Annotated in this window: 56 protein-coding genes (1 of these 56 cut by a window edge); 32 read left to right on the forward strand and 24 right to left on the reverse strand. The window is 58.3% G+C overall.

All coding sequences use genetic code 11. The features are described from left to right. Nucleotides 1-520: 520 nt before the first annotated feature. Nucleotides 521-1963 carry a hypothetical protein gene (locus B5527_RS37930; protein ID WP_154072754.1) on the reverse strand — a complete coding sequence of 481 codons (1443 nt, stop codon included), beginning with the start codon at nt 1961-1963 and terminating at the stop codon, nt 521-523. A gap of 1399 nt (nt 1964-3362) precedes the next feature. Between B5527_RS37930 and B5527_RS37940 the strand changes: the two genes are divergently transcribed. From B5527_RS37940 to B5527_RS37950, 3 genes are read left to right on the forward strand one after another with little or no spacing between them, the layout of a single operon-like run. Then, nucleotides 3363-4136, forward strand: a complete 774-nt coding sequence (locus B5527_RS37940; RefSeq protein ID WP_245332407.1) for a class I mannose-6-phosphate isomerase — start codon at nt 3363-3365, stop codon at nt 4134-4136. Beyond that, a complete protein-coding gene (locus B5527_RS37945) occupies nt 4133-6418 on the forward strand; it encodes a glycosyltransferase family 4 protein (RefSeq protein WP_079606046.1) in 2286 nt (761 codons plus the stop codon). Before B5527_RS37940 ends, B5527_RS37945 begins: the two co-directional genes overlap by 4 nt. Before the next feature lie 35 nt (nt 6419-6453). Beyond that, on the forward strand, nt 6454-7752 hold the full coding sequence (locus B5527_RS37950; protein WP_079606047.1) for a glycoside hydrolase family 130 protein: 1299 nt from the start codon (nt 6454-6456) through the stop codon (nt 7750-7752). Nucleotides 7753-7844: 92 nt separating this feature from the next. Here B5527_RS37950 and B5527_RS45595 read toward each other — a convergent pair whose 3' ends face one another. From B5527_RS45595 to B5527_RS37975, 5 genes are all read right to left on the reverse strand, one after another. Beyond that, a complete protein-coding gene (locus B5527_RS45595; RefSeq protein ID WP_172842790.1) occupies nt 7845-7985 on the reverse strand; it encodes a hypothetical protein in 141 nt (46 codons plus the stop codon). Nucleotides 7986-8075: 90 nt separating this feature from the next. Further along, nucleotides 8076-8324 (reverse strand): hypothetical protein, encoded by a 249-nt coding sequence (locus B5527_RS37955; protein ID WP_079606048.1) that lies wholly within the window; start codon nt 8322-8324, stop codon nt 8076-8078. Continuing rightward, nucleotides 8324-8575 carry a hypothetical protein gene (locus B5527_RS37960; RefSeq protein ID WP_079607816.1) on the reverse strand — a complete coding sequence of 84 codons (252 nt, stop codon included), beginning with the start codon at nt 8573-8575 and terminating at the stop codon, nt 8324-8326. Before B5527_RS37960 ends, B5527_RS37955 begins: the two co-directional genes overlap by 1 nt. 226 nt (nt 8576-8801) lie before the next feature. Continuing rightward, a complete protein-coding gene (locus B5527_RS37965; RefSeq protein ID WP_079606049.1) occupies nt 8802-9179 on the reverse strand; it encodes a hypothetical protein in 378 nt (125 codons plus the stop codon). A gap of 774 nt (nt 9180-9953) precedes the next feature. Then, a complete protein-coding gene (locus B5527_RS37975; RefSeq protein WP_079606051.1) occupies nt 9954-10139 on the reverse strand; it encodes a hypothetical protein in 186 nt (61 codons plus the stop codon). Nucleotides 10140-10457: 318 nt separating this feature from the next. Here B5527_RS37975 and B5527_RS37980 point away from each other — a divergent pair, with 318 nt between their 5' ends. Beyond that, nucleotides 10458-10592: a DUF2934 domain-containing protein gene (locus B5527_RS37980; RefSeq protein ID WP_245332408.1), complete on the forward strand. Its 135-nt coding sequence runs from the start codon at nt 10458-10460 to the stop codon at nt 10590-10592. A 114-nt stretch (nt 10593-10706) separates the two neighbouring features. Here B5527_RS37980 and B5527_RS45600 read toward each other — a convergent pair whose 3' ends face one another. From B5527_RS45600 to B5527_RS37990, 3 genes are all read right to left on the reverse strand, one after another. Next, a complete protein-coding gene (locus B5527_RS45600; protein ID WP_172842791.1) occupies nt 10707-10862 on the reverse strand; it encodes a hypothetical protein in 156 nt (51 codons plus the stop codon). 123 nt (nt 10863-10985) lie between these two features. Beyond that, nucleotides 10986-11222 (reverse strand): hypothetical protein, encoded by a 237-nt coding sequence (locus B5527_RS37985; protein ID WP_079606052.1) that lies wholly within the window; start codon nt 11220-11222, stop codon nt 10986-10988. Between the two features lie 469 nt (nt 11223-11691). Next, a complete protein-coding gene (locus B5527_RS37990) occupies nt 11692-12030 on the reverse strand; it encodes a hypothetical protein (protein WP_079606053.1) in 339 nt (112 codons plus the stop codon). 60 nt (nt 12031-12090) lie between these two features. Here B5527_RS37990 and B5527_RS46915 point away from each other — a divergent pair, with 60 nt between their 5' ends. Then, nucleotides 12091-12390, forward strand: a complete 300-nt coding sequence (locus tag B5527_RS46915) for a DUF2934 domain-containing protein (RefSeq protein WP_245332409.1) — start codon at nt 12091-12093, stop codon at nt 12388-12390. Here B5527_RS46915 and B5527_RS38000 read toward each other — a convergent pair. Continuing rightward, on the reverse strand, nt 12387-12611 hold the full coding sequence (locus tag B5527_RS38000) for a hypothetical protein (protein WP_154072755.1): 225 nt from the start codon (nt 12609-12611) through the stop codon (nt 12387-12389). The two genes, B5527_RS46915 and B5527_RS38000, sit on opposite strands and share 4 nt — an antisense overlap. Before the next feature lie 1353 nt (nt 12612-13964). Here B5527_RS38000 and B5527_RS38025 point away from each other — a divergent pair. The 4 genes from B5527_RS38025 (at nt 13965) to B5527_RS46925 (ending at nt 16785) form a co-directional block, all read left to right on the forward strand. After that, a complete protein-coding gene (locus tag B5527_RS38025; protein ID WP_079606057.1) occupies nt 13965-14282 on the forward strand; it encodes a hypothetical protein in 318 nt (105 codons plus the stop codon). Between the two features lie 181 nt (nt 14283-14463). Beyond that, nucleotides 14464-14922: a hypothetical protein gene (locus tag B5527_RS38030; protein WP_154072756.1), complete on the forward strand. Its 459-nt coding sequence runs from the start codon at nt 14464-14466 to the stop codon at nt 14920-14922. Between the two features lie 638 nt (nt 14923-15560). Further along, nucleotides 15561-16346, forward strand: coding sequence for a hypothetical protein (locus tag B5527_RS46920; protein WP_245332410.1), 786 nt, complete (start codon nt 15561-15563; stop codon nt 16344-16346). 70 nt (nt 16347-16416) lie between these two features. Next, nucleotides 16417-16785 carry a hypothetical protein gene (locus tag B5527_RS46925; protein ID WP_245332411.1) on the forward strand — a complete coding sequence of 123 codons (369 nt, stop codon included), beginning with the start codon at nt 16417-16419 and terminating at the stop codon, nt 16783-16785. Between the two features lie 718 nt (nt 16786-17503). On the opposite strand, the gene B5527_RS38040 is transcribed toward B5527_RS46925, so the two are convergent. After that, the gene (locus B5527_RS38040; RefSeq protein ID WP_079606059.1) at nt 17504-17743 is read right to left on the reverse strand and encodes a PilZ domain-containing protein; all 240 of its coding nucleotides are present in this window, start codon (nt 17741-17743) and stop codon (nt 17504-17506) included. 269 nt (nt 17744-18012) lie between these two features. Here B5527_RS38040 and B5527_RS38045 point away from each other — a divergent pair, with 269 nt between their 5' ends. After that, nucleotides 18013-19044, forward strand: coding sequence for an IS110 family transposase (locus B5527_RS38045; protein WP_079606060.1), 1032 nt, complete (start codon nt 18013-18015; stop codon nt 19042-19044). A gap of 392 nt (nt 19045-19436) precedes the next feature. Here B5527_RS38045 and lpxD read toward each other — a convergent pair whose 3' ends face one another. From lpxD to B5527_RS38055, 5 genes are all read right to left on the reverse strand, one after another. After that, entirely contained in the window at nt 19437-20507 is a 1071-nt protein-coding gene (lpxD, locus tag B5527_RS38050) for a UDP-3-O-(3-hydroxymyristoyl)glucosamine N-acyltransferase (protein WP_079606061.1), read from the reverse strand. After that, entirely contained in the window at nt 20468-20662 is a 195-nt protein-coding gene (locus tag B5527_RS45605; protein ID WP_172842430.1) for a hypothetical protein, read from the reverse strand. Before B5527_RS45605 ends, lpxD begins: the two co-directional genes overlap by 40 nt. Nucleotides 20663-20684: 22 nt before the next feature. Continuing rightward, entirely contained in the window at nt 20685-21140 is a 456-nt protein-coding gene (locus B5527_RS44970; RefSeq protein WP_154072757.1) for a hypothetical protein, read from the reverse strand. A gap of 249 nt (nt 21141-21389) precedes the next feature. Continuing rightward, complete coding sequence (locus B5527_RS45610; RefSeq protein WP_172842431.1) at nt 21390-21572, reverse strand: hypothetical protein; 183 nt, start codon at nt 21570-21572, stop codon at nt 21390-21392. Beyond that, complete coding sequence (locus B5527_RS38055; protein ID WP_079607820.1) at nt 21503-21730, reverse strand: cysteine rich repeat-containing protein; 228 nt, start codon at nt 21728-21730, stop codon at nt 21503-21505. Before B5527_RS38055 ends, B5527_RS45610 begins: the two co-directional genes overlap by 70 nt. A gap of 506 nt (nt 21731-22236) precedes the next feature. On the opposite strand from B5527_RS38055, the gene B5527_RS38060 reads away from it, so the two are divergent. Continuing rightward, complete coding sequence (locus tag B5527_RS38060; RefSeq protein ID WP_079606062.1) at nt 22237-22425, forward strand: hypothetical protein; 189 nt, start codon at nt 22237-22239, stop codon at nt 22423-22425. 522 nt (nt 22426-22947) lie between these two features. On the opposite strand, the gene B5527_RS38070 is transcribed toward B5527_RS38060, so the two are convergent. Then, on the reverse strand, nt 22948-24108 hold the full coding sequence (locus tag B5527_RS38070) for an IS30 family transposase (RefSeq protein ID WP_079605863.1): 1161 nt from the start codon (nt 24106-24108) through the stop codon (nt 22948-22950). 683 nt (nt 24109-24791) lie between these two features. On the opposite strand from B5527_RS38070, the gene B5527_RS38075 reads away from it, so the two are divergent. From B5527_RS38075 to B5527_RS38095, 5 genes are all read left to right on the forward strand, one after another. Then, nucleotides 24792-25244 carry a (2Fe-2S)-binding protein gene (locus B5527_RS38075; RefSeq protein WP_079606063.1) on the forward strand — a complete coding sequence of 151 codons (453 nt, stop codon included), beginning with the start codon at nt 24792-24794 and terminating at the stop codon, nt 25242-25244. A 2-nt stretch (nt 25245-25246) separates the two neighbouring features. Further along, a complete protein-coding gene (locus B5527_RS38080) occupies nt 25247-27571 on the forward strand; it encodes a xanthine dehydrogenase family protein molybdopterin-binding subunit (protein ID WP_079606064.1) in 2325 nt (774 codons plus the stop codon). A gap of 112 nt (nt 27572-27683) precedes the next feature. After that, complete coding sequence (locus tag B5527_RS38085) at nt 27684-29414, forward strand: PQQ-dependent dehydrogenase, methanol/ethanol family (protein WP_079606065.1); 1731 nt, start codon at nt 27684-27686, stop codon at nt 29412-29414. A gap of 95 nt (nt 29415-29509) precedes the next feature. Continuing rightward, nucleotides 29510-29938, forward strand: a complete 429-nt coding sequence (locus tag B5527_RS38090; protein WP_079606066.1) for a hypothetical protein — start codon at nt 29510-29512, stop codon at nt 29936-29938. Between the two features lie 17 nt (nt 29939-29955). Next, entirely contained in the window at nt 29956-30531 is a 576-nt protein-coding gene (locus tag B5527_RS38095; protein WP_172842792.1) for a ubiquinol-cytochrome c reductase iron-sulfur subunit, read from the forward strand. 83 nt (nt 30532-30614) lie between these two features. On the opposite strand, the gene B5527_RS38100 is transcribed toward B5527_RS38095, so the two are convergent. Beyond that, nucleotides 30615-30875, reverse strand: a complete 261-nt coding sequence (locus B5527_RS38100; RefSeq protein ID WP_079606068.1) for a hypothetical protein — start codon at nt 30873-30875, stop codon at nt 30615-30617. A gap of 535 nt (nt 30876-31410) precedes the next feature. Between B5527_RS38100 and B5527_RS38105 the strand changes: the two genes are divergently transcribed. The 6 genes from B5527_RS38105 (at nt 31411) to B5527_RS38130 (ending at nt 38532) form a co-directional block, all read left to right on the forward strand. Then, nucleotides 31411-32400, forward strand: a complete 990-nt coding sequence (locus tag B5527_RS38105; protein WP_079606069.1) for an ABC transporter substrate-binding protein — start codon at nt 31411-31413, stop codon at nt 32398-32400. Between the two features lie 297 nt (nt 32401-32697). Then, nucleotides 32698-33669, forward strand: a complete 972-nt coding sequence (locus tag B5527_RS38110) for an ABC transporter substrate-binding protein (RefSeq protein WP_172842793.1) — start codon at nt 32698-32700, stop codon at nt 33667-33669. 41 nt (nt 33670-33710) lie between these two features. After that, nucleotides 33711-34691, forward strand: coding sequence for an ABC transporter substrate-binding protein (locus tag B5527_RS38115; protein WP_079606071.1), 981 nt, complete (start codon nt 33711-33713; stop codon nt 34689-34691). A 93-nt stretch (nt 34692-34784) separates the two neighbouring features. After that, complete coding sequence (locus B5527_RS38120; RefSeq protein ID WP_079606072.1) at nt 34785-35840, forward strand: IS110 family transposase; 1056 nt, start codon at nt 34785-34787, stop codon at nt 35838-35840. Nucleotides 35841-36403: 563 nt separating this feature from the next. Further along, complete coding sequence (locus B5527_RS38125; protein WP_154072758.1) at nt 36404-37381, forward strand: ABC transporter substrate-binding protein; 978 nt, start codon at nt 36404-36406, stop codon at nt 37379-37381. A gap of 119 nt (nt 37382-37500) precedes the next feature. Beyond that, nucleotides 37501-38532 carry an IS110 family transposase gene (locus B5527_RS38130; RefSeq protein ID WP_079606074.1) on the forward strand — a complete coding sequence of 344 codons (1032 nt, stop codon included), beginning with the start codon at nt 37501-37503 and terminating at the stop codon, nt 38530-38532. A gap of 980 nt (nt 38533-39512) precedes the next feature. On the opposite strand, the gene B5527_RS38135 is transcribed toward B5527_RS38130, so the two are convergent. Next, nucleotides 39513-40295, reverse strand: a complete 783-nt coding sequence (locus B5527_RS38135; RefSeq protein ID WP_079606075.1) for a transposase — start codon at nt 40293-40295, stop codon at nt 39513-39515. Nucleotides 40296-40651: 356 nt separating this feature from the next. On the opposite strand from B5527_RS38135, the gene B5527_RS38140 reads away from it, so the two are divergent. The 3 genes from B5527_RS38140 (at nt 40652) to B5527_RS38150 (ending at nt 43186) form a co-directional block, all read left to right on the forward strand. Further along, on the forward strand, nt 40652-40975 hold the full coding sequence (locus tag B5527_RS38140; protein ID WP_079606077.1) for a PilZ domain-containing protein: 324 nt from the start codon (nt 40652-40654) through the stop codon (nt 40973-40975). Between the two features lie 69 nt (nt 40976-41044). Beyond that, complete coding sequence (locus tag B5527_RS38145; protein WP_338065143.1) at nt 41045-42040, forward strand: HD-GYP domain-containing protein; 996 nt, start codon at nt 41045-41047, stop codon at nt 42038-42040. Nucleotides 42041-42340: 300 nt separating this feature from the next. Further along, nucleotides 42341-43186, forward strand: coding sequence for a hypothetical protein (locus B5527_RS38150; RefSeq protein WP_245332413.1), 846 nt, complete (start codon nt 42341-42343; stop codon nt 43184-43186). 187 nt (nt 43187-43373) lie between these two features. Here B5527_RS38150 and B5527_RS38155 read toward each other — a convergent pair whose 3' ends face one another. Both B5527_RS38155 and B5527_RS38160 read right to left on the reverse strand, forming a co-directional pair. Continuing rightward, nucleotides 43374-43790 carry a peptidoglycan-binding domain-containing protein gene (locus B5527_RS38155; protein ID WP_079606079.1) on the reverse strand — a complete coding sequence of 139 codons (417 nt, stop codon included), beginning with the start codon at nt 43788-43790 and terminating at the stop codon, nt 43374-43376. Between the two features lie 60 nt (nt 43791-43850). Further along, the gene (locus tag B5527_RS38160; protein WP_154072759.1) at nt 43851-44183 is read right to left on the reverse strand and encodes a hypothetical protein; all 333 of its coding nucleotides are present in this window, start codon (nt 44181-44183) and stop codon (nt 43851-43853) included. Between the two features lie 226 nt (nt 44184-44409). Here B5527_RS38160 and B5527_RS38165 point away from each other — a divergent pair, with 226 nt between their 5' ends. Beyond that, the gene (locus B5527_RS38165) at nt 44410-46350 is read left to right on the forward strand and encodes an AI-2E family transporter (RefSeq protein ID WP_079607822.1); all 1941 of its coding nucleotides are present in this window, start codon (nt 44410-44412) and stop codon (nt 46348-46350) included. A gap of 552 nt (nt 46351-46902) precedes the next feature. Further along, on the forward strand, nt 46903-48099 hold the full coding sequence (locus B5527_RS38170) for a polysaccharide biosynthesis/export family protein (RefSeq protein WP_079606082.1): 1197 nt from the start codon (nt 46903-46905) through the stop codon (nt 48097-48099). Nucleotides 48100-48408: 309 nt separating this feature from the next. On the opposite strand, the gene B5527_RS38175 is transcribed toward B5527_RS38170, so the two are convergent. Further along, nucleotides 48409-48747 carry a hypothetical protein gene (locus B5527_RS38175; protein ID WP_245332414.1) on the reverse strand — a complete coding sequence of 113 codons (339 nt, stop codon included), beginning with the start codon at nt 48745-48747 and terminating at the stop codon, nt 48409-48411. 1433 nt (nt 48748-50180) lie between these two features. On the opposite strand from B5527_RS38175, the gene B5527_RS38185 reads away from it, so the two are divergent. From B5527_RS38185 to B5527_RS38190, 3 genes are all read left to right on the forward strand, one after another. Beyond that, the gene (locus B5527_RS38185; RefSeq protein ID WP_079606084.1) at nt 50181-50390 is read left to right on the forward strand and encodes a photosystem reaction center subunit H; all 210 of its coding nucleotides are present in this window, start codon (nt 50181-50183) and stop codon (nt 50388-50390) included. A 171-nt stretch (nt 50391-50561) separates the two neighbouring features. Next, nucleotides 50562-50798: a hypothetical protein gene (locus B5527_RS44975; RefSeq protein ID WP_154072760.1), complete on the forward strand. Its 237-nt coding sequence runs from the start codon at nt 50562-50564 to the stop codon at nt 50796-50798. 140 nt (nt 50799-50938) lie between these two features. Beyond that, nucleotides 50939-51439 carry a phasin family protein gene (locus tag B5527_RS38190; RefSeq protein ID WP_079606085.1) on the forward strand — a complete coding sequence of 167 codons (501 nt, stop codon included), beginning with the start codon at nt 50939-50941 and terminating at the stop codon, nt 51437-51439. A gap of 2308 nt (nt 51440-53747) precedes the next feature. Here the strand turns inward: B5527_RS38190 and B5527_RS44980 are convergent. After that, nucleotides 53748-53912: a hypothetical protein gene (locus tag B5527_RS44980; protein WP_154072761.1), complete on the reverse strand. Its 165-nt coding sequence runs from the start codon at nt 53910-53912 to the stop codon at nt 53748-53750. Nucleotides 53913-54233: 321 nt separating this feature from the next. Continuing rightward, nucleotides 54234-54650, reverse strand: a complete 417-nt coding sequence (locus B5527_RS38205; protein WP_079606087.1) for a DUF1236 domain-containing protein — start codon at nt 54648-54650, stop codon at nt 54234-54236. Between the two features lie 1544 nt (nt 54651-56194). Between B5527_RS38205 and B5527_RS44985 the strand changes: the two genes are divergently transcribed. Beyond that, a complete protein-coding gene (locus B5527_RS44985; RefSeq protein WP_154072762.1) occupies nt 56195-56692 on the forward strand; it encodes a hypothetical protein in 498 nt (165 codons plus the stop codon). An 83-nt stretch (nt 56693-56775) separates the two neighbouring features. After that, nucleotides 56776-57184, forward strand: the beginning of a protein-coding gene (amrB, locus tag B5527_RS38220) for an AmmeMemoRadiSam system protein B (RefSeq protein WP_079606090.1). It continues 1292 nt past the right edge of the window; only the first 409 of its 1701 coding nucleotides appear in the window; the start codon lies at nt 56776-56778; its stop codon lies beyond the right edge, outside the window.

Consider the following 57184-nt stretch of genomic DNA (forward strand, 5'->3'; position numbering starts at 1 on the left):
TCGGCGGGGTCTTGAACTATGATCCTGACGAGGACGTCACGCTCAACGGGGCCAAATGTCGCTCCGCAGCGCGGTAGCCAAGGTTATGGCCTTATCGCCAGACGGTCGCATGGGGGCCACGATTTTAAGAAATGGCGAGCCGCCGATCCTGGACCGCGCGGAGATCGAGGCATTGCGGATTTACCGGGTTTCCAAGATCATCCCTGAGAGTGACGGCGCGCGGGCTCATCGGTTCGTCAAATGAACTATACACACCCGAATCGTGGCATACTCGATTTGCGGCGCGTTTGTGATCTCGCGTCGCTCTCCCGAACTGCACCCCGTCGAGGGCCGACGGGGTTTTTTCGTATGTCCGGGTAGGCCAACGTCCGCTTTGCTTCGCATAACGGACTCAGGTCGGACATCGCGCCACGTCCGAAAAGTGCCAAAAGCAGACTTCGCGCTGTCTGCTGATTAGGTCAGCTTCGTACCCTGGCATTGAAATTGCCCGGAGCAGGCGAACGTTTCCTGCCATCCCAAATCAGTTACCGTTAGGAATGCAGGCATCGCTTCCGTTTCGTTTTTCATCTACAATCAAGTAGGTCCCGCGCTTGCCTGTAAAGATTAAATCTCCGGTCTCAGGATTTGTGCCACCCGAGACCGAAGAATCAAAGTCTATCCCTTTGCTGGTTAACGTCTCGCTGACCTTCAGTTCGCGATCAATTATCGAAACTTTGTCAGCAGAGAAAATGACAGCACGGTCTGCTTCCGGCCAATCGCTGACCATGATTACCGGGCTCGGAAACTCTATGGGAACATCAACCAACTCTTGGCCGCTCAATACTTTCAATCCAAGCGGCGTTTTTACAAGCGTGCGTTCGATGGCGGGCAAATCGTAAAACGTTGGATATTTCCCGATTTTTGTTCGCTCACCATTCTTAATTGAAACAACTTGCTTTCCATCATAGGTGAAAAGGCCTCCACTGCCGTCAATCAGGGCAACATTCAGAGATTTTAGAGCCGTCACTCTCCAGCCGGCCGCATCCCGCGGCGCGGCGCCGGCATCATCCGCGCCGCTTATGGGCTCGAATCCTCTAGTTGTAAGCTTTCGCCAACTTTGCCTCAGTAGCGACAGTCCGGGATGCCGCAGAACTTCACCGAGAGCGCCCCTAGCATATTGCAGCACTTCGCCGAACTGAGGGAGATAGGCAAAATCGCGATCCGCGCCATTCGCGTTAGTCGACGACAAAGTCTCGGCCAACAATACTGACTTGCCACCCTCGTCCGCTTTCGAAATTCTTGTGACCGATTTCAATGAGACAAACAGTGCGGAGTTAGCCCCCGGCGAATCGAACACTCTTCCAAAAGCATCTTTATCCAGACTAGCCAGTTTCTGCCAATTGACATTGTCTAGAGAACCCCAAAGACGATGCGCAGTATCGATAACAATGACTGCCGGGATGGAGGGTGCATCATAAACACCGGCAATTCCGTCAGCCCCGGCTTTCATAAGACCGTCGGCTGGTTTCCATGGTTCAAGCGAGCCTATGCCAACCACCCATGCTTTGCCGTCCCGGCTTATAACGGTTTCGTGGGATCGCGGCAGGACAAAGGGTGGAGAATAGCTGTAGTTAGGCTCTCCTATCGTTTGGAATGAATGCGCCCCGGGCTTAAGAACAGCAACCGCATGTGGGGCCCACGCCGAGGCAACTATTCGACCACTCCAAGGCTCGACCTTCCAATGGTCGTTAAATGCAAAGCTGCTGCGTGGGTCGGGATTTTGATCCAAATAGCTTGTCGGGTATGGTTCGCCATACGGAATTAGACGCCGATCCGACGAAATGGTATAGCGCGCACCTGTTCCTGTCGGCGTAAAAACCGGAGCCAGCCCGGGTATTCGATGGAAGTTGCGCCCGATCAACAGATTTTTGCCGAGATCGCCAATCTTGACAATGCAGTACTGACCATCCGCGAGTGCGGTCACTGTAAGCGCTAACCAAAGACCAATCGATATAAGAATTCTTCGAATCATGAATCGCCCACCAGTCGCCATCGGATCATGGGTAGTTTATCTGCGCGTTGAACCAAGCAGAGTACCTCATATGGGAAATTGCCTGGTAGGCCTCGCACGTTTGTAGAACATGCATTTCATTCAATATCTCCGTGAGGAGATAGGTGCTCAAACTAGATCGTGTAATCGTGGGAGAATATCGGCGGATAACTGGCTAGTTTACCGCTGGTGACCGCGATCAATCAAATGCCGGGCAATCAAACGGCCGATGACCGTTATGGGTCAAACTCGGAAGTGGAGAGCCATTCGCGGAGAGTCCGCTCTACCCCGATGAACGGACATCATCAGACCGCGCCGACTGGTCCGTTTCGCCAGAAACAGACATCGGCGCGGATCTTGTGTCGCGGGCAGCCGAACGGCTGGCCCTCACTAGAGATCAGCGACCGTCCTACCTCGCTCTTGAGGACGATCACCGCCGTCTTTTGCGAATGGATGCCCCCGCCTGCTAATCCTACGTAGGTGTTGACATTGCATGATGGTGAGCGCGGGGTTCGTGCGGGAGACGACGTGGCTAACAAATCGCAATTTTCGATCGTTACTTGCCAGCGCAGCCCGGGGCGTTGGCTAGCGGCCATCACCCCGTACGCGCATTCCGGAATTTACATTCGAGGCCGGACGACAGTCAGCTTCGTTACGCCGGATGACTACGGGTCCGAGTCAGAAGCCATGTTCGCCGCGGAAAAGATCATCAAGGCGCTTTAGGCAACTCGCGCAGCTTTGTGACGTGATGGTTTGGTCTCAGCGCCGACCTTTTTCGCATGGCCCACGAGAAGCGGGTTACACCGGATATTGTCCACATCCGGACCCACCATGCAAAGCCGCCGACGCGTTGTTTGACATCTACCGACCGTGCGCTGTTTCAGCCACTTTGCTATCTTTTCGCGAAGGCGTTCGTCATGTGGCGAACAGTTCGGAGTGGCAGTGCTATTCGTGGCATGATTTGGACCCGATATTGAACGTGATCAATTCGCTAGGGACACAGCAGGGATCAATTCGGCTGAGCAACGGTTGTAATTTGGTATCGGAGTAGCCATCTCGTTAGATAGCGCATTCGGATCGTTTCGTAGCGTTCCCGAAGCGCGCCGCTTTAGCCTCGCCAAATCTTATCCAGGTATCGACCAACGGCATATCGCTTCGATATGCGCGTTACGGGTCAGGACAACCGATGGCCATCGAACATGCCTCGGTGCAGGTCGTGCACAAGCCCTGGGGAGTCACCGATCTCCGGCCGTGGAGCAATGTTGACGGTTCTGGTGGCGCGGTCGGAGAGTTGTGGTTTCACCGACCAGATCAAACCGCGCCGGTTACCGCATTGCTGCTCAAGCTGTTGTTTACCAGCGCGCCGTTGTCGATCCAGGTTCATCCCGACGATGCCTTTGCGCGTTCGATAGGCCTGCCGAACGGCAAGAGTGAGGCATGGTATATTCTGTCGGCGTCGCCGGCGGCGCAGGTGGCCGTCGGATTGAAACGGCGTCTCAATCCAGAACAATTGCGCGCGTCAATCAGGAACGGCTCCATAGCCGATCTGATTCAATGGCGACCGGTCGTCAAAGGCGACGTGATCTTCGTGCCCGCGGGCACGATCCACGCCATAGGCGCGGGCATCGTGCTTGCCGAAATACAGCAGTGGAGCGACGCGACATTCCGTCTGTTCGACTATGGCCGGCAGCGCGAGTTACACGAAGACAGAGCTGTGGCCGTTTCCGACGCCGGGCCTGTTCAGATTCAATCCGCTCCGCGGCGTCTTTCCACCGAACGAACGCTTCTCACCGCTAGCCCCCATTTCGTGCTTGAACGGATCGATCTGTCGGCGAACACAAGCTGGGCACTCAATACCGATCGGGAGATGTGGTTTCTGGTGCTCGATGGCCGCGCGGCGATCGGACTGGCCGCGGCATCGGTCGGCGAGGCGATCTTCATCGGTGACGAACATGCAAGCGTCGAGGTCGGGCCCGATGGGTTCAGTGGCCTGATCGCCTATCCGGGGGCGGATCCCATCCCTTCCTTGTTGCGGGCCCTGGCCGGGGGCTCCATCAAATCAACCGCCGTTTCCCTTCCGCAATTTGAGATCGAGGTGCGGTCGTGACGCCGATCCGCCGTATCGCCTTCATCGGCAATTCGTTGCCCCGCCGCTGCGGGATAGCCACTTTCACAACCCACCTTCAGCAAGCCGTAGCGGCCTCGTATCCCGCTCTTGAGACAAGCATCGTTGCCATGACCGATCATGGTCAGGTTTACGATTATCCTGCGGCGGTCGCTCTGCAGATCGAGGCCGACGATGTTGACGCGTACGCAGGCGCCGCAAATTTCTTGAACGCCGGCCGCTTCGACACGGTTTGTCTGCAGCACGAATTCGGAATTTTCGGTGGCGAAGTGGGTGCACACATCCTTGTGCTGCTGTCGGGCCTCACCATGCCGGTGGTGACGACGCTCCATACCGTGCTGGCCGATCCGACCGCGGTGCAGCGCGCGGTGCTGATGGGCGTCGTCGAGGCGTCGTCGAAGATCGTCGTGATGGCGGGAAAGGCGCGCGAGCTGCTTCGCAGCGTCTATCATGTGCCTGACGACAAAATCGAAGTCATTCCCCACGGCATTCCCGATGTTGCGTTTGTCGCGCCGGATGTGGCCAAGACCAGGCTCGGGTTTGGCGGAAAGCCGGTTATTCTAACCTTCGGCCTGCTGTCTCCCAACAAAGGCATCGAGGTCATGATCGATGCCATGCCGTCTATCCTGCAACGCCGCCCTGATGCGGTTTATGTGGTGCTCGGTGCGTCTCATCCCAATCTGGTCCGGGAGCAAGGCGAGGCCTATCGCGAGAGCCTGACGGCGCGCGTGCGCGAACTGGGCGTTGAAGACCACGTGGTGTTCCTCGACCAGTTCGTGGATCAGACCACATTGCTCGAATTCATTTCGATGTGCGACATCTACGTCACGCCCTATCTCAACGAAGCCCAGATGACGTCAGGTACGCTGGCCTACAGCTTCGGACTGGGAAAGCCGGTGGTCTCGACGCCCTATTGGCACGCGCGCGAATTATTGGCTGATGGACGCGGCGTTCTGGTGCCGTTTGGCAACGCGACGGCGATCGGCAAAGAAATCGCGGCATTGCTCACCGATGACCCTCGGCGGCAGGCGATGTGCGAGCGAGCCTATGCTGTCAGCCGAACAATGACATGGGAGCGCACCGCCGAGCGTTACATCTCCGTCTTCACGAGCGCGCGGCAGGGTCACTGGCTCAAGATTATTCCACGATCTGGCAAGGGGGCACCTGAACAGCAAAGCGCTGCCGTGCCTGATATGCAAATCGGTCATTTCCTGTCGATGTGCGACGATACCGGTTTGTTTCAACATGCCGTGCATTCGGTGCCTGATCGCTCCCACGGCTATTGCGTGGATGACAACGCCCGCGCGTTGCTGTTGGCCTGCGCGCTGAACAATCCGGGCGAACAGCGCCTGTCGGAGGTTCTGACCGCCCGCTTTGCCGCTTTCGTGCAGCATGCGTGGAATCGCGACACAAGGCGATTTCGCAATTTCATGAGCTTCAATCGAGCCTGGCTTGAAGACAGTGGTTCCGAAGACAGCCATGGGCGAACGCTGTGGGCCTTGGGTGAGTGCGCGCGCAGAGATGCAAGCTCGTCACGACGCCTGTGGGCTTCCGCTCTGTTCGCCGAGGCGTTGTCGACCGCGGAGACTTTTCGTTCACCCCGCGCCTGGGCGTTCACGCTGCTGGGATTGGGTCCTTATTGCGCTGTCACTTCGGATGATCTTCGCGCGCAAGAGGTCCGGCGGTTTCTTGCCGACAGGTTGATGTCCGCTCTGGCCGCGGTCGAGACGCAGGACTGGGTGTGGTTCGAGGAAGGGTTGGCGTATGACAACGCGCGCCTGTCGCAGGCCCTGATGCTGACGGGCATGGCAACCCAAACGCCCGCTTATGTCGATACCGGATTGAGATCCCTGCGCTGGCTAATGACCCGCCAAACGGCACCGGAGGGTCATTTCCGGCCGGTCGGCACGGCCGGTTTCGGTGAACGGCGGCAACATCCGCGCGCCTTCGATCAGCAGCCCGTGGAAGCCACTGCGACCATTGCGGCCTGCCTGACGGCGTGGCGGGCAAATGGCGATGCCGAATGGGAAGCCATCGCAACCAACGTCTTCGCCTGGTTTCTCGGCAGCAATGATCTGTCCGTGGCGCTGGTCGATCTACATACCGGAAGCTGCCGTGACGGACTGCATCCCGACCGCGCCAATGAAAATCGCGGCGGCGAGTCGGTGGTGTCCTATCTTCTCGGTCTTGCCGAGATTCGCCAACTTGCACGCGTTAATATCGGTCCGACAAAACCTCCGGTACTTGCCGCCGTCGGTGCTTGAAATTTCACCTCCTACTCCAGCGGGCCGAGGACACCATGTCACAAGCCACCTTCCTGAACCGGCAGGCGCTCTATCTGCGTCCAGACCCCGCGCGCGTGATCGTGCGCCCATTCAAGCCGGCGACTGAACCCCGCGATCTCAACCCGACCGACAAGACACGCGCCAACCATATCGTCGACCGGGTTCTCGCACTCGATCCCGAAACCGCTGCCGGCCAGCTCGCGGACGTGCTGGAGAATTTTCTTGGCCGCCATCGCAATTTGCTTGAGACGTTCGAAGCCCGCGCCGACGAGATGGAAGAGGCTCTGGCGACTCACGGCACCTTTTCCAAAGTTCAGCGCCAACTGATCGGCGCCTATTTTCTCAACGAATATTCCTTCGAAGCCTCGGCGCTGTTCAATCCCAGCATCGTGCCGCATCCCGACCAGTCAGGCGCGCCGGAAGGTGCATTACGCTTCATTCTCAGCCTCCGCGCAGTGGGCGAAGGGCACGTGTCGTCACTGACGTTTCGTACCGGCACCATCGCCGCGGACGGCAGCCTTGCCGTCGACCCGACGGCCCGCCTCGCTTCGAGTCCCCGAATTGGATATCGGGTATCCGGACCGAACGGCGACGACGTTGAGGTCATCTTCAAGCCGGACGAAGATATCAGCGAACGCATCATTTTTCCGGTCACGGAGTCTCAATCGCATGGCATCGAAGATGCCCGCTTTGTCGAATTCAGCGATGGTGGCCGGAAAACCTACTACGCAACCTATACCGCTTACAGCGGTACGGCGATCCGATCGGAACTGATCGAGACCAGCGATTTCATATCATTTCGAATGACGCCCTTGCACGGAGCAGCCGCGCGCAACAAGGGCATGGCGCTGTTCCCGCGTCGTATCGACGGCAAGTATGCCATGATCGCGCGGCAGGATAACGAGAACCTCTATCTGATCTATTCCAGCGATCTCTATAGATGGGAGGATGGCCATGCCATTCTGAAGCCGGAATTTCCCTGGGAGTTCGTGCAGATCGGCAACTGCGGATCGCCGATCGAACTCTACGAAGGCTGGCTGCTGCTGACGCATGGCGTCGGTCCGGTCCGAAAATATTCCATAGGTGCGGCGCTGCTCGACAAGAAGGATCCTTCCAAAGTGATTGCGCGCTCGCGTGAACCGCTGTTGCGACCTGAACCGTCCGAGCGGGAAGGATACGTTCCCAACGTCGTCTATACCTGCGGGGCCATGCGGCATAACGACCAAATCATTTTGCCCTATGCGGTCTCGGATACGTTTTCCAATTTTGCGACCATCAGGATTTCGTCCTTGCTGCAGGCGATGCGGAACTGATCGTCGGTCGATGAACCCAAGACACAGCGGTTTGGATGACTACCCGAACAAGCCGCGCAGTCATCGTTAAGGGCGGTCGAATACGCCTATTGTTACTTCTTCTTTCCTGAACCGACGGTGGGCTGCCAACCCGACGCGCCTCCCTTTTGGCTCGCCGCCGCCGCTATCGTCTTGACCTTTTCTTTTTTCGGCTTTTTGCTTTCTCGATTGCCTTTTTGCTCGCCTTTAGCCATGCCGCTCTCCCATTGGTTGGTGGTAAACAGGTTTCACTGCTTTTGGTCTCGTGTCGTACTTCGATCGCTTCGGCTACATTGTTTCATCGGCTACATGGTTTCATAATGTGCCGCGCGCCCGACCGCTTCGTCGATTTCGCCAGCCAATTCATCCTCGCCGATCCCATGAAGGCTTATTGCCAGTTGCGAGGCTTGTTGTGCGTCCATCGACAACGGTTCGAAATCGTCATAGGCAAATTTTATTCGCCAGATACCGTGGGGATCTCGGTGCGGCTCGATCAACAAAATGGGCTGATCCAGTAATCCGTTTTCGAGCAACAGCGCATGCAATGGAGCCATCAGGGCATCGCATCGAATTCTGAGGGCAGTTGCCCTGCGCGATAGAACACCGTCGGCTGATCGTCGTAATCCCCGGTTTCGGGATCGGATACCATTGAGAAAGCCACGACACCCAAATGGCTCAAGGAGAGCCTCTCGGCGGTGCGGCGAGCGCCATCCGCCGACCGGCAAGAGACCGGCGCACTGGCTTTCAACTGGCCGCCCTTGCCACTGCTGAATGCCTGGACGAGGAAGGTCGTCTCGGTGGTCATAAAGCCGACTTTCGCGGTGTAAAACACCGCATTCAGAGGTGACCGCGGTACAACCGACCTCCGGCTGCGACTCCCGCCGGAAAACAGGTTGAAACCATCATGCGGTCGTTCGAATCGATTACGCGCCTAATCCTCACCAATAGCGAGTTAAATACGCATGGAAACCGTGCAGAGGACTTGGATTGGAACAAAGGGTGGCTGGAAGTCCCATTGTGTTCCGGACAGATCAAGGCGCGTCAGACTCTTGTTCGGTGCGGCATTTTGTTTCCTGCACGTCGCAGTTCAGTGGACTAAAGCTGCCGTAGACTTTGTTGCCCTGCACATCGACCAGCGTAAGTAATTTAGTCTGATATGTCTTACCTTGGTCAGGTGTTGTCAGCGTGTTTTCTTCCAAGATAAAACACTTATTGAGACGCACGTTGTAACTGTTCTCGTAAACCTCGAGACCTTTTCGATCCTCTTTGGGAAAATCTCTATCGAACATTTCTGCGCCGCTCTTGCCGCATCGCTCTTGCAACTCGTAAATCTCCTTCCTCGACTGGCTGTGGGCGGCTACAGATGCTGCCAATAGTGCAGTGAGCGTAATCCCAGATAACAATCTCATTGATCCCCCGCTATGTCCGCCGAGCTCGGGCAAATGAAGGGCCAGATGGTCGCCGTCGAGCAGGCCTCGATCGCGAAAAAGTGCAATATCCAGTTTCAGGCGGAGCGGCCGCCGGGGACCTGATTTGCTGATTTGACAATTCCCCTGTGGGGAGCGCTTTCGCGAATACTCCCGAGGTAACCTAGGGACCCGTCAAGCCCTCACAGGCGGCTTTCGTGCGTCCGCTATTGCCTTCGACCTCCGGTTGCGGTTGGATGGCGGCGGTTGAATACCTCGATCTCACGACCAGGGGATGCCAAAAGCAGAGACCGCTTTCTGGAGCTTCACAGTCGGCACGCGCGCAGGTCTGTCATCGTGGCCGAGGTTGATGCGCGTAGCACTGGCCCAAAACACCAACGAAAGCGCCAAGGTCATCAAAGAGTAAAGTCCGATGCCGTTCAAGCCGTGGGTACGAAACATCTCGCCGCTCGCTTGGCTCCTTGGCGCATCGGCAGTCGCCAACGTCGTCACGATGATAGCGGTCCTCTACCTCGCGTTTGGGACGCCGAAGGTCTATGTCCGCGACAGTTCAATCGACATCAATCGGCCAGCCACAGGAACGTCACACGGCCCGCGCTAGGCCTGTGGTCAAACGAAAACCGCCCGGGCGCATTACTGCACACGGGCGGGGGAATGTTCGGGGCGGTTGGCCTCACAGGCGGCAAGGGCGTCCAGAACGTGGCCGAGGGGAGCCAGCGAAGCGGAAGCTGAAGGAGGACGCCGACAGGGGCGGCCTTACTCCTTCGGCTGGGCTGTTACGGCCTCCGCGTGGATGGCCTTGGTTTCGTACTCCTTGGCGAGCGCGGATAGTTTCAGAGCAAATTCCGGATGGCCAGCGCCAGCCGCGAGCCGGTGACAATTTTTAGCCCGCGCGCGCAATGTCTCGCTCTCGACTTTTGGCAGTCGACTTCTTCTTGGCATTTTGTCTTCTCCCTCCAAACTCCGAACAATCTAAAAGGGACCACTCCTAAAATCAAAAGGGACCACTCCGTGAACACCGGATGGAAAGGGGCCAACGCCCCCGCGCGGACATCAGACGCTCAAATCAAAGCGCGGTGCTTAGCGTAGCATTCGCACGCCTTTCCACCTCACGACTTCTCGGAGTAACTGGGCGCCGGAACAAGGATGGAAACACCGTATTGGTATCGGTGATGTACCGAAAGCCTTGGGCTTCACGGCCCTGGCCTCTGGAACGCCGTTTCCCTCAAGCCGGGGTCGTGCTTACGGGAAGGAAACGATATGGAAAAAATGGAAAAACCGACCAAAGAACAAATCATCCATCGCGCTTACGAACTTTGGGAGCAGGCAGGAAAGCCGGATGGCAGGGACGAGGAGTTCTATCATCAGGCAGAAAGAGTTGCGGAACGCGGATAAATCCTCCCCATTGCGCACTCCCGACAACCTCTAACTTTTCGTGCGCCTCCATGCGAGCTAACGAGGGAAGTCCCGCAAAGCGGAAATTAAAAGAGGCCGCCAACTAAGGCGGCCTTACTTCGGTTGCTCGGGGTGAAGTGCGGCCTTCTGTGCCTTCATCCGCTCGATCAATTCTTTGATCCCCTCAAGCATGAGCCGATCCGTGATGCGGGACGCCATGTAACGGTAATGCTCGATTTTACTGTCGAGTTCGACGCACTTTTCACACATGGCACCCGCCGCAAAGTCACAGGCGGGGAGAAACTGGCCACCTGCTATCTTATGACGGCGGCAGGACTATTTTGTTTCAATGACGCTTTAGAAAGCTTCTACTGTCCGGCTACCGGCACATATCTATTTCTTCGGCATCATTCGCCCGTCTTTGATCTCGTGAGAAACGGCCTCACCATCCGGCTTCTCTGTGGCATTCAGGCGAGTAACTAGCCGTTCGCCGCTCCAAATCTCAACCGAATGCTTGGTGACAAGGCGCTTGGCTTTTTCGATAGCGTCGCCGTCGTCAGCGCAAACGAGTGGTTCAAATCCCATGATGTGGCCGTCGTCCCCGACGAGGTATGCACGGTACTCTGCCATCCGAAGTCCCCACTACCGGATCGGGTGATAGTATGCCTATTATTTAGGCTTAGTGAAAAGGGATCATTCGCAAAATGAAAAGGGACCACTCCGTGAACAGCGGGTGGAAAGGGGCCAGTACCTCGTCGCCGGTACTGGCCTAATTAGGCCCCTCCGCAGATTCAAAACAGGCCACTCAAACGAAAAGCCCGGCGCCAGGCCCGGGCTGATACGCAAGTATATTCCGATCGAAGGCAATGGACTGAGTTAATCGAAGATTAAGCCCGCTGTCTGTCCACAAGTTAACTTTGGAACTCTCGCACCCGCAGGTTCAAAACAGGCCACTGTGATTTAGTGAACGCTAACGCCATGCCAGCGGAAATATCGGCTCATTTCGCTCGTTGCCTTCTCCTTCACGGTCGTCAACCCGATTTGCTGGTGGGCTCGAAACAGCCCATTACTCCCGGCGTTTTTGGCGCGCCCACCGCCCTCAATTATCCAGCCTTCGGCGTCCTGTCGACCGCTCGGACTCAGCCGCCTTCTTGGCGGGCTTCTTTCCCTCGATCGCCAATGACATTTCCTTTTGACCTGCGGAGGCCCTGCGGGGCTTCTTGCCCTTCGGGCCGGCCTCGCTGGCGATGCTGTTCTTCAGGGCGTCCACGAGGTCCACAACGTTCTCGCCCTTTGGCCGCGGCTTCGCGCTGATGGTCCTGCCGTTGCGCTTTGCGTTGATAAGCTCGGTCAGCGCCTCTTCGTAGTGGTCTTCGAACCGCTGTGGCTCGAAGTCCGCGGCTTTCTGGGTGACGATATGCTTGGCGAGGTCGAGCATACCTGAGTCGGGTTGAACAATTTTGCAGCTCCATCGTTTTATAGTCGATGGAGGAGCGCTGTGGATCCGAAGCAGATCGTAAACAGCCTTATCTTGAAGGCAAAAAAATACCGCGACTTTGCGCTATCGATCGGCGACGTTGAAACGGCTCGGCGGATATTGGCGCTGACGCATGAGCTGATACAACGAGCTCGTGCTCTGGCGAGGCCGGACGAAGCTCTAATCCGGAAGCGCGCGCGGGAAATCTGGGAAGAAAACGGGCGGGCAGCCGGAAGAGACGAAGAATTTTGGTTTCAGGCCGAACGAGAATTTCGGGAAGCTGAAAAGCTAACAAAGGAAATCGGGGACGATGCTGGCTAGTGCGGCGCGAGGGTCGGCACCCGGCCTTCTGCCTTGAGCACCTCCACGATAGCGTCATACGCGCGGTCGTCGATGATGCTGATAAGCTGGTCCAAGGTTTCTTCCGCGCTACGGGGGCCAGGCTCCAGATAGTCAGCGATCACCACATGATGTGCGCCGTCGAAGGCTTTCTCGATCCGCTCTGCCGGGTCATGTACGCAACTCATAAACAACGGATTCAAGATCGGAACAATTGATTTGTTCCTGTGGGAACGACACAGGTAAAGCCGGATTGCTTAGAGGGCTGTGACTGTAGGCATGGCCCGGCACGGCCTCGGTCCAAATGCCATGCAGGCCGGGGTCGTGCTCTTAAGAGAGTTTGATCTTGATTGATAAAAGCTGTCCCATTTGTTTTGGCATAGGGTGGGTCTGCGAGAACCATCCCCATCGTGCTTGGGAGAAAGAGATAGAATGCGCGTGCGGCACCGGAGAGCCATGCAACGGACGCGAAGAGCCGGACACAAGCCAAGTCCTTATCGAAGAGGAAAATATCACACGACATTGAGACGGCGCGAGAGGGGGGCTGGTCTTGCGGCTTCTATCCCGGCTCCGAGCCGGGCGAGTGGACCGACGATGTTCGCGCGCATCGGCGTCATGCGGGCGCTCAATCGTCACGTCGAGCGCGTGTTCAATTCAAATCGCAAAGATACGCATTGGGGAAAGCGGAAGGTGAAGGGATGAATGAGTAAGGCGCGGCGACTCAAACGCTACCATCCTTTCCCCTTGGCCATGGCGCCCGCCAACTTCAAGCGCGCTAAACCTGATGATGCGAGCACATGAACGGAGACACTCCTGCATCAGCACGAGACAAAGCAGCTAGCGGACGGTAGGGCCATGGAGTTGATCAACTGTCACGACTGTGAACGATCCGTTTCATTTAGCGCTGCGAACTGCCCGCACTGCGGATCGGCGGAGCCTGCCGGACCGTACCGGCACAACAGGAAAGAGGTCCGCCGTCACAGGATCGAAGACAAGAACGACAGAACCCTGATCGCAACCACGGTGGTGCTTGGCGTGATCGGTGCATTCTACGGCGTCGAAACTAGCTCGAGCATCCTTGGGGCGCTTATAGCCGGTCTCTGGTACGGCTTTGTTGGTGTAGCCATCGGAGCGCCCTTGGCCTTCGCAATAAACATTACGCGCAATTGGCGATAGTGCTGGCCTACTTGCCCCAGCTGGACGGCCGCCGCTCTCCCGCTAGTCATCGCCAAACACAAATTCTGGTTGAACAGCCTTGCGCGCGCGCTCTGGTTGATGAACACTCGGCCGGGGCATTAGGGGCTGAAGGCGAACGGGAAATGAACCGGTGCGAGTGGCCTGGGGGACATCATTTAAACGACGATAAAAGCCCGCTGATAGGCCTCTTGAGCTGCATCGTGTGCAAAGAGACAATGAACCTTGATGGAAGCGCCCCCGACGCTGAAGGCAAGGACATCATTCAATATCGTTGCAAGCGATGCGGCAGAATTGAGCGGGTGCTACTACTCCGCCGAAATCGAGATGCGGCGGGCTGAAGAAGAAACCGAAGGGCGACCATGGGATCCGGCGGCACGAAAGGCGCTCCTACAGACGTTCCGACCACGTCGGAAAGGGAGGAACCCCGCGGCCTGGCGCGACCGGCTCCGGCAAAAGAAAAGAAGACTGCCGAGGAACTGGCGGCGATGATCCGTCAGGATTTGAGCAAGGTGGATGGCTGCCCTAAACAGGGTGTCAGCGTAACCGTCTATGGTCTTAGCCCGTGGAATTCTTTGCTGTCGTTTGGCGTCGACGCCGGCCCCGTTCCCAATAAGGTCGATCTACAGAATTTTTGCGACCTCATCACCGAGCGGTTGAAGCGGTTGTACGACATTTAGGGCTTAGCTGAGCGGCTTTTGCCCGTCTTAATCCCAGAGCCCGGAAGATCCGCTGGCGAGCGTGTCAAGCAACGTCTCTATTTTCGGTTGTTTGACGGCTTGTCGCGGTCAGGTTGTGTGGGGTAGGGTCGCCCCGGGTCTGGGGAAATACGGCGCGTTCAAAATCCTCGAGACCGGGTGGGTGCCGATGCTTCTCGTCTGCACCCTTGGCGCCATTGAACTACCCATTCGCATGCGGCGTGCGGCAGCGGCGGTTGCAGTAGCGGTGCTGATCGTCGCGGTCATCCAAGTGGCCCGATTTGAAAGGTCATCGCCGATCAAATCGATCTCGCAATACGCGGACCTCTACGATGCCATCCCGCGATCAGACATCGTTAACGTCAGAATCGCCGATCAACTCTCATTCGAATGGGCCGTGTACTATCTCCGCGATCACCGCGCGGTCTACACTAAGGGCGAGTTGATCTACTACCCAGCGGCCCAAACCGATAAATCATCAGAAAAAAGCCGGGCGGCAGATGCCGAATACATCCTCACCGACACCAAACAAGAAGAATCGGCAATCTGGTCTAACGAAAAATTCTTTCTCTACCCACTGAAGGCGCCGCGCCTACAAGACGCGTCTGCTACCAACAAATGAAAGTGAGCTAGGCCTTCCATGAGCATTGTAGACATCGGTAAAAGGGCAGTGAGAGCGATGCTTCTTCCGACCACATCTCGCCCAATACCCAATAGAAGCGACGGCAAGTTCTTCTACCAAGCTATCGACCTTCCCGGGATAGGGGGAGTTCCGGGAGTTTGGGATCACCGCGGGACTGAAAATGTCTACCTAGCGGAAACAGATTTTTCCGGGTTGAGCGTAATCGACGTGGGGCCGGCCAATGGCTTCTGGTCATTCGAAATGGAACGCCGAGGTGCAAAAGTCACGGCGGTTGAACTTGGCCCCACTGACGATTGGGATGCTGTTCCCCATGGCGGGACGCCTGAAGATGGTTTAGGCGACATCCTAAAATCGAATGTCGAAACAGTGCACAATGATTTTTGGACTTGTCACTCCGCTATCAAATCCAGCGTCGAGGTAAAGCGCGGCTCAGCATACCGTCGACCTCCACCGCGACCGTAGACTAACGCTGCCCAGTCAATTTGACGGGCTTCCAGAATGGACGATAGCCGCGATCGGGCGCCTAGGTTGGTGTCAGGAGTCTGTGCCGCAAGGGTTGCAAACGTAGAAAGGCCCTTTTTTCAAGCGATTACACGGGTGCTGCATTCGATAGAGTTTTGTCAATCAAACCCAACACGGTCATGGAACCCGAATTTCCAAGCATCGAAGATGACAATATGGTCTCGCCCTATGCGCGAGAAGTCGAGTACGCCCTGATCCTTTCGCAGATGATCAATATAGCGAAGGAAGATCCTTCCCAGATGCGCTTGGCGATCTACGAGTTTGCGCGCGCCAGACTGAAGACCGCTACCTCATGGGCCGACGAAGCTGAACGAGAGCGGCTTTCGGCCTCGCTCGAGAAGGCCATCCAGGGAGTCGAGCAGTTTTCGGCACGCAGCGACCAGAAGGAGCGGCTTCAGCTTTCGACTGCATCCGCGCATAGAGCGCTCGGCAGCTCGCCAGTCGAAGCAACGACTACGTCGATGGTACCGGTTCATCTGGTAAGCTCAGCGCCAGACGGCATTCCAACGCGAAAAGAAGCTTATTGGCGGCCTGAAGCGCAGCCGGTTATAGAAGTGCAAATGCGGGGGCAGGTATCCAGGCTGGCTCGGTTCTCAATCGGAATCTTGCTGTTCGGTTTGGGCCTGGCAGTTTATACGGAGCGAACGTCCCTGTTGGGGGCGGGTGAGAATTTACTTTCAGCGATAGTATTAACGCCTCCAAAGCCGGTAGCTCCGCCATTGATTTCGGAGCCGGCTCAAACACCCGTGGCAGCCGACTTGAAGACGGCCGCGGCTTCATCGAGTGCGCCGCCTTTTCCGCTGCCGAGCGACTACGGCGTGTACGCCGTAAGCAATGCCGGCCTGAGCGAGCCAAACTCTTCCCGCACTGGTGCCGGATAAGCGGGTTGCAATCTCGACACCTGTCAATCAGCTCAGCCGCACGACTCTTCCGGACGGAAAAACAAAATTCGTGGTGTTCCGCCGCGATCTTGCCGGCGACGCGCTCGATCGGATTGAGGTGCGTGTGGTTGCCCGGGTGATGCGTGCCGCGACGTTCGATGCCAAGGGAAAGCCGAATTTCTCGCCGGTTTCGGACGCCTGGAATATTCGGAATCTATCATATGAGTTTAGGGTTCGGCCGATTGCTGGAAACCCCGAAATGGTTCTGGCGCAGCCAAAGGATTCCGATTTCACGCTTCCTGCGGGCCGCTATGTTCTTGCTCTGAAGAATCAGGGCTATGATTTCACGGTTGCCGGTAAGGTGACCGACCCGTCGCAATGCCTTGAGCGGATAGATGCGGCCAATGGTTCGTTCTACAGCGTTTGTCAAAAACAGTAGACGCTTCTTCTAACTCTAACTCCAAGAGGCGGATGTCGGTCCCACAGGCGTGGCCCTGGGAGGGGCACATGCGACTGCGGGAATTCATTGCGGTACGGCAGTCACCGCTTCAGCCTTAGCTAGGCAAGCGTGCGCTCAGAGGAGGTCGCCATGCCAGCGGAATCTCTAAGCGTGAATCCCGACAGCCAAGCCAACCTGCTTTAGCGCGTCGACAACTACATCGGAGCAGCGCCCGGCCCAGAGCAACTGATCCGCGACGTAGAGAACGAGGGTCGCTATCGCTGTTGCACCGAGAGCTTGCACGAGCATCGCCCCTTTGGTTCGATGAAGTATTGCCGTAGACGCTGCATGCGACAAATAAATCCTAAGTAAAAATGCTGGCGGTTTGCAGCACATGGGCAATTTTTGCTTAATGGTTCGCTGATATCTTGCGGACTGTCCCGGAACTGCTTTCGCGTGCCGCGACCATTGGTGACAAGCATGCAAACAATCGAAACGACCGATCCAAAAGAAGCGAGACGCTGCCGATACGCCCAGTACCGAGGCCGAAAAAGCGACGTTGACGTTAATGGGATCCACCATCACGGGGATGGTCCGGTCGGTGATGAAAGATAGGTCCAGCAGCCCCACACGTTCGATTGTCACGGTCGTTGGGATGCAGAGTATCGCAGCCTAACCCATCGGGTTTGGCGGCCGAAAAATAGTGAAGGCGCTGCATTCACTCGAATGCGACACCGATCCTGTTTGCACTTATCCAAGCGACCCGGCAGTTCCGGATCACACGATCCCTTTTGATCATCAACTGAAACCGATCTGGAACATAGGAGGGGCTCGGAACTTCGATCGCGGCCCCTTCCGCAGAGATGTTTAGCACGCGACAGCTCGTGCTCGATCCGCCGATTGAAATATACGCCGGTTCGTCAATCTCTGTACGCGGTTGTTGACGCCTCTCGTCCATCTCGGCGTTCTACACCATTCGTCTCAAGCAAACGTAAAGCCGACTCCTCAAACGAAAAACCCCGCCTGCCGCGCGGAGGCGTGAACTTCGGCTGGCACCGAACGGACATGCCGAAGCAGTCGCCTCATGTCTGTTGTTGGGGGAGAAACGGACCTAGCTCAGATCCGCCCCGAGGTCTGAGTTTGATGCTGTGGACGGCTCCTCCACCGGCACGAGAGTGCCACGGCTGTGGGAGTAGTTAAGGGTCCCACGATTCGGAGGAGCTATCCATGCAAACGGTTACGACAATCGGTCTCGACATCGCCAAGTCGGTGTTCCAGGTTCATGGGCATGATGGCGCCGGCCAGGTAGTCATCCGCCGTCAGTTGAAACGGCGCTCTGTCCTGGCGTTCTTTCAGAAGTTGCCGCCGTGCTTGGTCGGCATTGAGGCCTGCGCTTCGGCGCACCATTGGTCGCGCGAACTGCAAGCGCTGGGTCACAAGGTACGGTTGATACCGCCGGCCTATGTGAAGCCTTACGTCAAGCGACAGAAGAATGATGCGGCTGACGCGGAGGCGATTTGCGAGGCGGTCACCAGGGCCAACATGCGGTTCGTGCCAACCAAGACTCTAGAGCAGCAGAGTGGCCTGGTGCTACACCGCACGCGCCATCTGTTCATCCGTCAGCAGACCGCGGTGATCAATGCCATTCGGGCCCATCTTGCCGAGTTCGGGATCGTTGCGCCGGTTGGGCGCCACGGTGTCGAGGAGCTGCTCAATGTCGTGGCTGATCCAAACGACAAGCGAGTTCCGGAGATGGCTCGTGCGTGTCTCTCGGCATTCGGGGCTCAATTGCGCAGGATCCAGGAGCAGGTACTGGAGTTCGACCGACTGATCAGGGCCTGGCACCGATCCGACGAGATGAGCATGAGGCTCGATGAAGCTCCTGGCGTCGGTCCGGTGCTGGCCACTGCTGTGGTCGCCACCGTTGCTGATCCAAAGTCCTTCCGATCAGGACGCAACTTCTCGGCCTGGATCGGTATCGTGCCGAAGCAGCACTCGAGTGGAGGCAAGAACCGGCTCGGCAATATAAGCAAACAAGGTGACCGCTATCTGCGCGGCCTGTTCGTGGCCGGCGCGCTCGCCGTCATCCGTTACGCCAAGATCCATGGCACCAAACATCGCCCCTGGCTCACGGCGTTGCTGGCGCGACGGCCGACCAAGGTTGCGGCTATTGCGCTTGCCAACAAGCTCGCGCGAATGGTCTGGGCCATGATGGCCAGGGGCGAGCGATACAAGGAACCCGTCGCGCTTGCGGCGTAAACGAGATCGCGCCGGACAACCGGCGTGATGTGAAGGTTGGGAGGGCGAACAGCACGTAATGCAGAGCCGGTCGATCCGGCGATCAGGACAACCCACTTGGGTCGAGGCATTGTCAAATGCGCGAGTTTGATCGGGACCTGATCCGCGGAGGGCATTATGGCCAGCGGTCATATGAACCGCGTCAAAAGGCCGGACACATGGCTGCACCGACCAATGCTGCAAAACGTGAAGAAAGTCCTTGCCAATCCGGAGCCGTCCACACATGACCCATTTCGGAAGTCGGCGACTTTCAAAGAAATTTCAATCGCCCCGCCCCCATGCCTTCCGACCGTCACACGGCCGCCTCTTATTTTTGAGGGCGGGGCTATGGTGGAAGGATCATCGATTGGATTTCAACTCTTATCGGAGAGTGTCGAATGAGCCGCAGCTTTATCGCCGGATTTGGTCAGTCGAGCCAGTGCAACCAGTTGGCGCATCCATTGCATTCTCGGCCGGGCTGGATAGCCACCCCAGGTTTTTCCAGGAGGAACGTCGCTCATAACGCCGGAGCCCCCTGCCACCCGTCCACCCCTGCCTATTGTGACGTGGGATGCAATAGAAACCCTGCCACCAAGGACGACAAAATCCTCAAGCGTGACGCTTCCACTGAGACCCGACTGTGCGGCGATAACACAATGGCGACCAATGACTACGTTGTGGCCGACCTGACACAGATTGTCGATCTTCGTCGCCTCTCCGATGATAGTGTCCCTTATGCCGCCACGATCAATCGTCGTCCCGGCACCGATCTCGACGTCGTTATGGATGATTACCTGTCCAGTTTGGGGAACTTTTTGCTGTGTGGCACCGGCGATGTAACCAAAGCCGTCCTGCCCAATACGGCATCCGGGATGGATCACGACGCGCTCGCCTACAAGCGTATGCATGATCGAACATCCCGCGCCGATCGTGCAATCGCGGCCGATCAATACGTCCGGTCCGATTACGGCCGTTGCGGCGATGATGCTTCCCGCTCCAATCTCAGCCCGCGGCCCGATCACAGCTCCCGGATCAACTGTTATTCCGCTCCCAAGGCGCGCAGTTGGATGAATGGTTGAGCCTTGCGCGATATTGTTGGTTTCATACAGGGAGGTCGGACGAAGGGATTGAGGGTACAGTTCACTATGTACGTCGACAAAAGCGCGATAGGGCTGCTCCGTAGGCAGCAGGATGAGGGCGTTTGGCGCGCGACTTTCGAAGCGCTGAAGCATTAGGCAGGCTCCAGCGCGCGTCGTCGCCAAGGCGTCGGCGTACTTGTTGCTTTCGATGAAAGTGAGGTCATTCGGCCCGGCAAGTTCGAGTGGCGCAACATCTGTAATCAGGTGCGAAAGTCGCGCTGCATCATGGCATTCGGCACCCGTCAGCAAAATGATGTTGGCCACAGTCAAACCTGCGGGGCGATCGAAGAATCTTCGTTTTCCCATATCCCAACCTTAACGATACCGGCATCGAGTTTGGGGCGACCGGCATCGCCAAACTGTATTGCCAGACTTTCGGAGAGAGCGACGAATTTCAGCCAGTCCGGCAGCGTGAAGTGAAAACAGCACGAGAGTATGACGGGATTGATACGTAGCAACATTGCGCAACGGAGCTATGGTATTTCATTTCGCCTTCATGTTCTCACGGGGGCTGATGGTTTGAGTCTTATCGGCTCGCGCTCCGCCGGTGGCACAAAGCCACCAGTCCGAATCATGCGATCCACATACCGTTTTCGACGAGCACGTTCCGTCCAAGGGAACAAGCTGGTCGCGGAAGCGAGGCGCTTGTGCACCGATGCGCCTGCGGACCTTCGACCATTCGCAAGCGCGCTCGGAGACGTTCCGAGGCGTGAAGCTGATGTAGGTTAGCAATCCGCCGACACAACTAAATTGAATTTCAGATTTCGGTGCCTCCCGCGCTATCCAACGACCGGCGACTTCCGGGTTTGGCACTTTTCGGACATGGGTGGTCGCGCTGACGATGTCTGTTTTTGAGGGGATACTGTTGCAAAAGTCGAAAATCGGACAACACCAAAAATCTCGCGAAAGTTGATTTTTGAATTTCTCTTCCGCTGTCACGTTCTGTAGCGCCGTGGGAAGGGCCGTGGTCGATTTTGGGTGAAACGATGTGGTCCCTCACGTCGCCGCGCGCGAAGCGCATCAGCGGTCTTTAGAATTTTCGTACTTCACCCGAAAAAGACTTTTGCAACAATATCGAGGGTAAAGCGGACGGCCCAGTTGCGCGCCCGGACTTCCGAGTTTAACCCTTAGCTGCCATCGATGACTGAGCTGAACATTGACGGACTCGATTCTCTACTCGGCCCGTACTCATTCGGCGAACATCGCCTCAGCCGGCCAGGAGCAGCGCCCCGCTTCATTGTTCGCGGGAACGGTCTTACCCATTTCAACGCGTTGCAACGAGCCGGCGTTAAGCGCCATCCTCACATGCCGTGGCTGGCAAATACTTTTTGGCAGCTCTTGCTCAGTCTGGTCCTGTTCTGCTGCAAGCATTGTTGGACCGCTCCATCATCGCCCAATTGCTGTCGGCAAAAGCGCTGCGCATCGCGTCTGCAGGCCTGCTGCTCTTGTGGCGTGCCCATGTGACCCTGTGCAAAAGATAAGGAAGTTTCAGTCAGCAAAATGACTAGAGCTAGGACAATTGAGCGCATAACAATCTCCCTATGTTGACAGGGGAACAAAACGTTACTCCCCGTCTGCGGTTCCTCGATAGACATACCGATACTCAGTGCATCCTCATGCACTTTTGGCACGTTCGAGACGTGTCGATACACGCGGAGAATGTCTGATTGTTGGGGGGACCCGCCCCTACCGAGCGGGTGCTGTTCATACCGCGCGGGGAACTATCCAAGCCGCATAACGTTTTTGCTTAGAGTGGAGGCTCCCTCATGAGTAACGAGCGGAATAGCCACCGTACCACCGTCATACTTTTCGCCGTCGCGGTGATAACCGCAATACTCGCGGCATTCGTCACCACGCTTGAGCGGGTCGACACAAGGACGGCTAACAACGAGACCCCGCCCGGTACGACGGGCCTCGCTAAGCCACGCCCGCCACTAGACCGCGCACCAGGCCAGCCGGTGTTAGGCAACTGAGCGGCCAGATATCCTGCCGGCCGGTGAACCCCGGGGTAAAATCCCCCAAGCGGAGGAACAACATGACCGCACACATCCTCGAGGACCTTTCCACTAGGTTGATGGACCGGCGTCCCTTCGTGATCATGGGCAACACGATGCCGCCCCGAGATCCTGATGAAGACGAAGAGGGCGAGGACGAAGAGGAAGACGACGAAGAGGAGGACCGCGCCGACGAACCGCCGGTCGTGCGCGATCCGGACGAAGAGTAAGCCGGATGCTTCTAGACTAGGATTTTCATAGCCTTAGTTTCGGAGAGTGTGATCCACAGCGGACACGCGGCGCGCTACCGCGTCCGGTGGGTTCCAAGGTCCCTACGAAATCCCGGGAGCACCGGCCAGACCTCGAATGGACGGCAGTTCTCGGCGGGAGCAACCTCTCGGCGTTCACTGGTGCAGGAGACGAGCATGACCCTCCTCATATGGCTTGGTGTGCTCCTAGTTTTCGGCGGGGTGCTGCAGATGGCGTTTCAGCCCATCTGGCGAGGCCGACTAAGTGGTAGAAGGCGACTTCGCTCCGGGCGACCCAGCGATACCCTGGAACCTGAGAGACCGGCTAGCGGCTTTGGGATCAAGTCGAATTGGCCCGGTCTCGCTATGCTCGTGCTTGGCTCCGCTCTCCTGCTGGCCGCGGTTGCCACCTGAATTTGAGACTTACTTTCGTCAATGGGCTCGGGCTCGCTCACTTGGTAGGGCTTTTCGGTTCTCGAGGAATGTCTCTTCAAGGCAGCCGGCTCAACCGGTCGATGCAACACAGGCGTTAAATCTCTCTGCTGGGGTTTCAAATTGCATGGTCTTACGCGGCCGTTCGTTAAGCTGGCGAGCCACTTTGTTCAAGTGGGCTTGCGAGTGCACCGACAAGTCGGTGCCCTTCGGGAAGTATTGTCGCAGCAGGCCATTGGTGTTCTCATTCGACCCGCGCTGCCACGGGCTTTGCGGATCGCAAAAATAAACGTCGATGTTGGTCGTCAACGTAAATCGTCGATGATCCGTAAGTTCCTTGCCCCGGTCCCAGGTTAGCGATTTATACAGTTCGGTCGGCAGCTTTCTAGCTTGCTTGATGAGCGCGGAGACGACCGATTGGGTGTCTTTGTTGGCCACCTTTGCTAACATCACGTAACGGGTATGACGCTCGACCAAGGTCGCGATATAGCTGTTCTTCGAACCGGACAGCAGATCGCCTTCCCAATGGCCAGGCACCGCTCGATCTTCAACTGCTGCCGGGCGCTGACGGATCGAGACGGGATCCTTGATTTGTCCCCGTCCATCGCCGTGAAGACCTGCCTGTTTCGATCGACGGATCGTGCGCTTCGATCGAAGATGGCAAAGTAGCTCTTTCTTAAGCACTCCGCGAGCTTGAACAAAGAGACTGCGATAGATCGTCTCGTGTGACACCTGACAATTCTCATCTTCAGGATGGGCTCTCTTAAGCCAGCCGGCTATCTGCTCGGGTGCCCAATTTAATCTCAGCTTGCTGGTTACCGCCTGTCGCAACCCGGGATTAGTCGCCAACTTGCAATGTTTCGGACGGCGGGCTCGGGCCCAGGCCTGGTCATCCGCCAGAGCCGCTCGGTATCGATCATAGCCGCCATTCCGGCTAATTTCTCGGCTCACCGTCGAAGGCGAGCGGCCCAGCATCTTGGCTATCGATCGGGCTGATTGATGCGCTGTAATCCCTCTGGAAATCTCCTCCCGCTCCGAAAGCGCCAATGCCAGCCTTGAGCGATGCCTTGCTGCAGGACGGATGCCCCCGTGCGGGGCCACCTGGAAATAAATCGACGATGACGGCTTCCCAAACGCTCGCCCGATCCCCTTCAAAGACTCCCCGCGTTGCCAGCGATCCCATAACTCCGTCTTCTCGGCCGTTGTAAAACCTCGACGAAATCTCTGTTCCATCGTCTCACTCCATCTTTTCCCTCTAAGATAAAGTGTTGCATCGACCGGTTGAGCCCACCGCACTTTTCGGACATGCCGGGGTGGTCTGACGACATCTGTCCCTGAGGGTAGAATGGACTTGCCGAGGAAGCAGGTTCACTTCCTTTTTTGACCGACTCGGACATTGGCTCCGGCCAGGGTGGCTTCCTTGGCCTCTTTCGAGAATCCGATTTTCTTAGATCGCGTCGCGTTGGCTGCCCCACCATGCGGGTCTTCTGATCGGTTGCGTCATGTTCCCCCCATGACTTAACTCTTGCCTCGCTCCTCAGTCGCCGGGCGAGGCATTTTTCTCGTCGCTGCTGCAGACTGTTTGTTGGAAAATGGAAAAGCTCCGGCATTCGTCCCCCCGCTTTTGACAAAAGAAAAATGCGAAAACAACTGTCTGTGAAGTCAGCTCCATGTCAATTTCTGATAACCTCACGCCGTTGGCTATAAAGGCCCGCCTGCACAACAACCTAAAACTGAATTGAAGCAGGAGGCGTGAGCAAAGCAAACTGTCGAACAGATCGTGCAATGAAGTCTGTCAGCCTTCCTGACACGATGAGCGCGTGCGGGAAGTCGAAGCGGTCGATGCGGGCGAATGGAAGCCTGTTCCGCTTGCACCGAACCAGACATCAGTAGCTTAAGAAGAGCGAGAAACGATCATGATCAAGTTGAAGATTAATGGCCAGGAACAAAACTGGGATGGCGACCCGGATCTTCCGCTGCTTTGGTTTCTCCGTGATGAGGTGGGCCTGACCGGCACCAAATATGGCTGCGGCCAGGCGCTGTGCGGTGCGTGTACCGTCATGGTCGACAAGGAGGCTACGCGCTCCTGCATCACCTCGGTGTCCGACGTGGTCGGCCGCGAGGTCACCACCATCGAAGGCCTTCACCCGACCGGCGATCATCCGGTTCAGAAGGCTTGGCGACAACTCAACGTCCCGCAATGCGGCTATTGCCAGGTCGGCCAAATCATGCAGGCGGCCGCGTTGCTGATACAAAATCCAAAACCGTCGCACGATCAGATAGTTGAAGCGATGTCCGGCAACATCTGCCGCTGCGGCTGTTACCAGCGCATTGAAAACGCAGTGCATCTCGCATCGACGGGGGTGTGACCATGACAATCAATACGAACCCCAAAAAACTCCGTGGCTTTGAACAGTTCATCAAGGTCAAGGTCGAGAACGTTTCGCGTCGCAGCATCCTGAAGGGCCTCGGCATCGCCGGAGGCTTCGTGCTCGCCGCTCCCGTGATGTCACGCCCCGCCTTCGCCGCGTACCAGACCGGCGCGAGCAAGATGCCGCACGGCACCGTGGTCGACCCTCGTGTTTTCGTGTCGATCGCACCGGATGGCATAGTTGCGATCGTCGCACACCGTGCCGAGATGGGAACAGGCGTCAGAACCAGCCTGCCGTTGATCGTAGCCGAAGAGATGGAAGCCGACTGGTCGCGCGTCCGCGTCCAGCAGGCCCATGGCGACGAAGCCAGATACGGCAACCAGGATACCGACGGATCGCGCAGCACACGGCACTATCTGATCCCGATGCGCCAGATCGGCGCCTCGGCTCGCACGATGCTTGAAGCCGCCGCGGCGAAGCGCTGGGGCGTACCGGCCAGCGAAGTGAAGGCTGCCAATCACGAAGTGGTCCACAATGCGAGTGGACGCCGCATCGGATTCGGCGATTTGGCTGCCGATGCAGCGAACGAGCCAGTGCCGAGTATCGAAGGCCTGAAGCTGAAGGACCCGAAGGATTTTCGCTATCTCGGCAAAGGCGAGATCAGCATCGTCGACCTGCGCGACATCACCACCGGCACGGCGCATTACGGCTCCGACACGCGCCTGCCCGGCATGAAGTACGCCGTCATCGCGCGGCCTCCGGTCACCGGCGGCAAGCTCGCGTCGTTCGACGCAGCAGAGGCCATGAAGGTTTCCGGCGTCGAAAAGGTCATGGAAGTGAGGGGATGGCCGTGGCCCTCCAAGTTCCAGCCGCTCGGCGGGGTCGCCGTGATCGCTCGCAACACCGGTGCTGCGATCAAGGGCCGCGATGCGCTGAAGGTTGTCTGGGATGACGGACCTAACGGCAAATACGACTCGGTCGCCTATCGGGCCGAACTCGAGGAAGCCGCGCGCAAGCCGGGGCTGATCGTGCGCAAGGAGGGCGACGTCGATGCCGCCTTGAAGGGGGCCGACAAGGTGATCGTGGGTGAATATTACCTGCCGCACCTTGCCCACGTCTCCATGGAGACGCCTGTCGCGGTCGCCGACGTCAAAGGCGACAAGGCCGAAATCTGGGCGCCTGTGCAAAGTGCGGGTGGAACCCGCGAAGACGTCGCGAAGACGCTCGGCATTCCCGAGGAGAACGTGACCGTCAACGTCACGCTGCTCGGCGGCGGATTCGGGCGAAAGTCGAAGTGCGATTTCGCGCTGGAAGCGGCCCTGCTTTCGAAGGAACTCGGTGCGCCGGTCAAGGTGCAATGGACGCGGGACGACGATATTCGCCACGATTTCCTGCACACGGTTTCCGCGGAACGCATCGAGGCCGGACTCGACAAGAACGGCAAGGTGATCGCGTGGCGCCATCGCAGCGTCGCACCGAGCATCGCGTCGACATTTGCGGCGGGTACGGTGCAGCAGGCACCTTTCGAACTCGGCATGGGACTTGTCGACATGCCGTTCGAGATCGCCAATATCCAGTGCGAGAACCCGGAAGCGGCCGCACACACCCGCATCGGCTGGTTCCGCTCAGTGTCGAATATCCCGCACGCCTTCGCCGTGCAGTCCATGGTTGGCGAGCTCGCGCACACCACCAACCGCGATCAGAAGGAAATGTTGTTGGAGCTCATCGGCTCTCCGCGGATCGTCGACCTGTCTTCCGTGAAGGATCTCTGGAACTATGGCGAGCCCTACTCCAGCTATCCGATCGACACGGCGCGGCTTCGGCGTGCCGTCGAGCTGGTCGCTGAGAAGGGCGAATGGGGACGGTCGGTGCCCAAAGGCCATGGGCTCGGGATTGCCGTCCACCGCAGTTTTGTCAGCTATATCGCGACCATCGTCGAGGTGGCCGTGGACGACAAGGGCAAATTCACGGTGCCTCGGGTCGACACCGCGATCGACTGTGGGACATACGTGAACCCCGAGCGAATCCGGTCCCAGATCGAGGGCGCCGCGATCATGGGAATGAGCCTCGCCAAATATGGCGAGATCACCTTCAAGGACGGCAAGGTACAGCAGCGCAACTATGACGACTTCCAGGTGATCCGAATTGACGAGGCTCCCCGTGTGACCAACGTCTACATCGTGCCTCCTGGCCCCGACACGCCGCCAAGCGGCGTCGGCGAGCCCGGCGTGCCGCCCTTCGCCCCGGCATTGGTCAACGCCATCTTTGCCGCGACCGGCAAGCGTATCCGGGTGCTGCCAATCGGCAAGCAACTGGAAACGTAGAGGCATTGCTCGTAGAGACCGTTTCATCGACCTGTCGCTGAGACAGTCCCTCAAACAAAAGAATGCGGCGGATAAAACACAGGTAGATATAAAACATAGGGAGGTAGCGTCCATGACCAGAAAGCAATGGCTTTTATCGAGCGTTGTCGCGCTCACAACCTTTGTCTCAACCGTGGTCGTCGCCGGTCCGATCGAGAATTACAGTCCGGTAACATCAGCTCGGCTGGAAAATCCAGAACCGGGGAACTGGCTGATGACGCGCGGCAACTACAAGGGATGGAGCTACAGTTCGCTTGATCAAATCAACACCAGCAATGTGAAGTCGCTGGTACCGGTGTGGAGCTTCTCCACCGGTATGGATTCTGGTCACGAAGCGCCGCCGATCGTGAACAACGGAGTGATGTTCATCTCGACGCCGTACATCCAGGTGATCGCGCTGGATGCGGCCACGGGGGATCTGCTTTGGCGCTACAAGCCCAAGTTTCCCGAAGGGTTCAGCGCCCTGCACAACACCAACCGTGGCGTGGCGCTGTACGGCGACAAGGTATACCTGGCCGGGCTTGATGCCGTGCTGGTCGCGCTCGACGCCAAGACCGGCAAGGTCGTTTGGAACGCGAAGGTCGAGGATTGGAAGACCGGCTACTACATGACCATGGCGCCCCTGGTGGTAAAGGACAAGATTCTGGTTGGCGTCGCGGGCGGCGAGTTCGGCGTGCGCGGCTTCGTCCAGGCATTCGATGCCGAGTCCGGCAAGCCTGTATGGAAGACCTACACGGTTCCGGCACCCGGCGAGCCGGGAAGCGACAGCTGGCAGAAGCCCGACACCTGGAAGACCGGCGGTGCCTCCACCTGGATGACCGGCAACTATGATGCCGAGTCCAACACGGTCTATTGGGGGACGGGCAACGCCTCCCCATGGTTCGGCGATCAGCGGCCGGGCGACAATCTGTACACCTCCTCCACGGTCGCGCTCGATGGCGATACCGGCAAGATGAAGAGCTATTTCCAATACCAACAGAACGAGTCGTGGGACTGGGACGAGATGAGTCCCCCGATGCTGGTGGACTTCCAGATGGACGGCGCCACCACCAAGGGCCTGCTGAAGCCGGCGCGCAACGGCTACCTATACCGGTTCAAGCGCAATTCGGACGGCGGGATCTCCTTCATCAACGCCCAGGCCTACGTGCCGCAGAACGTCTTCAAGAGCATCGATCCGAAGACCGGGCGGCCTGAGGTCGACATGGCCCACAAGCCGGCCACCGGCAAGGCGGCCCAGTTCTGCCCCGGCCTGTGGGGCGGCAAGGACTGGCCGTTCGAGGCCTATAACCCGAAGACCGGAATGGTCTACATTCCGTCCAACGAGAACCACTGCAACAACCTGGAAGGCAAGGTTGAGGAGCGCGTTCCCGGACAGTGGTGGACGGGCGTTGCCATCCCGGATCTCCACTTCTCGGTCGACACCAAGGCGAGCTTCTACGGCGAGCTCCAGGCGTACGACGTCGACAGCGGCAAGCGGGTTTGGCGCAACCTGTACCCGGGGTCGATGATGTGGGGCTCGATACTGACCACCGGCGGCGGCCTGCTCTTCACGGGCGGCACCAACGACCGTGAGTTCCGCGCCTACGATGCCAAGACCGGTGAGCAGCTTTGGCACTTCAAGACCAATTCCGGGATCATGGCGCCGCCTTCGACCTACGAGGTCAACGGCGTGCAGTACGTGGCGGTGGAGTCCGGCTACGGAGTCGACCCGGCCTTCCAGCAGGGGCTGATGAGCGAGCTGGTAGGTTGGCAGAAGGATGTGCCGCAGGGCGGCGTCGTCTGGGTCTTCGCCGTCTCCAAGTGAGTCCATCTTTGTTCGCGACCGGCCGGGTTTCGTTGTCTTGTCAAGCAACCTCAGCCGTTAGGATTCCAACGATGCAATATGTTCGAGCAGGATCGATGCTGATCCGCTTCTGCGCCTTTGCACTGGCCGCGCTGGCGACCTCTCCGGCCTCACCGGGGTTCGAGCAGGCGCAGGCCGACGAATCGCCCGCCTACGTGGTCGAGGTCACCGACGTGTCCGCCAAGGTCGGCGAGCCGGCGGTGCTGCACGCCACGTTGCGCGTTCGCGACGGCTACCGCGTTCTCCAGGGTTACAACAATCGCGTGATCGAGCTGTCGTCGTTTGACGATGGGGTGGCGTTCGAGCGTCGCGTAGTGGGGGGCACCATTCAGGAGGGCGGGCTCGACTTCGCGATCGGCGTGCGGGCCACTAAGCCGGGCAGACACCCGATCAATGGCTACTTCAGGGTCGGCTACATCCATGGCCCCGACGAGTTCGCAATGATTTCGCTGCGCCTGATCGCCAGCGTCAATGGCACCGAGTAATGGAAGGAGCGAGCCACATGCCGTTCGATGATCGGCTGCACTGTCGCTGCTACAAGCGTCGGACAATCCTCGGGCTGACGCTCGCGCCGCTGTTGGCCGGTTCCGCGCGCGCGGCGGAGGAGGGCGAGGCTGCCAAGCCGCCGGCGCCGGATGATCGCTTTGTGTTTCTGACCGGTCCGAGGAAGGGACAGGTGGTTCGGGCCGAGGACCTTGCGCTCGGCGGTCCGCAGGTGCAGGCCTTTCCGATGGCTCCGGACGGCACGGTGCGCAACGACACGCGCCTCAATCTGGTAATCCTGGCGAGGTTCGACCCCGCCGTACTGACCGACGAGACGCGAGCGCGCGCTGCCGACGGCGTCGTTGCCTATTCGGCGATCTGCACGCACCAAGGTTGCCCGGTGAACATGTGGTCGAAGGAGCAGAACGCGTTCGTCTGCTCATGCCACGCCTCTACCTTCGATCCCAGAAACGCCGCCGAGGTGATCGGTGGGCCGGCTCCGCGTCCGCTTGCGGCGCTCGGGCTGAAGCTCAAGGACGGCGTAGTGACGGTTGCTTCGACCTTTTCGGGTCACGTCGGCGTCACGCAGAACTGATCCGCGACCGAAATCGCAACTCTTACCTTACAAGAATACGGCAGAAAACATCCGCCGCATTCTTTGTTTTTGCTTCCTTTCTGCTATTTGCCTTCCCGCTCGATCTTCCGCTTCGCGTCCTCGTTCATTTCTTTGACCGTTGGATCCGGATTGGTCTGACCGGTCGTCTGAGTACGCGTTGCCGGCGGGCCGTCATTTGGAACCGATGTCTGACCAGGCATGGTCTCGGCGGGACGCGTTGCGGTAGCCGGCGGTGGTGAGCTGGATTGCGCGTTCACCGCCTGCATGCTCAACAGAAGGACGCCCGGCAATAGCAGCGCGAGCGTTTTGAGTTTGCGTTGCATCGATCTGCCTCCTTTCGTCAGCGGCGCGGAACAGAGATACGTTTGTCGTGCCCAAACGTTCCCCTCACGTCTCCAGTTGTTTCCCGATCGGCGGTGCCCGGATGCGTTTGCCGGTTGCTGCGAGTCGCGTTGATCAACGCTGGCGCGAAGGGCGGCACGCCAGGTTCGCCGACAGCTTGGAGGCGCTTGTCTTGGTCCGTACCGCGAATGGGTGATTGAAACACTTTGGTCCGGGCGCCTTCCGCCAAAGTCTCTTATTGACCCAGGCTGTGTAAAAACTCCGACGTCGAACTTGCGCGCAGAAAGTTTGTCTCGATTGCGTTGAATAAGAAAAGAAGCGATCTGCCAGTCATTGTCGGAAGAAGAAAAGAGAGAAAACAATTCTGCACGTTCTCTGCGCGTGCACGTTTTCACACAGCCTGGACCCAGAGCGGTCCTAGGCCGAGGCGAACTGTCGCACCGCGGCGCGAGCGCTTGAACTTGGTCCTGGCCAATCCGTTAAGCCCTTTACGGATTATTTGGCTGCCGGCAGCATATGCAATTCGATCAGTTGAACCGACGCGACTTCATCGTGCTGCTCGGTGGCGGCTCGGCCGGGTGGCCGCTCGTCGCCAATGCCCAGCAGTCGGGAAAGCTATTTAGGCTCGGCTATCTCGCCTTTATCCGGGGCCAGGATTCGGAGACGGTGCTGCAACGGCTGAGTGAACTGGGCTACAGCGAGGGCCGCAATTTGCGCTTCGATTTGCGTTCCGTCGATGGACAAGCGGAGCGACTGCCGCAACTGGCCGCGGAGTTGGTTCGAGCAGGCCCGGACGTGTTGATTGCCGGGTTCGGGACACTGGCCGCGAAGGCGGCGAAAGCTGCAACCACAACGATCCCTGTCGTCTTTACAAGCGTCGGCGATCCTATCGGCGCGGGCCTAGTTGCAAGCCTGAATCGACCGGGCGGAAATGTGACTGGCGTGAGCAGTGAAGCGAGCGATGTTGTCGGCAAGCGGCTGCAAATCCTGCAGGAGTGCATCCCAGGTAAACTGACCATCGCGGTGTTGGTGAACCCGGACACACCTTTCTCGACGCTCGCGTTGCAGGAGCTCAGGGTAGCCGCCGACGCGAGGGGGCTGCGCATCCAAGTCTTCGAAGCGAGGACTGCCGACCAAGTTCCAGTTGCCATAGAGGCCGCTAATCAGGCAGGCGCGGCCGGCCTGATTACGCTGGAAGACCCTTTGATCGTTCGTGTTCGCCATCAAATAGCCGAGCTAGCAGCAAAGGCTCGGCTGCCGGCCGTCTACGCAAATAGGGCATTTGCAGAGGCGGGTGGGCTCATGTCGTATGGGGTGGATCGGCGCCAGCTCTATCGTCACGCCGCCGAGTACGTGGACAAGATCCTGAAAGGCGCAAAGCCAGCGGACCTGCCGGTCGAGCAGCCTACGCAATTCGAATTCGTTATCAATCTCAAAGCAGCTCAGTCACTCGGTCTCACAGTCCCGAATACGCTTCTTGTTAACGCCGATCAGGTGATCGAGTGAACGAAAGTTTGCTGCGGCGCATTAGTCCGGAAGTGGCACTTTTCCGTAGGACCGTTTTGACCCCAGAACAGACAGACGGAGTGTCCTACCTCGGATTTGAGCCGCGATAATCGAAAGTAATCCAGCGTTCGTCCACATGTCTCGTTAGATCGTCGAGGTACGGCTAGATCGACCAAATTCTCCCGAAGCGGTCTTTCGGTCTCAGCCCTATGGGACCGCCAGCAACCTTTCGCTCGACGCCGAGTTTTACAAGCCTAGATGTGGGAATTGCAGAGGCGTGATCTCCAGGGCGCATTTATGAAGCGACGCGAGTTTTTAGGCACGATTTTGGCTGTGCCGCTTTGCTACCGCTCGGCATTGGCGGAGGGAAAAATCAGACGGGTTGGCTACCTCTCCGCGGGTTCCCCGGTCACTGATGACTCGCCGACCTCCGGTCCGGTGATCGACGGGCTCAAACGTCTCGGTTGGGTAGAGGGCCGCACGATCCACTTCGAACGGCGTGCTGCCGAAGGCCAAATCGATCGTTTGCCATCGCTCGTCAGCGACCTTATAGCCGTCGGCGTGGAAGCGATCCTCACGTCAGGATTTCCCGCCATCGCTGCATGCAAGGGCGCACCAGTTCCAGCCATCGCCTCGGGCGCCGGCGATCTGGTTTCACTCGGGCTGATCGAGAGCCTTCGCCAGCCGGGTGGCAACATCACAGGGATTTCGGATCTGGCTGGCGAATTGGCGCCGAAGCGGCTGGCCATTCTCAAGGAAGCGCTACCCTCCATCCGCCGCGTTGCCATGCTTTGGAACGATGGAGACCGCGCGATGGGCCAGCGTTACGAGCTCTCAGCTGCATCAGCAGGTACGCTGGCAATTAGCGTACAACCGCTTCCAGTACGCGAGCCGGAAGACTTTTCCGAAGCCTTCGCAGCGATGGATCGGGAAAGGCCGGATGCCGGGTTTATGGTGGTCGACGGACTGACCGGTCTGAACCGCAAACGCGTCATCGAATTTGCCGGATCGCACCGCATTCCATTTATGTACGAAGGTGACTTCATCGTTCGGGACGGCGGTCTCGTCTCTTACGGTCCGGACCTCACCGAGGTCGGTGAACGACAGGCTTCGTTGCTCGACAAAATCCTGCATGGTGCGAACGCTGGCGAATTACCTTTCGAGCGGCCGACGAGGTTCACGCTCGCGGTGAACTTGAAAACAGCCGCCAAGCTCAGCCTCAAGCTGCCTCCCGCGCTACTGGTTCGCGCCGATGAAGTGATCGAGTGAGCACTCCGTTGTCGAGGCAGGCTCGGATAGGAGGGAAACTCGTGAAGCGGCGGGAATTCATCGCTCTACTCGGCGGTGCAGCGGCTTGGCCCCTATCGGCGCGCGCCGAGCCGGCGATGCCGACCATTGGCTATATTGGAAGCGAGACGCCGGAGCTGTTCGCCGACCGCCTGGACGCCTTCCGCCAGGGCCTTGCTGCCGCCGGGTATGAGGAGGGGCGCAACGTCCGGATCGAATTTCGCTGGGCCGAGGGGCGCAACGATCGGTTTCCTGCCCTGGCAGCCGATCTGGTTAGCCGCCAAGTGGCCCTCATCGCCGCACCGGGCAGCACGCCGGCGGCACTGGCGGCGAAGGAGGCGACCGCGACGATTCCGATTGTCTTCGCGATCGGCGGTGATCCCGTTTCCCTCGACCTCGTTGCCAGTCTCAGTCGGCCCCGCGGTAACGTGACCGGCGCGACCAGCTTGAACGTCGAAGTCGGACCGAAACGGCTGGAGCTGCTGCAGGAACTGGTTCCCGGCGCGCGCATTGTCGGCCTGCTCGTCAACCCGACCAATCCGAAGCTTGCCGAGGCCCAGTCGAGAGACGGCGAGGCAGCCGCGCGCAGTTACGGTGTGCAGATACATGTCCTCCGCGCCAGTAGCGAAAGCGAGTTCGAGCCGGATTTCGCGGCCTTGGCCCCGCTCGGAGCCGGAGCCCTCGTGATCGGCAACGACGCCCTGTTCCTTAGCGAGAGCCGCCGCTTGGCTACACTGGCGATCCGCTACGCGATGCCCACCATCCACCAGAGTCGCGCGTTCGCCGCGGCAGGCGGCCTAGCGAGCTACGGCGGCAGCGTGGCGGAGGCGCACCGCAACGCCGGGGTCTATGCCGGCCGGATACTGAAGGGCGAACGCCCGGCCGATCTGCCCGTCGTGCAGTCCACGAAAATTGAGCTGACCGTCAATCTCAGAGCCGCCAAGGCGCTCGGACTCGCCGTGCCGGAATTGCTGCTTGCCCGCGCCGACGAGGTGATCGAATAGGTTGATCACTTCCGTTAATGGGATGGCCCGGCCGTGCTCAGCGGTTGCTGGACTGTGGCTGGGAGGCGTGAAGCAAAGCTCAAGGAGCATGCAATGCGCACATCTCAGAAGATAACTGGAATCGTCGCCACGATCGGGCTCGACATCGGCGAGAACACCTTCCACCTCGTTGGCTTTGACCAGCGGGCTGCCATCATTCTGCAGCAGAAGGTGTCACGCAGTCAGCTCGAACGCCGTGTCGCCAATACTCCACGTTGCCTGATCGGCATGGAGGCCTGCTCGGGCTCCCATCACATCGGTCGGCGGCTGGCTGAGATCGGCCACGATGTGCGTCTGATCCCGGCCCAGTACGTGAAGCCGTTCCTCAAAGGGCACAAGAACGACTACCGCGATGCCGAGGCGATCGCGGAGGCAGTGCAGCGGCCCACCATGCACTTCGTGACGATCAAGACGCCGGAACAGATGGATTTGCTGGCTTTGCATCGCGTGCGCTCACGCCTTGTCGGACGGCGGACGGGCGTGATCAACCAAATCCGCAGCTTCCTCATCGAGCGCGGCATCACGGTGCGTCAGGGCCCGATGCCCTTGCGCAAGGCGCTATCGGAAATTCTAGGCTCAGACACTGGCGCGCTTTCGCCCAGAATGGTTGGCCTCATCGCTGACCTGGCCCAAGACTGGCGTCGGCTTGACGAGCGCATTGCAGCCGTGTCGGCCGAAATCGAAGCGCTGGCGGAGCAAGACCACAGTTGTCAGCGCCTGATGACCGTACCTGGGGTCGGGCCGATCATCTCGAGCGCCGTGGTGGCGGCGATCGGCAACGGCACCGGATTCAAGCAGGGCCGCGACTTTGGCGCTTGGCTGGGGCTCGTGCCGAAGCAGGAGTCGACGGGGGATCGCACAATCCTGGGCAAGATCTCCAAGCGCGGCAACAAGTACCTGAGAACACTGTTCGTGCAGGCCGCGCACGTCGTTCTCGAGCGGCGGCCGAGCGCAGCGATGCGGGGGTTGTGGCCCGGGGCCGAGCAAGCTTCAAAACGGCTGCACCGCAACATGCTGGCGATCGCGCTCGCCAACAAGCTCGCCCGCATCGCCTGGGCGGTTCTCGCGCGCGGTGGCACCTATCAACCGAGGATCACCCATGCAGCATGACAAAGGCCTCGCTCAGGTTCACCAAGGAGATGCCCGCCATCCCCTCTCCGCCACCATCACTCGCCTCATTGGGCGAGCGAGCGACGGTGGCTCCGAGGGGATGGCTTCACGTGATCCGGCTGACGTCAAACCTCAGAACGGAGACTGAGTACCCACCGAAGTCTGCGAGATGGAATGAAGAGATGGACGAACGGTCTGCCCGGCGCAACCAAGAGACTGGGTGCCATGATGGCCCAACGAGGTCTTTCCGCTAGTCAGCCTCGGATGCGCGCGGATACCCATGATGGCCCGGAGCAAATGCTCCACGTTAGAGGCCTGATACATTGTTGCAGCTCTCACGTTCGTCGGTCTTGGAGCTTCTGTCTTGCAACGCACGGCCCGGGCCATAGAATGTGGCACCTTCGTGCCGACGGACTCCGAGAATTTCTGTTTATCGCGGTAGACCGAAAGTCGTCGGCAGCGGGTGAAAATGGCGCTTTTGATCTTGAGCGGACATTAAGCAGTTGGTCTAGCCAAGTCATTGCGAACGGTTACAATGCTGAACTCTGAGCTTGGGGGAGGACATGAGGCGGCGCGAGTTCATCACGCTTGTTGGCCGCGCGGCCACTGCTTGGCCGATTGCGACACGAGCGGAGCAACCAGCAAGGCTACCGACCATCGGTCTCTTAGGCTCGGCTCCTTCGGTCTCGGCCGAATGGGTCGCCGCTTTTGTGCAGCGGTTGAGCGAACTCCGGTGGGTCGTTGGGAGTACCGTCGCCATCGAATATCGCTGGGCGGAGGGGCGCAATGATCGGTTCGCCGAGTTCGCGGCTGAGTTCGTCCGGCTTAAGGTCGATGCCATTGTCCTCGGGGGAACGCAGGCGGCCCTTGCGGCGATGCAGCTAACATCGGTCATTCCGATCGTCTTCGTAGCGGTTGGTGATCCGGTTGCCAGCGGTCTCGTTGTATCCTTGGCGCGGCCGGGAGGTAACGTCACCGGCTTGTCGAACCAGACCAGAGACCTTGCCGGAAAGCGGATCGAAATTTTGCGCGAGGTCATACCTGGCCTTCGCCGACTGGCAATTCTGGCGAATGTTGAGAACGTCGCCGTGGTACTGGAAATGCGCGACGCTCACGCGGCAGCCCGAACGCTCGGATATGAGGTGATTGCAATGGAAATCCGACGAGCCGAGGATATCGCAGCTGCTTTCGGGACGATGAGCGATCGCGCAGACGCAATTTACGTCGTGATCGATCCGCTCGTGAACACTAATCGACTCTATATAAATGATTTGGCGCTTAGTGTGCGCATGCCAACCATGCACGGTGGCCGGGAGGGAGTCGAAGCAGGCGGTCTGATATCTTATGGGCCGAACTTTCCCGAGCTATGGCGGCGGTCTGCGGAATACATCGACAAGATATTGCGAGGGGTTAAGCCGGCTGACATTCCGGTCGAGCAGCCGACCAAGTTTGATCTGGTTATCAATCTCAAGACTGCGAAGGCGCTTGGTCTCACCGTGCCGGCGCCACTGCTCACCCGTGCCGACGAGGTGATCGAATAGGGCGCGGTTTGTTGCGGTGCATGAGTCCGTCCATGATGCTGTGGACGGCTCCTCCACCGGCACGTGAGTGCCACGGATGTGGGCCTTGTTAAGGCTCCCACGATTCAGAGGAGCGAGCCATGCAGACGGTCACGACAATCGGTTTCGACATCGCCAAGTCAGTTTTCCAGGTGCACGGAGTTGATACCATCGGCCAGGTAGTAATCCGACGCCAGTTGAAGCGTCGCCACGTGCTGGCGTTCTTCGAGAAACTGCCGCCATGCCTGGTTGGCATTGAGGCTTGCGCGTCGTCTCACCATTGGTCGCGCGAGCTGCAGGCGCTTGGCCATACCGTACGATTGATGGCGCCGGCTTACGTTAAGCCCTACGTCAAACGGCAGAAGAATGACATGGCCGACGCAGAAGCGATTTGCGAGGCGGTCGCCAGAGCCAACATGCGGTTCGTGCCAACCAAGAATCCCGAACAGCAGAGCTGCCTGATGCTTCACCGTACTCGCCATCTATTCATCCGCCAGCAGACTGCGCTGATCAATTCAATCCGAGCGCATTTCGCCGAGTTCGGCATTGTCGCACCGGTCGGGCGCAAAGGGGTCACGGAACTGTTGCGCGTTGTTGCCGACCCGAATGACAAGCGACTGCCGGAGGCTGCCCGTGCCTGCCTTGCCGCGCTCGGTACTCAGCTACTCGCCCTCAAGGAGCAGATTTTGGAGTTCGATCGAATGATCCTGACCTGGCATCGGTCCAACCAGACGAGTAAGCGCCTTCATTACATTCCCGGGGTTGGCCCGATGCTGGCGACGGCGCTGGTTGCGAGTGTTGCCGATCCCAGAACCTTCCGCTCCGGACGTAACTTCTCCGCCTGGATTGGGCTCGTTCCCAAACAGCACTCAAGTGGGGGCAAGGAGCGGCTCGGCAGCATCAGTAAACAGGGTGATCGCTATCTGCGGAGCCTCTTCGTGGCCGGAGCACTCGCCGTCATCCGCTATGCCAAGATCCATGGCACCGGGCATCGGCCCTGGCTCACGGCATTGCTAGGCCGACGCCCTACCAAGGTCGCCGCCATCGCGCTCGCCAACAAGATCGCGCGGATGGCCTGGGCCATGATGGCCAAGGGGGAGCGCTACAAACAACCCGCAGCGCTTGCGCGGTAACGACATCGCGCCGGAGAACCGGCGTGATGTGAAGGTTGGGAGGGCGAACAGCACGTAATGCAGAGCCGGTCGATCCGGCGATCAGGACAACCCACTTGTGCCATCGCATCATCGAATGCGGGTTGTTGACCAAGACCTGATCCGCGGAGGGCATTATGGCCAGCGGTCATGTGAACCGCACCCAAAGGCCGAACACATGGCAGCACCGACCAAGCCTGCGACGTGAAGAAAGTCCTTGCCAATCCGGAGCCGTCCACACATGAAGAAAGTCCTTGCCAATCCGGAGCCGTCCACACATGGCACAAAGCGGACGTGCCCGTCGCCTCGGTGAATGTCCGCTGTTGCGAAAGTTTGCGGATGCCGGCCCCATGAAGGTGGCGCGGCGCGCACCGGGGGCTGGCGTACGCAAACCTTCACATAAGCGGAAGTCGTCACGCAGAACGCCAGCCTTGCATGGGGCCACCGTTGTCAAGAGACGCGTCACGAGGTTGCATTGGGCATGGCAGGCTCTTTTGCTCGGTTGCGCTGAGCGGTCAAAGCCCCAGAGCCGCGTGCGGCGCGCCGAAGGCGCGGGGCTTGACCGCGAATGCGCAGACCGAGCTACCATAGTCGTCGCCGCGACGCGCGAATTTCGTCGGGCCCGTCCGATCGACGATGGATCTCTATTTTGTAGAATTTCCTTTCATCAATATTGAGTGATGGTGTCTGAAGATCGGAACGATGGCATCCGAGGGGAGCTCGCGATCGGGGCGCGGAGGTCCGCGCCACAGCCTTGTATTCGGTCGATCCGTGAGGATCACACCATGATGCAGTCATACGCATCGGCGGCAAAGCTCCGGGGCGGCGGGCCCATCCTTCACAGCGGCCTTGGAAAGCCATGGTTTGCCGTCGGGTCACCACCACCTCGGATTCATCGGCAGACCCCTGGTAGAGGCTGCCAAAACAGTTGTTCCTGTTGGCCCTCTCTTCCGTGCCGACGCTCACGACGCTGGACGTAGGACGACGCCCTGCGGAACCTCGCCGCCGGTGACCAGGCGCCAGAGGGCGATCAGTAGTTTGCGCGCCAGCGCCACGATCATCGCCTTGCGCGTTCCGCCGCGTCCATCAGCCGTTCGTGCCGCAAACCATTGGGCCAGGCCACTGGCCTTTTGAAACCTGAGAAAACGCCAAGCCAGCTGGATCATGCCACACCTGACGCGGGCGTTGCCGGCGCGCGCAAGGCCCCGTTCGCGTCGACGGCTGCCGCTCTCGTCGGGCGAGCCGGTAAGGCCGGCGTATCGGGCGACCGCCCTGCGATCGCGCCAGTGGCGCGAGAAGATCTCGTCGACCAGCAAATGCCGTCTCTCACCGCGCAACCATCCGCGAAAGGCCCGCATCAGAAGTTCCGTGTCGAGGCAATCGGTCTTCGCGCGCCGGTGTTCGCGCGACACCGCAATGCTCGTGGGATGGATGACGTAAGTCTCGACGTCGCGCCCCAGCAGCCAACGCGCGAGCCAGAAGCCGTCGCGGCCAGCCTCATAGGCGACGACGATGCGATTAATATCGCGTCCAGCCCAGTTCGCTTCATTCCGCCAACGTTGCAACAGCTTCAGCAGGGCTTCCTTGTCGGCATCGAGCTTCTTAAGAGGCTGGCGTTCGACGCCGGGAATAACCGCGGCAACGAGCCACTTGGTTTGGCTCATCTCGATCACAGCGATGATCGTGCTATCCTGCTCGAGGGTGGTGAGGGATCTGCTCGGGTCAAAGAGAAAGTTCTGCGACATGGGGCACTCCGTCGGTGGCCGATGAAACTGCGCCGAAGGTGCCATGCCCTCGCCGCTCGCCCCATAGCATCTTCACATAAGCGGAAGTCGTCACGCAGAACGCCAGCCTTTAGCTCTTTGTCGGAGACCGGACACAAGATTTTTGCTGCTGGTGCACAAAATGGTCTCTTTTGCTTTGCTAGGATTTACTCGCGGATAGTTGTTTACGGAAAAGTTGCATTTTTTTGATTTGATGAACTCAGAAGAATTAAAGCATCGTTTTGACCCGCTTTTTTTGAGCGGAGGAAATTGTACAGCGACAAAGCCAGAGGCATTCGTGTCGCTCATATCCCAGGCAGAAGGCTTAGGAGCGTACGATGGCATGGGGCGATCGCAAAGGCACACGTGTCTCTTTTGAACGTGCCGTCGACGCGCTGGTGATGGGCATTGACGGCACCTGGCGCCGCGAGTGCCATCTCGTCGATGTGTCGGTGAGCGGGGCAAAGCTGATCGTATCCGGCTCTAAGGAGGGATTCAATCTCAAGGAATTCTTCCTGCTGCTGACGCCCACCGGCACAACCTTCCGGCGTTGCGAGTTGGTTAGGGTGAACGGAGATGAGATCGGCGTTCGCTTTCTGAAGAAAAGCGATGTCGGCAAGCCGGCGTGGCGACCGGCTTCCGCACCTGTAGAGACCGCATAGTTGAATTCAGATTTCATGTCCGTCCACCTCGTTGCATACAGTCAGGGGAAGCTATCGGAATTGCGCGCGATGCTGGCGCCGCATTTTGCCGTGACGTCATCGCTGCTGGGCAATGAAGATATCGGACACGGCGGGTTTGACGCGGTCGTGATCGCAGCTGACCTCAAGGAGTTCCAAAACATTGCGGCGCTCAAAGAGATTTTTCCTAAATTCGAAAACGCGAGGAAAAGGATTTTCATTATCGACCAGAAGGCGCGTTTGCTCGTCTTCCAGGCCTACGCACTGGGCGCAACGCACGTGCTGACACATCCGGTAACTCAGCAGAAGCTGCTCGCGACGCTTTCCGATGGCGACAAATCCGGCATCGCCCTGGAGGACGCATCGAGGGGAACGCAGCAAGCTGCCTCGTGCGGTGCCACTGCCCTGGCCTCGATGTTCTCCGCTGTTCTGGGTGGCAAGCCCATCGATATTGCGGACGCGAAGCACGCAGCAGGAAAGATTGCGGACAGCATCGCCAATGATGGGTTGTCCAGTTGGCTCGAAACCGTCCGCCGTCATCACGAGGGCACCTATCAACACTGCCTCCTGGTGGTGGGCGTGGCTGTCGATTTCGGATTAAGCCTCGGGCTGGCGCGGAGAGACATCGAGCGGCTGTATTCGGCCGCGATGTTCCATGACATCGGCAAAGCTAAAATTCCGCTCGCGGTTCTTGACAAGCCCGGCAAGCTCGATCCCGAGGAACGCTCGCTGATCGAAACGCATCCCACGGCCGGATATGACGTGCTGATAGCGACTCCGGGAATTTCGCCGGAGATCCTCGATGCGGTACGGCATCACCACGAGTTTCTCGACGGCAGCGGCTATCCCGACGCCCTCTGCGCCGCCAGCATATCGGATGTAGTCCGCATCCTGACCATTTCAGATATCTTCGCGGCCCTGATCGAGGATCGGCGCTACAAGCCGCCCATGCCTCGTGATAGGGCCTATGAAATCATTTGCAACATGCGCGGAAAGCTGGAAGCGCCGCTTGTCGTTGCCTTCAAGGACGTCGCATTGAGCCGTTGAATATCGCGGTTAGGAGCGAGCTTTTAGCTGCACCTGCCCCCCAAACGCCGAATGTCGTTCGTGATGACACGGGATGAGACCCCCAACGAACGGATCCGGGAATACCTGAGGCGATTGCCGCCGCGGGCGCGCAGCCGTCTGCTTGCCGAAGCAGAGCGTCTGCAGCTAAGGGGCGGGGACATGCCCGGCTCCGACTTCATCCTGGCGTAATTGCGCGCGGAGTTTCGCAGCAGAGGTCAGACCCATGACCGCGCTGGCAATCCTTCGCGCTATTTCTTTCAGCCACTGGAGCCGCTGCTCGTGGATCGCGCGGCCGAGAGCGCAAATTCCGGCCAGATATCACGAGGGTCACTGGCGACGATCTGGCAATGGATCAACGAAAATCTGTTACCAACGATGGCACGCGACTATGCCGACACGATGAAGCGAGCGGTCGCCGCGAATAATCTGCGCGAAGCGCAGCAGGTGGCTCAGTCGTTCCAGATCAAGGTTGCCAAATATCTCGAAAGCACGCTTACCTCGGCCGACGGGGCTGAGCATGCCCGCGCCCGTCTTTCGGTCTATACGAGTTCGCCGGCGATCTTAGACGATCTGACCAAGATGCTGTCTGTCCTGCGCGCGCGATGCGCTGGCGGAGTTCAGCAAGGCGCTGCCCTCGAAGATCGACGAATCGAGGATGACCAGTTCGCCAAGGTGATCGACCTGCTGAACGCGTTTACGGCCAAGCACGCCGAAGCGATGCCGTTTGCAGTGGCGACGGTGGCAAAGCACCTCAAGACTCCGTGGCAGCTGATTCGTCTCGCAACCAAGATAGCGGACAGTAAGAACGCCGCCGACATCGCTGCGACGCCCTATGCGATCGCCGTATCAATGGTACTCGACCAACTCGACGACAAGCGGTTAACCCTGCGCCACGCCTTGAAAAGCAACCGCATCCCAATCGCCAGGGACATTTTGATCGATATCTACGACATCGAATACGCGCTGAGGGTCCGTGTCGATCTGCCCGACGAAAGCGAATGCGGGCAACGGTTGGACGGCTTGATGGAAGCGATCGCAGCTCTCGTGCAGGCTGAGGTGCATACTATCCTGAGGGTCTCCGGCACGTCCTGGGATCGCCCGCATTGCACAGTCACGACACCCTGACCGGGCGCCTGACCTACGTGGCGTGGAAGGGCCGCGATGCCCTGGCTGACGGCGCTGCCTATTGCAGGAAACTGGGTTGGGCGAGGCCCCGGGAATATTAGGTGCTCTAATAGGTCAGAGTAAAAGTTCCGCACCCGCTCATGTCACCTTGTCGATAACCGATATATTCTCAGCCAGTCGGCATGTTTCAGCCGCGACGACGGGCCAGATAGTCGTCGTCGGATTTGTCGCTGCTGCTGTAGCTGGCGCGCGCAGCTGAGACGAATTCGGTCAGTAGCGCCTTGTGTTGCAGCATGTTGAGGAAGCCGGTCTTGGGATAGCCGCGTGCCCCCTGCCAGCGCGTGATGACCGCGCGGGTCGACTCGTCGAACTTGCCGTTCACCTTAGTGTCGAATCCGAGACCGGTCAGCTGGCGCTGCACGTCGCGACGCTTCCCCCTGTCGAGGCCGAGCTGATCTTCGGTTTTCTGAGTTGCTTGGTCGGTAAAGGTCGCCGGATCGACGGATGCAGATAGGTCCCGGATGGCCGTGCTCGGAAGGGCTTTGGCAGCATCCGCACTGGCGAGAATTCCCAGGACTGACATTGCGAGGATCAAGGCACGCATGGCATATTCTCCCCTGACCTTAAAGTCTCTCAATGATTTCGCTTTGAAAACCTATGAGGTTCAAATACACCGCCGTGAAACTCGAACTTCCGGCGCCGTCTGAATCAAGATCAACTCCGGTTTCGTCATCAACTCCGGTTTGCTGTGGTTGACCTCAATCAGATAGTAGTGATTATCTTTGGAACGTGGCCCCTCGAAAACTTGCAAGGCTGTACCAAAAGCCGCCATCCTGTTTGCGACATCAAGTGCCCGAGCGTGATCGCGCAACTCTTTGACTAAGTCGGGATAGTGTTCGCCAAAAGAGTTCCACATCTTCGCACCCCCGGCCTTCACTGTATCACCAAAAGGGGCACCGGCGGTAGCAGCCTGCGGAGCTTTTCTTTGTCCGAGCACGAAACCTTTGCGCTGCTCATCTGTTGTGTATGCAGCGGAAGAACTTGGAAACCGACAGTCGGTTAGGCCACGCGGAGTGATGCCCGAGCGGCTTTTTTTATGGAAGTCGGCGCGCGCCCACCTGATTGCAATCAGCAGAAAATTCTTCGGGGACTACCCAGGTTATGGAAAGCAGATGAGGCCTGTGATCAGGCAGCCATTCAAAGCGCGTACTACTGAAGAACTTATGGCACTGCTCAGCGCGGTGGCAACTGCGATACTCGCTGTCATCATTATCGCGATGCTCTATTTTGGTCGTGAGATATTCGTACCCATTGCATTGGCGATTCTGCTCAGCTTCGTATTGGCGCCGCTGGTGGAAATGCTGCAGGGCATCCATGTGCCGCGCGGGCTGGCGGTCGTGAGTGTGGTTATACTTGCCTTCGCGCTCATTTTTGCAATGGGGAGCCTTCTTGCCACGCAACTGACGCAGCTCGCCGGCGATCTCCCACGCTATCAATCAACGATAAGCGAAAAGATCCATTCTTTTCGGGATACAAAAGCTGGCAGGGGTACGCTGGAACGCGCCTCCGATATGCTAAAGGATCTCAGCAAGGAAATCGATAAGCCGAAAGACGCCGCATCTGCACCTGCGTCAGGCTCGATTGCTAGTTCCAATGCCCCAGGACCCCAGGCGCCCGTTCCGGTGGAAGTACGCCAGCCCGATCCTGGTGCCTTGGAGAGCCTGCGGACTTTGATCTCTCCGCTGGTTCATCCCCTCGCGACAACCGGCATCATCATCATTTTCGTCATCTTCATTCTGCTTCAACGCGAGGATCTTCGTAACCGGCTCATTCGGTTGGCGGGCTCATATGACCTCCAACGTACGACAGCGGCACTCGACGACGCGGCGGCGCGCCTTAGCCGGCTTTTCCTGACTCAGCTCATTGTGAACGCCGCGTTTGGCGTGGTGATCGGGACAGGTCTATGGCTTATAGGCGTTCCAAGCGCAATCCTCTGGGGCATCCTGGCGGCAGTACTCCGCTTCGTACCCTACATCGGCGCCGTCATCGCGGCCGCGTTCCCGCTCGCTCTGGCGGTAGCCGTCGATCCCGGCTGGTCGATGCTGCTGTGGACGCTCGCGCTTTTTCTTGTTGTGGAGCCAGTCGTGGGCCATGTCATCGAGCCGATGGTCTACGGCCGCAGCACAGGGCTTTCTCCCGTCGCGGTGGTCGCGTCGGCGACATTTTGGACCGCACTTTGGGGGCCCATTGGGCTCGTCCTCGCTACGCCTCTGACGGTGTGCCTTGTTGTGCTCGGGCGTCATGTGGAACGCCTGGAATTCCTTGACGTCATGTTTGGGGACCGGCCAGCTCTTTCTCCCCCCGAAATCTTTTACCAGCGGATGCTGGCTGGTGACCCGACGGAAGCTGCCGAAAAGGCCGAACAATTCCTGAAAGAACGGTCGCTGGCTTCGTATTACGATGAGGTCGCCTTGAAAGGCTTGCAGCTGGCGCAGGCTGATGCCGAGCGCGGCGCGCTTGACCCGGAACGTCTCAGAAAGATTCGAGACGCCGTCAGCGAATTTGCCAGCGACGTTTCCGATCAGGATGACCGGCCGCCGGCGAAAGCCGATTCAACCACCGATGCAGAAGCATCGTCCGCGGTAGAAAGCGTGGCCGAAAATGCAGCGCATGAAAATTTACCCATTCTCAGCAAGGAAGACCTGCCGCCTGAATGGCAGGGTGAACATCCCGTCCTCTGCGTGGCCGGACGCAGTCTCATCGATGAAGCGGCCGCGATCATGCTGGCTCAGCTCTCGACGGCACACGGTCTGGCGGCACGGGTCGAAGGGGCCGAAGCGCTCTCTACGACGAATGTCTTCCGACTTGAGACCGCAGGTGTTGCGGTCGTCTGCCTGGTCTATCTCGATGCCAGTGGACCGGCGCACATGCGTTATTCCGTTCGGCGCCTAAGGCGGAAGTTGCCAAAGGCAACAATTATCCTGGGATGTTGGGTCAAGGACATCGACCCGGCCGCGTTGGAATTGTTACGGGAAGGCGCGAAAGCCGACCTCGCTGCCGCGAGCCTGGGCGAAGCGGTCAAGTTGTGTATCGAGGCCACGGGGGTGGAGGACCAACGTCACGCAGCTTTTAAGCAGGAAAGGTCTACAACGGCCGCTGCGTGAGATTTCGGTGGTGAATGACACCGCGTCAGCCGACGGCCATCGCGCCGCGCCAGTACATCAATCCGATTCAGCTCTCACTTGCTGATCAGCACCAGCCCATCGGAAAATGTACAATTTCGGAGCGCAAATGTCAGCACGGTACCGGACAGAAGGGCGGCCAGAGTCACCTCGTTCGTTCGGAAGCCGACCTCCACTGATGGCAGGCACCTCGACCTTGGTCTTGAGGACCGGACCGACAGGCTTCTTCGATTTCGTCTCAGGTGGGGGCGAGCCGCCCGGGTGGATGGGGCAAAGCAGGGCCTACAGCTGCGAACGTGCTGTGGCGCAGATGCCACAACCCGCTTGATTCGGATTTGGCGCCTCGACGGCTGTATGAACGTGGCGCGCACACTTGTAAGGTCCCGCCTATAATTCGAGTGGGCAGCTGAATTTAATGGCCGATCCATCGTAGCAAATTATTTGTAACTGGACCAATGCAACGAATGGGGCCGAAGCCGACCAGGCAAGCCGTTTCGGGCGGATGGATCGCAACGACTATCGGGGCGCTCTGAAATGCTGAATCGTCTTCCGGCGCTCTCTGCCATCACTCTGGCTGGTTTCCTGCCAGCCTGCGGCCTGTTGCCAGGAACCGGTCCGACCAGCGACGCTGTCAACGGCTATGCAACCGCCGGGATAAGATCCACGGCATCCCTACCGTACGCGTTGGTGGACATCAGCTCAGATACCATCGGCTTCTTGTCGCAGCCCAATCTGATAACTTTTGCGGGGACGTTCCCCGATAAGCGCGCAAAGCCGACCCAGGTCGTGGGCGTCGGTGACGTCTTGAACATATCGATTTTTGAAGCGGCCCCGGGCGGACTGTTCACACCAGGAACTTCCGCGGGAGCGCGCCCTGGCAACTTCGTCGATTTGCCGCCGCAGGCCGTCGATCAGAAGGGTAGCATCTACGTCCCTTACGCTGGAGAGGTTCCCGCTGCCGCGCGAACAATTCCCGAAATTCAAGAGGCCGTCGTGGCTCGGCTGCGAAATCGCGCGATCGAGCCACAGGTTGTGATTAGCTTCAATCAGCAGCATGCGAGCGTTGTGAGCGTCTTGGGAGATGTGAACGCGCCCGGTGTGTTACCGCTTAACAGCGTTGGCGAGCGGTTGCTCGAGTTGGTGGCGCGCGCCGGCGGCCCTAAATTCCAGGCTATCGAGAGCTACGTCACACTCCAACGGAACGGCAAGGACGCGAGGGTCCTGCTGAGCCGCATTGTGCACGATCCGCGCGAAAATGTTTTCATTCGCCCAAATGACGTTATTTTCATCAATCATGAAGCCCCGACCTTCACGGCGCTAGGGGCGTTGAACCAAAACATATTCGGATTTAATTCGGAAATACCGTTCGATGTTGAGACGCTTACGCTGTCTCAAGCGATAGGCAAAGCAGGCGGACTTTCCGACGTTCAGTCAGACCCTGGCGAAATTTACGTCTACCGATTTGAAGATCGCCATTTCCTTGAGAAACTCGGCGTCGACACCAGGAGATTCATTCTCGATAAAATACCGACGATTTACCGCATCAACTTGCGAGATCCGTCGGGACTTCTGCTGTCATCTGCCTTCCAGATGCGGACCAAGGACGTGCTGTATATCGCCAACGCCAAGGTCGTCGACTACTATAAGCTGTTGACGTTGATAAACAACACGACAACTACCGTGAGGAACGTGAACTCCGGCGTCCATGAAATTGCAGCACCGCTCAACTAGCCAGCTCAATCGGGCATCACCGCTTCAACAGCGCTATCGCGAAAGCAATCGGGATCTCCCGGCGGAAGACATCCAGCTTTGGATGACGACTGCGGTTTTGGCTCGCCGCCTAATCGAACGCTCGCGATGGAAGACGAATGGCGCCGCGTGAGTATCTCATGCAAGGCTTGGCGGCTTCTGTGGCTCTGAAGAAGATTTTGGGTTTGTTAGGAACATTTGGTTCTTTCTCTAACATAGGAAAGGGACCATGAAACATACAACACTAGCACTCGCTTCAGTTCTGACTCTTTGAGCTAGTCCAACATCTGTCTATTTATCAGTGAAGAATGTGAGCAAGACTTTGCCTTTCTCGCCAATCAGACAGAGAAAGGTTCGACGCGTGTCCTGCTTGCCCCTTTCGAGATAGGCGTCGCCGATAACGATTGTTTTGACGAGCGTATTCTCAACTTTTGTATTTGCCTTCGCAACTGTCATCCCATCGACATCGAAGGACACGTCTTTGATGGACGGATTACGCTCCCGCAGTGCAATCAACCCTGTCGATCGGCACGCCTCCAGCTCGGGATTTGCAACTTGAGCCGAGCTAGGGAGGATCGGGGCGCCGATTAAGAACACAGCGAAAGCAAAGCGTAATGTTTGAAAGCGCATTTGTAGGTCTCCAAAACGGCCTTCGTTCGGTGAGACAAGGCCGGATAGGCTCTATGGTTCCCTGAAAGAGGAAAGTGACACAGGGTCGCGCCGTCTGCGGCGCCACAAATAACCAACGAACCGCGCGACCATCCACACCATGACGCGTACGACTACGATCGCGAATGCAAACTGCATCCAAACCGATCCACCGATGCCCCGCAAAACCACCTCTAAACGATCGCCCCACGGGTACGGCAGAGCCGCCGTCCCTCTCTCGATAGCCGTCATGGTTGTCCGAAGGTACCAGGTCAAAAGTTCGGGTCTGTAGACCCAAGCGGCGCCGAGACCGGCTAACGTCAACAGCGCTGTCCAGACACGGGTCGCATGCGTGAGGATCCATCTTTTCATCGGAGATTGGTCGGCCATACCTCTTACCTTGGTCCGATGCCAACTCAATCCTTCTTTACGGGAACGGTCTGAAGTCCCGCGTCCAATAGCGCTTCAACTATGCATTTCGCTATTTGTTTCCCTTTTCCATCCCTGCTCTGGGTCTTTACAGCAATCGCAAACAGCCCCGGCAATTATCAAATTCACCTGGTGCTGATCAGCCAAGGAAGCCTCCCGATTTTTTCCGGTATTACACGTCGGCCGCGAACTCACCTATCGTCGTCCATCTGGTACTGCGAGCGATTTCGAACGGCTGCGTTACGGGGTGTCCTTTGCGCCGAGCGCGGTTTGATTTCCAGCCGAATGGTCCGGCACACTTAGCCGCACCTCGAGCCCTCCCGGATAGCTAGCGATGCGGCTGCGACCGCTGCCTCAAAAGCGCTTTCCTTGGTGGCAAAGCGATTTTTTACGCTCCCGTCGTGCAGTACGCCCCACCCGTCTCCTTGAGCAAGGATCATATATTCCGCTAGTCCTGACATGCTCGGTATTGTGTCATGGAGGAACGTGCTGCGTCAGGCCCGGTTCCATAGCCGAAGCCGGTCTGAGTCATCTGCGTCCGCTAACGCTCAAAGGCGGGAGAACCGAACCGTAGCGAGGCATGCTTGCTTGGAGGGATCGCCGGTTACAACCGGCGGGTTGTCACGATCTCGATAGGAACCAGCTGCCATCGGGAAACGACTGCAAGCCTTGCCGGCCCTTGTCTCCTCCTTCTCAAGCCCGGGCCGGCGGCGAGCGGCCCCGGCTCGTGGCGTTGCGCTGAGGCCGCTTCAGGGCCTGGCGAGCCCGCCGGTTACTCCGGCGGGTTTTTCAGCTGCCGTAGATCAATTAAATGCGAAAGCCACTAAGCCAGAGCAAAAGCAGGATAAGCCCGGGCAACGGTCACCGTCGATAACAACGGTCGACTCCGCTGTTCCAGCGGACACCCATTTGCCATGCATCCGTCACGACTTGCGCACCATTCAAATGCAAACACCGACCGGCTTAAACTCTGAATCCGGTCGCCCATGCCAGCTGTGAAGGTCCGCGTGTCCACGATCCTCGGCGAATTCGAGCAAGCCCAGACCGAGCTTGTCGGCAAGGCCGTGATCCTCACCGAAAAGGCCGGCGCGGTGGAGAGCGTTTGGCTCGACGAAATGCACGGCCTCCGAATCTCTATTGGAGGCCACGATGGAAAGTGGCCTATCTCCACCATCAAATTCGCGCAGGCGGGCTGAAATCGGCTTCAGCCTGCTGTGCCTTGCTTAGGCGCGACCGAGACGATCCATCGCGTCGGGCGAGTGGTCGTGGGGCCCGGCATTCGACCGCCCTTAATCCACACGCGAGCGGCAGGGGCCCTGCGGAGGTGGCCTATCGCTTCTAGGGCTTCGCTACGCTCGGAAAGATCAATGACTATCCTCAACGCATCACAGCTCCAAAGCTTCAGCCAGTTCTCAACACCGTCGCACACCGGGGTAATTCGTCAGAACGGGTGTCCTAATTGCATTAAATTTAGCATGACTTTGAAACCGAAACAAAAATCGAGGTTTATCACGACAAACAAGGGAGATGCGCCTTGGGCGATGACGCACCCGTTAAAACCGGAACACTTCGTCAACGGCAAAACTATCACTGCAGCACACTGAGAAAATTGAAGAAGACGTTGCGGAGCACTTGAACGCGGAAGAGGAGCGTCGCTAAGAAGATCGTTGGTCGGCATAATTCCCTTCGGCTTCTGCCATCGGTGCACGTCTCTCTTCCTCCCTCATGAACAAAGGTCGGAAAAATGGCAAACCAACCAGCGAGTGACATCTATCCCGGCAAGTTCCCGGCTTCTGTGCCGTTCTTTGATTTCGCAGGGCTCATCGAAATGAGCCGAAACACGCTAACAGAAACGGTGAAGCAGAACTCGAAGCTGAGCTTGACCCTGCAAGCTATCGGCAAGGAATGGACCGAATTTGTAGCAGCGCGGCTGCACGAAGATTCCCAGCTGCTCCAGACGCTTCGGGAGTGCAGGGAGTTGCCCAGTATGCAACGCGCGTGTGGTCAATTTTGGGAAAAAGCTTTTTCCCAGTATGGCGAGGAAACGCAGCGCCTCATGCAAATAACGCAAGGGGCTATGGAGGAGGCCACCCATGTTGCGCAAGAGCGCATTGAAGGGGCCGCCCGTATTGCGCAAGAACGCATTGAAGTCACAAACAGCAACGCTCGTGCCAGCGGGGCCTCTAGCTCAACGCCGCCGTCATCGATGAAGAAGGTCAACCCTTCCCATCGTGACAGGGCGTAGCGGATTGCTTTCGGCAAGTTTGGCAAGTTTCCGCGCAGCCGAGGTTCGACGGCGTACGAAATCGTACGAGCGCGTGACAGTGACAAAGTCGAGCGGTCGTTGCGATTTAATGGGTACGAAGAGCCCTCGATGTCCAATGCGGAGCAATGATGTCTCGCTGCGGGAGCGGGAAAGCCGGGTTGCAATCCCCGCGCCTGGGGCGGTTACTTAGGAAGCGGCCCGACGCGCGACAAAGCCACGTCATCGCAGGATGCTCAGAGGCAGCAGCAAGGCCAGCCCACCGCCGCACGGCAAGCCCAGGGCGTCAAGCCTTCGGCGCGGACGGCGATCAAGGTTGCTGAACGCTGGGAAATGCCGTGGGCGCAAGTCGATGGCTTGCCGCTCCTCCTCTGAATGAGCCGCCGAAGTACGGACCGGGAAAGCCAGCGCACCGCTTCAGAAGATGCTCTTGCGGCGCGGTGTTGAATCCCGGTGCTGTTGTGGAGTCGCATCGTGTCCTGGGAACGTCCGTTCGATCAGCTTGTCCCCCTGCCAAGTAGGCCGCCGGCGCAAACGCTCGCGACGCCGCCGATTACATCGCAAAGCTTCCAAAAATCGCGAAGCTCCAAAATCAGAACCCGATCGGCCAGAATGGCGGCTTTGCCGTTCTAATTCATGCGGCCGAAGATCTTGGACCGATGATGTTCGCACACATAGGCATCGTTCGTGCGATCGAGCGCGATGCCGAGCCGCGCTTTGGAACGGTACGGCGGCTAGCCAACGTCGCACGCTGGGGCCGGGGCAGACCGGTGCGCGACCGATGATCCGGGGCGACGATCGACTGACTCAATCTAAAAAAAAACCGGTGTAACCGGCGGGCAAAGATTGTTGATTTGGGTCGGTTTCAGGCTGTGATCACGTTAGACGCGATGCTCGCCAAATCTACCTCCCTGCCGTCCGGCCACCGAACGTTGCTTGCGCTCGGATCGAGCGACTTCGCCTTCCGCTTGAAGTTGCGCGTCCCCTGCTCGGGAGCGTTGCTCAGGCTCCTAGATAAACCACTCCCCGGTGTCCAATATGCGCGCAGGCGGCTCAATTGGCCGAGCAGCGCGCGGTGCGACGCCGCGTCGCCCTCCGAGCATCAGGGCCTTGAGATCGGCTTCGAGGGTCGTCACGCTTCGCGTATCTCTATTACTATTAGTTCGCCCCGCCCGGCCGGTTTGGCCCGGCTCGAAAAAAAACGTGAAACTCACGAAGTTGTAGACTGATGCAGCAGTTGCAGTGGTTACGCCGGCTCCGGTAGCAGCGCCGACCGACACGGCGGTGGATATCCTCCTCTCGGACGGAAGATGTTTTGTTCCCGCAATTTAGTTCAAAAGCCCTGTAGCAAATGCGCGCTCAGCAATGGGCGCGTTTTGTTATTTGAAGAGGGCTTGGTTCGCTTTGACATATTCTTTCTAAAGATCGCGCATCATTTGGTTGACCGCACGCGCAGGGAATTTATCGCCGTTGGGAAGCGCCGCTCCAAGTGAGCCCAGTCTCAAGGTTCCTTTTAGGGGATCGCCGGGGGACGGTATGAATGCCGCATCGGTCGGCTTATGGACAATGCCTTCAGGCGTAATATTGAACTGATCACGACGTTACGACAAAACTTCACGCCTTCACCCACGGCACGTCGTGCCCAAGCCTGCTCAGGCGTACGAGCCCAAAGTGCCCGTAAAGATGCGGGAGTGGATAGGTCCCGCCCTTGCGACGCCTGGTTTTGTGCTTGAACTGCAACCACCCGCGCAACCGCATCGCTGCGTAGCTGTCGAGTGCCCGATACGCCTTGCTGACGGTGCCTGCTTGATTTATCCAACGGCAAGCTCAGGCCGCTGGGCATCTCGACCGTGCGGGATCGGGTCTGCATGACAGCAGCGATGCTGGTGCTGGAGCCGATCTGACCTTCCACCCGAACAGTACGCGTACCGTCCTGGGAGAAATGCCCAACAGGCGGTGGTCAAGGTGGACGGGCTGCTGTTCCGAGGCCACCCGGAAGTCGTTGATGCCGACCTCGCGGACTACTTCGGAAGCATTCCGCATACCGAACTTCCAGGGATATCTGCCATGATTTCCTCATATCCCCTGCGCGCACTCAGGCTTGCGATACAATTTGGCAATGGAAGATGCTGAAAAAACGCGCCACTGTGCAGGTGGATACGCGTGGCTGACCTCGATGAACTGATCCTTTCCAAGCATGTAGCCCTTCACTATGTCCTCGTTGGGCACTTGCCGTGGCGTGTCTCCGTTCGAGCAGCACAGCGGGCGAGGGCAAGGCCTTCGACCGGACCTACGCGCTGGGCAGCACCTCTGGCGGAGTTTCAGGAAATTCATTGATCTTGAGATCGGCGGGGCCGATACCGATAGAACCTGAAATCCTGTCATCGAGCGGCGACCGACACTGGCGTTTCGTCCGACCACCTACTGAGTTCGGATTCAGGTCGCCGACGGTCAAGATCGGTACGGGCTCCGTCATCAAATTAACCCCCGCTTCGAGCCGAACCGCCCCCGTCAGACCATCGACGATGCCCCGGTCCGTTTGCGGATTTGATGCCGTGCTCCCGCTCGATGGCCTCCAGGTGGGCCAGGCCGCCGACGGTCAGCCGTCGTCGTCCCGCTCCCCGCGGTCCACCATCCCGTAAATAAGCTGCGTTAGAATTTTTCTGACCTGCACTATCACCGATTGATCGCGCGGCTGCATCTGCTGATAGATGGTCAGTGGAATTTCAAAAAGGCCGCCCGGGGGGCGGCCTTTTCGTCTCGGCAACTCTTGAGCTTATTCGACCACTTCAACGATGCGATGGCTGTGGGGGTCAACCAACACCGGCCGATCGTTAACGACCGTATAGCGGTATTGGCGGACGCCGTATTCCTGAGGGACGTCGTAGTACGTCACGCCTGCTTCAGGAAGTTCGGCGCCCACCCTGACGTCGCCCTGATAGTGGTATGAGGGTCGGTGCTGTTCGACAACGTAGCTGCGAAAGCGGGGCCGTTGATCGGCGCCCAAAATTCCGGCGACACCGCCGACGACTCCTCCGACCGTCCCTCCGACGATCGCGCCTACAGGTCCGGCTGCACGATCACCTTCGCGGGCGCCGCGTTCGACGCCTCCAGGCACGCCTTGCGCGGATGCTGAGAGAGGAACGATTACAGCTGCGGCGATGAATGCCGCACCGAAAACCTGACGGATCATTTTGGACTCCTGCTTGATTGAAGACCCAAGACAAGGGGGGCGCAAAGGTTTAGTTCCCTCGAATTCGGAGGCCTTTCTGTATCTGATGTTGCGTGATCAGTTGCCGGCGGCCGACAAGAAAACACAGGCGGCACGGTCAGTAGTGCCGCCAAATCTTCACTTTGTTGGCAAACTCTCGCCAAAACGGTCGGAGCGAATATGCGGCGTTTACGCTTAAGCTAACTATCCGGCCCACCAATGGGCAGCTGTATAGGTCTAGTCACAGACAGCGCATTCGTTTTTCGTGTGTTCGGGAGAGTTGATACGAGCGATTGTCATACGCGATAGCAGTGATCTTCGGCTTAAGGGCAAGGTTACCACTTCCCCCACGAGGGAGACCTGATAATGCCAGCCTACGTCCAGCACCGCGAAATTGAGTCAGCTTTGATCGTTTGTCCCAACTGCCTAGGACTTCCTGTGTACGTAAGAGACGTCGAGCCCCATTGGAGCATGGCGAAGATCGACTTCATCTACGAGTGCTCTGACTGCGGCGCTAAGATCAAGAAGACATTGACAAAGCTGGAATGAGGACACTAACCCGAGGTTGGTGGGCCTTGTCGCACATGATCGCCGAATGGAGCGATACGCCGCTTCGGCGCTCCTGGTCAGTTGATCATCCGGCGTTAACAACCTGTCCTGTTTGCCGCGCCCGTTATCTCCGATGCCCGAGACTAATGCCAAGGTTGCGCGCCTTCTGACGCAATGAAGCCTTCCTTCTCTTGGTCAATTGTGGCTAATGGCGTCTTCGCCTTCGAATGGGCTCTTAATTCCTTCACTCACTTTGGTATATTCTCGTCGAACGATTTCTTCTTTGCACTTCGATCTCCATTCGATTCGATGGGCCTTCTACCATACTACCTCAGGTGGGAAGCTTTCCGCTTGCCTTCGCCACCAGCTTTGAGATGGTATTGATTAAATCTGCATTAAGTCCAAAGCTGTTGACCAAAGTGTCGTAACGGTCGTGATGCCCTGTGTGCTTTCCCTCAATTAGCGAGTTTCCACCACATATAATGGAATCATTACGCGCAAGTCCTGGGCAAGGCCCCATTCCATTCTCTCCTCGATGGGTGACGTCGTCGACAAAGGCGCCCTCCTCCCCGCTGCCGCCCCCGCCCCTGCAATCTGCCAAGGAAGCGGTGCGCACCCGTAGCTCAGCTGGATAGAGCGTTGCCCTCCGAAGCTGGAATAAGAACGGGTATTTCACTCTGCCAATTAAGGCTTTCCCTGCCTCCGGCGTAGGATTTTCTGCTACTAGGCACACGCGGGCCACAGTTCGACTCGAAAACTTTCTCTTCCGAACCCGGCATGAGCTATGTCAAACTCAGAGGATGCTCGCTCCTCGGTGATTCCCTCTATGGAAGCGGCAACGCTCGACAAATCCATTCGGATTGCTGCCTTTGCGCAGCGTCCAACGGTTAGCCGAGGAGAGAGGGAATGAACGAGCAACGAATGACGGAAAGCTCGTCTTGGATTGATCCACGGGCGGCAGGTGATGAAGACGCCGGATGACGTGGCGAGATGTTGCGCCTGAGGGCGTGCCGATGGGGTCTAAAGCGGATAGCGCCTCAACTGGGCTGCAGCCATCACACGGTGAAGGGCTACGTGGCGGCCGGCGGGGTGAAGCCGTTCAAAGTTGCCTGATCGCCCCGAAACGGCTCGATGGCCTTGAAGGCTGGCTGCGCGAGAGGTTCATTCGGCATCGCGGCAATGCGGATGTGGTGCGCCAGGACCTGATGGCAGAGGAAGGCGTGGCAGTCAGCCCGCGAACGCTGCAACGCGCCGTGCAACCCTATCGCCAGGCGCTGAGGGCCGAAGCGCTGGCGACGACGCGGTTCGAGACGCTGCCGGGCTGGCAGCTGCAGATCGACTTCGGCGAGCGTCTGTTCGCGTTTGGTTGCGGTGAAATGTTGGGCAAACGTTGGTCGGAAGGGCGTCTGAGGACTGTTCTCAGTTACTTCCCGGTTGAAGAAGGTCGCTTCGGGCGAGTTTTCTCTCGTTCCTGAGCGGGTTAGATGCGATCTGGTGAATAGAAACCATCAGTTGAGCAAGTCCAGAAACGCGCTACTATGCAAGCGAGAAACGAACCATGCTTGATATCATGCGCGCTTACGTTCCAATTGCTTTTAAAGTTGTCATGATTGTCATGTCTCTCCTTTGCTGGGGGAGAGCCCAAGCGCAGCTATTTGAGTCCCTTTATACCGACTCTGAAATTTTCCTGGATGCGATACAGAAAGAGAAGATATCTCCTCCCGTCGGTGTCGAAATCCACGGAATAACAGTTCCCCATCATTTGGTGGCTGCGGATCTGATCGCACGCGGTTTCTGGGTCGCGAGCGGTAACGAATATGATCGAATTATCGTGCTGTCCCCGGATCATTTTAGGGGTGGGCATCGCCTGTTGGCAACGACGGCCCGTTCATTCAACACCGTGTTGGGACAGATCAACACAGATGTCAGCGCCGCAGAGCTTCTTCTTAAGTCTGAGCTAGTCGAAA

Origin of the sequence: Bradyrhizobium erythrophlei (genome assembly GCF_900129425.1) — a bacterium.
Taxonomy (GTDB): Bacteria; Pseudomonadota; Alphaproteobacteria; order Rhizobiales; family Xanthobacteraceae; genus Bradyrhizobium; species Bradyrhizobium erythrophlei_C.

Excerpts from the sequence above, each read along its gene's own strand:
- B5527_RS38155 (WP_079606079.1), bottom strand. The coding sequence starts at position 43,790 with ATGCGTGCCTTGATCCTCGCAATGTCAGTCCTGGGAATTCTCGCCAGT.
- B5527_RS38145 (WP_338065143.1), top strand. The coding sequence starts at position 41,045 with ATGCTGGCGCCGCATTTTGCCGTGACGTCATCGCTGCTGGGCAATGAA.
- B5527_RS38175 (WP_245332414.1), bottom strand. The coding sequence starts at position 48,747 with ATGCGCTTTCAAACATTACGCTTTGCTTTCGCTGTGTTCTTAATCGGC.
- B5527_RS38045 (WP_079606060.1), top strand. The coding sequence starts at position 18,013 with ATGCAAACGGTTACGACAATCGGTCTCGACATCGCCAAGTCGGTGTTC.
- B5527_RS37950 (WP_079606047.1), top strand. The coding sequence starts at position 6,454 with ATGTCACAAGCCACCTTCCTGAACCGGCAGGCGCTCTATCTGCGTCCA.
- B5527_RS44985 (WP_154072762.1), top strand. The coding sequence starts at position 56,195 with ATGACGTGGCGAGATGTTGCGCCTGAGGGCGTGCCGATGGGGTCTAAA.
- B5527_RS37980 (WP_245332408.1), top strand. The coding sequence starts at position 10,458 with ATGGAAAAAATGGAAAAACCGACCAAAGAACAAATCATCCATCGCGCT.
- B5527_RS37965 (WP_079606049.1), bottom strand. The coding sequence starts at position 9,179 with ATGAGATTGTTATCTGGGATTACGCTCACTGCACTATTGGCAGCATCT.
- B5527_RS38185 (WP_079606084.1), top strand. The coding sequence starts at position 50,181 with ATGCCAGCTGTGAAGGTCCGCGTGTCCACGATCCTCGGCGAATTCGAG.
- B5527_RS38135 (WP_079606075.1), bottom strand. The coding sequence starts at position 40,295 with ATGTCGCAGAACTTTCTCTTTGACCCGAGCAGATCCCTCACCACCCTC.
- B5527_RS38040 (WP_079606059.1), bottom strand. The coding sequence starts at position 17,743 with ATGGACGAGAGGCGTCAACAACCGCGTACAGAGATTGACGAACCGGCG.
- B5527_RS45610 (WP_172842431.1), bottom strand. The coding sequence starts at position 21,572 with ATGCTTGCAGCAGAACAGGACCAGACTGAGCAAGAGCTGCCAAAAAGT.
- B5527_RS38170 (WP_079606082.1), top strand. The coding sequence starts at position 46,903 with ATGCTGAATCGTCTTCCGGCGCTCTCTGCCATCACTCTGGCTGGTTTC.
- B5527_RS38025 (WP_079606057.1), top strand. The coding sequence starts at position 13,965 with ATGGGATCCGGCGGCACGAAAGGCGCTCCTACAGACGTTCCGACCACG.
- B5527_RS38140 (WP_079606077.1), top strand. The coding sequence starts at position 40,652 with ATGGCATGGGGCGATCGCAAAGGCACACGTGTCTCTTTTGAACGTGCC.
- B5527_RS45600 (WP_172842791.1), bottom strand. The coding sequence starts at position 10,862 with ATGTGTGAAAAGTGCGTCGAACTCGACAGTAAAATCGAGCATTACCGT.
- B5527_RS38060 (WP_079606062.1), top strand. The coding sequence starts at position 22,237 with ATGACCGCACACATCCTCGAGGACCTTTCCACTAGGTTGATGGACCGG.
- B5527_RS38100 (WP_079606068.1), bottom strand. The coding sequence starts at position 30,875 with ATGCAACGCAAACTCAAAACGCTCGCGCTGCTATTGCCGGGCGTCCTT.
- B5527_RS38070 (WP_079605863.1), bottom strand. The coding sequence starts at position 24,108 with ATGGAACAGAGATTTCGTCGAGGTTTTACAACGGCCGAGAAGACGGAG.
- B5527_RS38130 (WP_079606074.1), top strand. The coding sequence starts at position 37,501 with ATGCAGACGGTCACGACAATCGGTTTCGACATCGCCAAGTCAGTTTTC.
- B5527_RS38165 (WP_079607822.1), top strand. The coding sequence starts at position 44,410 with ATGGCACTGCTCAGCGCGGTGGCAACTGCGATACTCGCTGTCATCATT.
- B5527_RS38105 (WP_079606069.1), top strand. The coding sequence starts at position 31,411 with ATGCAATTCGATCAGTTGAACCGACGCGACTTCATCGTGCTGCTCGGT.
- B5527_RS45595 (WP_172842790.1), bottom strand. The coding sequence starts at position 7,985 with ATGGCTAAAGGCGAGCAAAAAGGCAATCGAGAAAGCAAAAAGCCGAAA.
- B5527_RS38095 (WP_172842792.1), top strand. The coding sequence starts at position 29,956 with ATGCCGTTCGATGATCGGCTGCACTGTCGCTGCTACAAGCGTCGGACA.
- B5527_RS37955 (WP_079606048.1), bottom strand. The coding sequence starts at position 8,324 with ATGGCTCCATTGCATGCGCTGTTGCTCGAAAACGGATTACTGGATCAG.
- B5527_RS37960 (WP_079607816.1), bottom strand. The coding sequence starts at position 8,575 with ATGACCACCGAGACGACCTTCCTCGTCCAGGCATTCAGCAGTGGCAAG.
- B5527_RS37985 (WP_079606052.1), bottom strand. The coding sequence starts at position 11,222 with ATGGCAGAGTACCGTGCATACCTCGTCGGGGACGACGGCCACATCATG.
- B5527_RS45605 (WP_172842430.1), bottom strand. The coding sequence starts at position 20,662 with ATGTTGCTACGTATCAATCCCGTCATACTCTCGTGCTGTTTTCACTTC.
- lpxD (WP_079606061.1), bottom strand. The coding sequence starts at position 20,507 with ATGGGAAAACGAAGATTCTTCGATCGCCCCGCAGGTTTGACTGTGGCC.
- B5527_RS37990 (WP_079606053.1), bottom strand. The coding sequence starts at position 12,030 with ATGCTCGACCTCGCCAAGCATATCGTCACCCAGAAAGCCGCGGACTTC.
- B5527_RS38110 (WP_172842793.1), top strand. The coding sequence starts at position 32,698 with ATGAAGCGACGCGAGTTTTTAGGCACGATTTTGGCTGTGCCGCTTTGC.
- B5527_RS37975 (WP_079606051.1), bottom strand. The coding sequence starts at position 10,139 with ATGCCAAGAAGAAGTCGACTGCCAAAAGTCGAGAGCGAGACATTGCGC.
- B5527_RS44975 (WP_154072760.1), top strand. The coding sequence starts at position 50,562 with ATGACTATCCTCAACGCATCACAGCTCCAAAGCTTCAGCCAGTTCTCA.
- B5527_RS38085 (WP_079606065.1), top strand. The coding sequence starts at position 27,684 with ATGACCAGAAAGCAATGGCTTTTATCGAGCGTTGTCGCGCTCACAACC.
- B5527_RS38055 (WP_079607820.1), bottom strand. The coding sequence starts at position 21,730 with ATGCGCTCAATTGTCCTAGCTCTAGTCATTTTGCTGACTGAAACTTCC.
- B5527_RS38205 (WP_079606087.1), bottom strand. The coding sequence starts at position 54,650 with ATGATCCGTCAGGTTTTCGGTGCGGCATTCATCGCCGCAGCTGTAATC.
- B5527_RS38120 (WP_079606072.1), top strand. The coding sequence starts at position 34,785 with ATGCGCACATCTCAGAAGATAACTGGAATCGTCGCCACGATCGGGCTC.
- B5527_RS38080 (WP_079606064.1), top strand. The coding sequence starts at position 25,247 with ATGACAATCAATACGAACCCCAAAAAACTCCGTGGCTTTGAACAGTTC.
- B5527_RS38075 (WP_079606063.1), top strand. The coding sequence starts at position 24,792 with ATGATCAAGTTGAAGATTAATGGCCAGGAACAAAACTGGGATGGCGAC.
- B5527_RS38090 (WP_079606066.1), top strand. The coding sequence starts at position 29,510 with ATGCTGATCCGCTTCTGCGCCTTTGCACTGGCCGCGCTGGCGACCTCT.
- B5527_RS38190 (WP_079606085.1), top strand. The coding sequence starts at position 50,939 with ATGGCAAACCAACCAGCGAGTGACATCTATCCCGGCAAGTTCCCGGCT.
- B5527_RS38125 (WP_154072758.1), top strand. The coding sequence starts at position 36,404 with ATGAGGCGGCGCGAGTTCATCACGCTTGTTGGCCGCGCGGCCACTGCT.